Consider the following 50,522-nt stretch of genomic DNA (forward strand, 5'->3'; position numbering starts at 1 on the left):
TTATTTAACATGCATCATGACTTCAAGCGCGCCAACGGGTACAGCGAACTGGAAATCAGCCAGAAGCGCAGCATGCTGGAAAACGTGATGCTGACCGACAGCGTTGAAGCCCACAAAGCCCGCCTGAAGCAGGCCGGTTTCCCGCACGCCGAACTCTGGTTCCAGTGCTTTAATTTTGGTTCACTGGTGGCGTTGAAATGATCGACTTTGGCCGTTTTTATCAGCAAATTGCGGTAGGCCCGCTGGCGAAGTGGCTGGAAGTATTACCGGCTCAAATCAGCGAATGGCAGCGGGAAAACCTGCACGGCCACTTCCGGGACTGGTACAAGTCGCTGGAGTATCTGCCGCTGCTCGCGCCCCAGAAGCTGGACCTGCTGCACAGCGTCACCGCCGACCGTGATGACATCAGCGATCGCCATCGTCAGGGCATTGAGAAATTACTGCGTAACCTGATGCCGTGGCGCAAAGGGCCTTACTCCCTCTATGGCACGCACATCAACACCGAGTGGCGATCTGACTGGAAGTGGGAGCGCGTGTTGCCACATATCTCCCCCCTGGCGGGCCGCACCGTGCTTGATGTGGGCTGTGGCAGCGGCTATCACATGTGGCGCATGATCGGTGCCGGTGCGCATCTGGTGGTCGGCATCGATCCGATGCAGCTCTTCCTGGTGCAGTTTGAAGCCGTGCGCAAGCTGCTCAATGACGATCGCCGGGCGCACATGCTGCCGCTGGGGATCGAGCAGTTACCGGCACTGCAGGCGTTTGATACCGTCTTCTCTATGGGGGTGCTCTATCATCGTCGCTCCCCGCTGGATCACCTGTTACAGCTCAAAAACCAGCTGGTCAGCGGCGGCGAGCTGGTGCTGGAAACGCTGGTGATTGAGGGCGATGTGAATCAGGTTCTGGTGCCCGGCGAGCGCTATGCCCAGATGCGCAACGTCTTCTTTATTCCGTCAGCCGAGGCCCTGAAGAGCTGGCTGGAAAAAAGCGGGTTTGTGGATGTGCGGATCGTTGATTTTGCCCGCACCACCACGGAAGAGCAGCGCCGGACCGACTGGATGACCAGCGAATCCCTGGCAGAGTTTCTCGACCCCGATGACGCCAGCAAAACGATTGAGGGCTACCCCGCTCCCCTGCGTGCCGTGCTGGTCGCCACCAAACCCTGACGTCTCAGCGGCGGGACAAGGCCAGTTTCGCCGCAAATCCAATAAACACGCAGCCGGTCAAACGATCCATCACCTTCAGCACCGCAGGTTTTTGCAGATGACCGGCGAAAAAGTGGCTGCCGCCAATCAGCACCGCATTCCAGACCAGCCCCAGCAGCATGTGAGCCAGCGCCATCAGGCTGCACCAGAGCGGCACTGACGCTCCGGACGGAATGAACTGAGGCAGAAAGGTGACGTAAAAGATCCCCACTTTTGGATTCAGCAGGTTGCCCATCAATCCCCGACTGAAGCAGGCCAGATAGCCCTGCTGGCGAACCGCGGGCTGAGCTACAGCAGGCGACTGCTGGCGCGGGGTGACCAGCAACCTGACGCCCAGATAGCAGAGCCAGGCCGCGCCGAGCCATTTCAGCAGGTTATAGGCAATCTCAGACGCCATCAGCAGCGCCCCCAGCCCCAGCCCGACGGCGATCCCCCAGAGCAGACAACCCAGCGTCACACCCAGCGCTGTCGCCCAGGCGCGCTGCCAGCCCTGCGCAATGGCCGTTCGCAGCACCAGCGCGGTGTCAAACCCAGGCGTGAGCGTCAGAATGGTTATCGCAAACAGAAATGAAAAGAGCGTGGCGCTCATAATGATTCTCCGTTGTTTCACCCGGTAAGGGGTGTTCAGGCAGCTTAACAGCCCTGACAGCGTAATGCGCGGGATCACCTGCCATGCCGGGCGGATTGTGCCAGGCTGGATCGGGTCGGGCTATTCATATTAAGGAGACGTGATTATGAGTAAATTTATTTTTTCATCACCCCGTAAATATGTGCAGGGCGCAGGTGTACTGGACGAGCTGGGAACGTTGCTGACTGAACTGGGCGATCAGGCTTTTCTGGTGGCGGATGAGGTTGTCTGGAAGCTGATTGGTGAACGGACGCAACAGACGTTGCAGTCCGCGGGAGTGAAATTCAGCTGGCAGCAATTTAACGGCGAGGCCTCCAGCAATGAGATCACCCGTCTCAGTGCGCTGGCGAAGCGCCAGGGTTGTAACGTGATTGTCGGACTGGGCGGCGGCAAAACGCTGGACACGGTTAAGGCGGTAGCGGACGAACTTCAGCAGCCGGTAGCCATCGTGCCGACCATTGCCTCTACCGATGCCCCCTGCAGCGCTCTGTCAGTCATCTACTCTGACAGTGGCGTATTTGAGAGCTATCGCTTCTACAGCAAAAACCCTGATTTGGTGCTGGTGGATACGGCTGTCTGCGCCAGTGCGCCTGCGCGACTCTTTGCCTCTGGCATTGCCGATGGGCTGGCCACCTGGGTTGAAGCGCAGGCCGTGGCGCGTTCCCATGCGAAATCCATGGTCAACGGCGATCCGACCCTTGCCGGACTGGCGATTGCCCGTGCCTGCGAAGAAACACTGCTCAAGTGGGGTTACAGCGCCTATATCGCCGTGAGCGAAAAACGGGTCACGCCCGCCGTGGAAGCGGTGGTTGAGGCGAATACGCTGCTCTCAGGACTGGGCTTTGAAAACGGCGGGCTGGCAGCCGCTCACGCCATTCACAATGGTTTTACCGCCATTGATGGTGACATTCATCATCTGACCCACGGCGAAAAAGTTGCCTATGGCACACTGACGCAGATGGTGCTTGAGCAGCGTCCGGACGAGGAAATTGCGCGCTACATCCGTTTCTATCGCTCTATCAACATGCCGACCACGCTCCGCGAGATGCATCTTGAAAATGAAAGCTGGGAGAATCTGGTGAAAGTGGGCGCTCTGGCCAACAGTGAGGGGGATACGCTAAAAAACCTGAATCCTCATCTGTCACCGGAAGATATTGCCAACGCCCTGCTGGCGCTGGATGCCTTCAGCCAGACAGTGAAATAAGCCGCCAACGGGCGATGTACCGATCGCCCGTTACTCCTCCGCCGCAGGCTGATCCCAGTACTCATATTTATAGGCAGAACTGAGGTGGCGTTCGATGGTGCCGCGCGTGAAGATTTCGGTCTCATGCAGGTAGCTCAGGGTGCAGTTACCGACCTCATCCCATGACTGGCACTCGTCCACCGAGCGGATGGTGCTCAGCGGCGTGGTGGCCGTGCCGTTCAGACGCACTTCACGCCATTGCGGATCGTAGGTGTAGTTGTCCGTGCTGCGGGCGGAAGTGGTGCGTGTCACCAGTCCCTTTGGATTCCAGTGATAGTGAAACTCGCCGTTGGTCGTCGGGTCGCTGCCGCGCGCCACGCTCTTCTCCAGGCGCAACTGGCGATCATAGCGATAGGTCGTGTCGGTAAAACCGCTTTTTCCCATGCTGATAAATTTGTCAGAGGCGCTGGTGATATTGCCATGCTCCCCTTTCTGCCAGTTAATCGTGCCCTGTCGGTTGTCGACCACGACTTCCTTGCCCTCTTTCAGCACTTTCACCAGCCAGGCATATTCCGCCACCCAGCCGCCCTGCACTCTGGCAATGTGCTGCTCCATACTGAGGATAACGTTGCGCTCATTTTTGTCATAGCTGACGTCAGCCACGGTCAGGTCGCCGCAGGCGTCAAACTGGCCCAGCACCCGCTTTTGAGAATTCACATCCTTGCCAAATTCCCCCGCAATCACCTGCTTCACTGCGCCTTTGGCATTGCCGCCGAGCAGAATCAGGTTATTGCTGTTGGTGATGGTTGTGCTCTGCGGCCGGCATGCGCTGGCCGCCACGCTGCCACTGCACAGCGCAGTCAGCAACAGGATGAGAGCGGCACTCTGATTGCGATTCATAGGGTCAGTTCCGGGCAACGTTGCTGTAAGTGTAAACCCTGCCGTGAAAAAGAGCGGCAACCGGTGACGAATTGAAGCTGCCGCCCGGAGTTATGCCTCAAGCGGTGCGGTGATGTAAGCGTAACGGATAGCGCGGCGGTTTGCGTGGCTCTCTGCGGTAAAAGTCCCGGATGGCAGTGAATAATTTATCTGAACGACGGCTGCGCATTGTGCGGGTGGTCTACCCGGCTGATCGGCTGTAAGGGATATGAAAACACGCTGAAGCGGCGGCACGTATTTTCCTCGTCCGGATTCAGCAGGGAAAGCGAGGGAGCCACTCCGTATCAAGCTGGATAGCAAGTATTGGGCTGAAAACCGTCAGACAGTTATTTTCAGGCTGTCGCTAGAATGGCCTCTGGCAGGGCTCAACACTTTTGCATTGCTTAACGGAATTATTTATATTTACTCCAGCTTTTTATCCATACCGGTACTGCCGTCTGTCTGTATTACTCATCATGTCGGGTTTATAACGAACGGAGAAAGGAATCATGGCGCGTAATATTGCCCCCGGATATTGTGTTGTGAATACTTCTGGGTCCGGGGGCGTTGCCTGTGCTGCGGTGGGTTCGCTAGTCGGCGGGGCCGCTGCAAGTGCAGCAAACGATTATTTTATGGATATGTGGTTAAAAAAACATGGAAAATAGGCTTTTTTATCTCGCTATGGGCTGTGCCCTTGTGCCTTTCTTTATTACCATTATACAGTTCGTGATCTTTTCCATTAACAAAGAGAAATATGATTCTTTGTTATCTTTTTACCATGATGCCAGGTTTGAATTACCACCCCTTTACAGGTTTTATGGGTCTATGGGTTTTTTGGGGTCGTTTGGCATGTCCTATTTCTTCTCAAGACTCAGAAAAGGAAAAAAGGTCATTTTTCAGCCCAGACAACACGTTGCTATTACCGAGCATCTGAAAGGCATGAACTACAACCTCACTGGATGGATTGATAATTACTATTACCTTTCACTTTCATCGCTGTTTTTGTATGCCATTTTTTTAATAATTTCTTTAGTGAAAGCTATCATCACACAATTTTGAAACCCGCCTTTATCAGACGCAAAGAGAGCCAGAAATTCGTACGCGTAATACATAGTCCTGGCCTTACTTGTACAGACTATCCAGTCAGAGACAGGGAGTGCGTTTTAAAAAAACCTCAGGCTTTTACAAAACCTGAGCCGATGCTGATTTGATCCTAAACCTTAATTTCAGACAAAAAGAACCCCAGCAAGCATACTGGGGTTTGGTACTTGCAAACACCACGTCAATGATCGGCGTGCTGCGCGGCAAAATCTGTTGTAGCTCAGGCAACCCGGACGCTGCTCATCTGCATCACGCTTTTCATCGCCTCAACCACATCGCCGTCGACGCAGTAGCGGCTGAACTCGTCGGTTTCGGCTTCTGAACACATGGAAACACCCGCTTTGCGGTAGCGCATCGGCGAGGCCATCAGGCGACTGGCCGAGCTGTGAACTTCGCGAATGTCCATATCGAGAAACTTTTGCAGGTTGCTGAGACGTACCCCGGCACCCGCCATAATAGTAGGACCCGTGCTGGTCTCATTAAGTTCCCGGAGTAATGCAATTCCGTTTTCGGCGCTCTGCTGCTGCCCGGAGGTCAGAATCCGTGCCACCCCCAGATCGGTTAATGTTTCCAGGGCGCGCTTAGGGCTGTGACAGAGATCGAAGGCCCGATGAAAGGTGACGCTCAGGCCATCACACAGCGCCATAATCTGACGCATCTGACCCTGATGGATGTGGGCATCTTCATCCAGCATACCAATCACCAGTCCCGGGAAACCGAGTTCACGGATTAGCGCCACGTCCGATTTCATCGCTTCAAATTCACGTGCGGTGTAACAAAAATCGCCCCCGCGTGGCCGGACAATAGGATGAACCGGAATCGAAACCGCCTGACGGGCCGCCTTCAGCATCCCCGCAGACGGGGTCAGACCGCCTTCGCGCGGGGCGGCACAGAGTTCAACCCGATCGGCACCCGCCTGTTGTGCGGTCACGGCGCAGTCCACGCCATAGCAGCAAATTTCCAGTGTGGTCATTCTCTTCTCCTTTACATGACTCTGGTTCAAGGCAGATTCATCAGTTAGTCTGGCTGCTGGAATGAGTTTACCGGGAAAGTTAACTATGGCATTCAATTTCGACCAACGGATAGACCGCCGTCACAGCGATAGTCTCAAATGGAACAAATATGCGGACCAGGACATTCTGCCGTTGTGGGTCGCGGATACCGATTTCCGATCGCCGGATTGCATCATTAACGCGATAAAAGCCCGTGCCGAACATGGGATTTTTGGTTACGGCGACACGCCCGTTGAGTTTATCGACAGCGCGATCGCCTGGCTTGCCTCACGCTATCAGTGGCACGTAAATCCGGAGTGGATTGTGGTACTGCCCGGCGTGGTGAGCGGGCTGAACCTGGCTGTCCGTGCCTTTACGGCCTCAGACGAACGCACGGTAGCGCCGACCCCGATTTATCCCCCTTTTCGCGGGGCGTCAAAGCTGGCGGAGCGCACTCAGCTGAATCTGCCGCTGAACCTGAACGCGGGACGCTGGCTGCTCGATCTGACGGCAGCTGAGGGTGAGATGACGGGCAGCGAGCGGCTGTTAATGCTCTGCAATCCGCAGAATCCGGGCGGCACCGTCTATCGCCGGGATGAACTGCTGGCGCAGCTCGCCTTTGCGCAGAAGCACGATTTGATTGTCTGCTCTGACGAGATCCACAGCGATCTGCTGCTGGAGCCGGGTGTTCAGCACATCCCGTTTGCCAGCCTGAGCGAAGACGCTGCGCAGCGCAGCGTAACCCTGATGTCGCCGTCCAAAACCTTTAATATTGCCGGGCTTGGCGCATCCATCGCCATTATTCCGAATCCCGAACTACGCGCGCGCTTTACGCGGTTGCGGCGCGGCATTGTGCCTGACGTCGATATTCTGGCGATTACGGCAGCGGCGGCGGCGTGGCGCGAGGGTGAATCCTGGCTGGACGCGCAGAACCTCTACCTGCGCAGCAACCGCGACTGGCTGGTGTCGCAGGTCAATAAAATGACCGGCCTGTCACTCGCCGCACCGGAAGCCACCTACCTGGCCTGGATCGACGCCAGCGAACTGGGCGTCGCCAGCCCGGCGCTCTACTTCGAAAAACACGGTCTGGGTTTAACCGCAGGCCGGGAATTTGGCAATGACCAGTTTGTCCGGCTCAATTTCGGCTGCACGCGCGCGCTGCTTGACGAGGCGGTCGCCCGCCTGAAACGCGCGGTCGCCGCCCGGATTTAGTTCTGCTCGCTGGCGACAATCTCTTCCAGTCGCCACGGATGAAACTTGATTGTCGTCTGTCCATCCGTCACCGCCAGCGTCGGATTGGGCAGACGCTCATTCTCTCCCTTCGGCGCGCTGGTTTTAAACGAAATGCCCGGCTGCGTCAGTGCCGCGTCAGAGAGTAAGGCCATTGCGCGCATGCCCAGCGACTCCGGATCGCCGCGTAACACGACCTCAACGTGTTCCCAGCCTTCATGGCGATAGCGCTTTTCACCCGGCCACGGCAGTTCCACCACATCAATCTGACACCCTGCCACGGTTAAGGGTTGATCGAGCTTAAACAGACAAATCGGTCGCCCGTTGATGACGGCGGAGGAAAATTCTGTGCCCATCTGCTGCAGACCCTTCTGCCAGCGTGCCGCCGTGGTGTCCTGATGACAGCGCACCGCAATATGGTCGATTTCGTGATCGCAAAGAGACAAACCCAGGCGCTGCGCAAAGTTTTGCAACGATTCTTCAAAACGCTCTAAATCTGACTTTAAATCATCCAATTCTGCCGGAAAAGTATGCTTCACAACCCTTATTCCTCTCTCTTTATTTAACTTTTGTGACCAGTCTGCTTTATTGTGCGCCGGGAGTTAAGCGTAATAAATGATAAGATTCATCTTATTTGACCGGAAATTTAACGCAAAACCGCATAATAACATCTTTCATTTCGGATTTATCTCCTGTTTAGGACCATGAGTTCCTTGATGAAGTTATATTAAATATATGATTAAATTAGACTTCTTTATTACAATAAGATAACTCTCATTTCAACCTCAATCAATTGCAGCTCTCCCTGCCTTCCTATAAATTTGACCTAACACAACCAAAAGGAATGGCTCTATGTCTATGCTCATCGTTGTCGCTGTCCTGATCGCACTGATGGGATTTGCAATTTCCCGCCACTGGAAGGTGCGTGAAGATAAAAGCGTTAAGAACCCCCGCCGTCATCTGAGACGTCGTTAATGCCTCCGGGAAACATCTTCTTTGGCTCTGTTTCCCCGCTTCATCCAGCTACTGACGCCCACTGACATTTCACGTATACTTTCCCCCTCATTTTTTTCCGTTTTGTCTGCCTCATCCGTTTCTGCCCGTCCGTGACGCGATGCTGTCAGGCAAGATGATGACAGTCCGGCTTAGCAGGCTCGGGCGTTGTTCAGCTTATGAAGGTAACTCGGTGAATATTCAGGCACTTCTTTCCGCAAAAGTCAGTCAGGCAATGGTTTTAGCCGGCGCACCCGCCGATTGCGAACCGCAGGTTCGTCAGTCCGCCAGGGTCCAGTTTGGAGACTATCAGGCCAACGGTATTATGGCCGTGGCGAAAAAGCTGGGACAGGCTCCGCGACAATTAGCGGAAGCGGTGATCCAGCATCTCGACCTGACCGGCATCGCCAGCAAAGTCGAAATCGCCGGACCGGGCTTCATCAATATTTTCCTTGATCACGCCTGGCTGGCGAAGCATGCCCGTGAAGCCCTGAGTCTGCCGCGTCTGGGCGTGCAGCTGGCTGAGCCTCAGACGATCGTGGTCGACTACTCTGCGCCTAACGTCGCCAAAGAGATGCACGTGGGCCACGTCCGTTCCACCATCATTGGTGATGCCGCCGTTCGTACGCTGGAGTTTCTCGGCCATCGGGTGATCCGTGCGAACCACGTCGGGGACTGGGGCACTCAGTTCGGCATGCTGATCGCGTTCCTGGAAAAGCAGCAGAACGAGAACCACGCAGAGATGGCGCTGGCCGATCTCGAAGCCTTCTACCGTGAAGCCAAGCGCACCTATGACGAAGATCCTGAGTTTGCCGAGCGTGCACGCAGCTACGTGGTGAAATTACAGGGTGGCGATCCTTACTGCCGTGAGATGTGGAAGAAGCTGGTCGACATCACGATGAGTCAGAACCAGAAGATTTATGACCGCATGAACGTCACCCTGACCCGCGACGATGTGATGGGTGAGAGTCTTTACAACGATATGCTGCCTGGCATTGTGGCTGACCTGAAGCAGAAAGGGTTAGCCGTCGAGAGTGAAGGCGCGACCGTGGTATTCCTGGATGAGTTCCAGAACAAAGAAGGTGAGCCGATGGGCGTCATCATCCAGAAGAAGGATGGTGGCTACCTCTACACCACGACCGATATCGCCTGTGCGAAATATCGTTATGAGACCCTGAAAGCTGACCGTGTGCTTTACTACATTGACTCTCGTCAGCATCAGCACCTGGTGCAGGCCTGGACTATCGTGCGTAAAGCCGGTTATGTTCCGGAGTCGGTGCCGCTCGAACACCATGCCTTTGGCATGATGCTGGGCAAAGATGGCCGTCCGTTCAAAACCCGCAGCGGTGGCACCATCAAGCTTTCCGACCTTCTGGATGAAGCTTATCAGCGTGCTTACACGCTGGTGCGTGAGAAGAACCCGGAGATGAGCGAAGCGGAAGTCAAAACGCTGGCGGAAGTGGTCGGGATCAGCGCGGTGAAATATGCTGACCTTTCCAAGAGCCGCACCACCGACTACATCTTCGACTGGGACAACATGCTGGCCTTCGAGGGTAACACGGCGCCTTACATGCAGTATGCCTACACCCGCGTACTCTCGGTGTTCCGCAAGGCGGGTATTGATGCCGATTCGCTGGATGCTGAGATTGTCATCAGCGAAGAGCGCGAAGCCCAGCTGGCGACCCGCCTGCTGCAGTTCGAAGAGATCATCACTCAGGTTGCCCGTGACGGCACTCCCCATGTGATGTGTGCCTATCTCTACGATCTGGCCGGTCTTTTCTCCGGCTTCTACGAGCACTGCCCGATCCTGACGGCAGAGTCAGAGTCAACCCGCCTGAGCCGGCTGCAGCTGGCTGCGCTGACCGCGAAGACGCTGAAGCAGGGTCTGGATACGCTGGGCATCGACACCGTCGAGCGCATGTAATCGTCGCGACGGAGAGGGCCTTCCCTCTCCGTCGCTGACCCCGCCTGCCCTATTCCCCCTTCTCTGAGTGGCAGAACGACCTCATGTCTGTAGCAGCGCATCTCATTAGCCGTCACCTTCCTGCGGTAAAGCAGTTGCAATGCTTTCTGGCGGTCGCGCATGAGCTCAACTTTCGCCGGGCCGCCGAACGCCTGAGAATGACGCAGCCTCCCCTGACCCGCCAGATTCAGAGTCTGGAAGATCTGCTGGGGCAGCCCCTCTTCAGCCGGACGCCCCATGAGGTGACGCTCACCGAAGCCGGGCAGGCCCTGGTTGCTAAAGCCGAAGCGATCCTCATCGCCCTCGAAGCCTTAACCCAGGATGCGGGCCCTGTTGCGTCGCGCCTGCGTATCGGCGTAACCCGAACGCTGAACTTTGAAGCTATCTCGCCGCTTAACCAGCAGCTCGTGGCACTTCATGCCAGTGAAGAGATGGAGATGCCCAGCCTGACCTCCGCGCAGCTGCTGCAGAACCTGGCCCGTAACACGCTCGATTTAATCCTCACCGGAGAAAAAGGCGCGGAGGCTGATGAGGCTGTCCACTACGCCTGGGTTTACCGCGAGCCGCTGCTGGTCGTCCTGCCCGCCTCTCATCCTGCCGCACGGGCGGAACAGGTTTCGCCTGAGGCCGTGGCTGACCTGCCCCTGTTCTGGTTCGCGCGCAGTGCCAATCCGCTGTTCTATGACAAATGTGAGCGCTACTTCGCCACGCTTCGCGTAGCGCTGAAACGGCAGCGGGAGCCGGAAGATTCACTGCTGATGCTGTCCCATATCGCCAGAGGCAAGGGTTTCGCCCTGATGCCCCGGTCAAAATGTACCTTCAATCAGGCCGGACTCTGCTACCGGCCGCTGAGCGAACGCGCGGCCCGGCACCTGGCAATTGATGTTTATGCCGCTATCCGTGCCGATGAAAAAAACGAGGCGGTTCTCGCAGCGCTGGAAAAATTATCCCCTCAAAAGTAAGCCATCCCTTAAAAACAGCTGCACTTCATCGGCGAAAATATATTTACGCCGTCCCCAAATGAAGCGTTAATTTGCCATTCCCGCCCTTTTCTATTGTGCAATTAATCGCCTTCCCCACCGCTCCGGTTAATCATTCACCTGCCTGATACCTTTCTGGTATTGCCAGAACAGCAATTCATGGCTGTCGGCATGAGTGAAACAATGGCGGCTCACTCACGAGGAGAGACAATGAAAACACGCACGTTATCTCAGGGGCTGGAGGTCAGCGCGATCGGTTATGGTGCAATGGGGCTGAGCGAATTTTATGGTCAGACCGACGACCGCCACTCACTGCAGCTGCTTAACCAGCTACGCGAAACCGGCATCACCTTTATCGACACCGCCGATCTTTATGGCCGCGGCCACAACGAGCAGTTGATCGGTCAGTTTCTTGCCGGGCTGAGCCAGGCCGACCGGCAGACATTTACCGTCGCCACCAAATGTGGCATCGCCCGGCCAGCGGATGAGGCCTATGCCCGCACCATCAATAATGAGCCGGACTACATTATCCGCAGCTGCCATGCGTCGCTGAAACGGCTGGGCGTTGAGCGCATTGACCTGTTCTATCTGCATCGTATCAGTCCGGCGACACCGATTGAGGAGAGCATGGCGTGCCTCAGCAGTCTGGTGCAGCAGGGCAAGATTGCACAGATTGGATTGTGCGAAGCCTCCGCCGCCACGCTGAAGCGGGCGCATGCCGTGCATCCTCTGGCGGCATTACAGACGGAGTATTCACTCTGGACGCGGGACATTGAGGCGGCGATCCTGCCAATGGTGAAACAGCTCGGCATCGGACTGGTGCCCTACTCGCCGCTGGGCAGAGGTTTTCTTACCGGTAAATACCGTAACAACAGCGATTTTACTGAAGGCGACTTCCGCAAAAATAATGACCGCTTCCAGCAACAAAATCTCGACCACAATCTCAGCCTTCTTCACGCGATCGCGCCGCTGGCTGAGAAATATCACGCCACCAGCGGGCAGATTGCGCTGGCGTGGTTACTGGCTCAGTATGAAAAAGTGGTGCCGATCCCGGGCACGAAGCAGCTCGTCTGGCTTCATGAAAATGCCGGGGCCGCAGAGATTGAACTGGAAGAGGCCGATGTCCGGCTGCTGAATGGCCTGCATCAGCAGATCGAAGTCAAAGGTGGCCGCTACTCTGAGGAGGGAATGAAGGGGGTAAATGGCTGACCCTGATTAGTACTTGCGCACTTTGCAACGGTGCGCAAGTGCTGAAAATGAGGGCTTTTGGATTATCCAGCCGCAGTCTGACTCGCGGCCGTAGCCCTACTCGTAGTTGACCATCACTTCGCTGCTGACCACCCGCAAACCTGGCGGCAGCGCCCCGCTTCCGGCAAAACCAAACACCATATGCAGCGGTTCATCGGCACTCAGATGGGCCAGCCCGCGCGTCACACCGCTGGCCCCCTCCAGCGTTGCGCAGCGCTGCACGCCGCAGAGCCGCACCTCCAGACCGGAAGGCGCCGGCCGGCTCAGCTCATAACGCCAGCTTATTACGCTGACCTCACCGCCGACACCGGTGGGGGGCGTCAGCGGCTGCGACCGCATCCAGCTGCCCCGGTTTGCCAGCGGTGGCCCGCTGACACTGCCACTCCAGGCCCCGCCGGCCGCCTGTGCCATCAGCGGAAGCAGCAGCAACAGAGCAATTGGCCAGCGCATTATTTGCCTCCGATGGTGGCGGTCATGCGGATCTGACGGTTGTCGCTCAGCTCCAGATTTGAAATTACCACCAGCTGTGGCAGGTTGCGGCGCAGGAAACGCGCCAGCAGCGCACGCAGCGGATGATTGACCAGCAGCACCGGTGGTGCGCCCAGCATCTCCTGACGCTGCAACGCCGCCTGTGCCTGGCTTAACAGCCGATCGGCCAGCCCCGGCTCCAGCCCGCCGCCGCCCTGCAGGGCCTGCAGCAACAGCCGTTCCAGCGTCGAGTCCAGCCCGATCACCTGCACCTCATCATTACCCGGGAACCACTGCTGGGTAATCGCACGGCCCAGCGCTACACGAACGACGCTGGTCAGCTCCTGCGGATCGCTCTGCACCGGCGCATGCTCCGCCAGCGTTTCAATGATGGTTCGCATATCGCGAATCGACACCCGCTCAACCAGCAGGTTCTGCAACACTTTATGCAGCGTCGTCAGCGTGATCACACCCGGCACCAGATCCTCGGTCAGCTTCGGCATCTCCTGCGTCACCCGATCCAGCAACTGCTGCGCTTCCTGACGACCAAACAGCTCGCTGGCGTACTGACCAATCAGGTGATTCAGGTGGGTCGCGACGACGGTACTGGCTTCCACTACGGTAAAGCCCTGAATCTGCGCCTGCTCTTTCAGCGCGCTGTCAATCCAGACCGCCGCCAGGCCAAAGGCGGGATCAACCGTGGCTTCACCCGGCAGCGAGCCAGCCGCCGTGCCTGGGTTGATCGCCATCCAGCGACCAGGGTACGCATCCCCGCTGCCAATCTCCACCCCTTTCATCAGAATGCGGTAGCGTGCAGGCGGCAGCTCCATATTGTCGCGAATGTGAACGACCGGCGGCAGGAAACCCACATCCTGAGCGACCTTCTTACGGATACTGCGGATACGCCCCAGCAGCTCGCCATTTTGCTGATGATCGACCATCGGAATCAGGCGGTAGCCCACTTCCATGCCCAGCGTGTCTTCCAGCTGCACATCGGTCCAGGAGGCTTCCGTGGTGGCAGGCGTGTCCGCCGCCGCTTTGTTACTGATGCTGCCTGCACTGTCCACTTTCTTCTTCGGCTGCATTTCGCGGCCGCGCAGCCACCAGGCCAGACCCAGTAAGGCCGCGGTAAACAGCAGGAAGACAAAGTTAGGCATGCCCGGCACCAGGCCCAGCAGACCGATTACCCCGGCGCTGAGCATCAGCACGCGCGGATCTTTGAACAGCTGGGTGACCATCTGCTCGCCCACATCCTGATCGGTGGCGACGCGCGTCACGATAACACCGGCCGCGGTGGAGATAACCAGCGCCGGGATCTGGGCGACAAGACCATCACCGATGGTCAGCAGGGTATAGGTTTCTGCGGCATGACCCACATCCATACCGTGCTGCACCACGCCGACCAGCAGGCCGCCGATGACGTTAATCACCATGATCATGATGCCTGCGATGGCATCCCCGCGAACGAACTTACTGGCACCGTCCATCGAGCCATAAAAGTCCGCTTCCTGGGTCACCTCTGCACGGCGACGCTTGGCCTCATCTTCGCCGATCAGACCGGCGTTGAGGTCGGCATCGATTGCCATCTGCTTACCGGGCATCCCGTCCAGCACAAAGCGCGCGCCAACTTCCGCGATACGCCCGGCACCCTTGGTGATAACCATGAAGTTGATGATGACGAGGATGATAAACACCACAATACCGATGGCGAAGTTTCCGCCCACCAGGAAGTGGCCGAACGCTTCCACCACCTGCCCCGCCGCCGCGGCACCCGTGTGTCCTTCCATCAGGATGATACGGGTCGACGCGACGTTGAGCGCCAGGCGCAGCAGCGTAGAGAAGAGCAGGATGGTCGGGAATGCCGCAAACTCCAGGGTCCGCTGGGTGAACATCGACACCAGCAGGATCATGATTGACAGCGCAATGTTAAAGGTAAACAGCAGATCGAGGATGAATGGCGGTAAAGGCAGCACCATCATCGACAGGATCATCAGGATCAGCACCGGACCTGCCAGCACCTGCCACTGCATCTCTTTAAAGTTGCCCGGTAAACGTAGTTTTGCGGCCAGGTTGTTAGCCATCGTTTTTGCTCTCTCCTGCAAAGTCCATCTCTGCCGGAACCGGCAGGTTTTTTGGTTTGGCTGGGATCAGGCCGCCTTCACGCTTCCAGCGGCGTGACTGCCAGACCCATGCCAGTACCTCTGCCACGGCAGCATAAAGCGCGCCGGGGATGTGCTGACCAATCTCAGTGTGTCGATACAAGGCACGCGCCAGCGGCGGTGCTTCCAGAACCGGGATACGGTGCTCCGCGCCCAGTTCACGAATTCTCAGGGCTATCTCGCCTGCGCCTTTGGCGACGACTTTTGGCGCACTCATCTTCTTCTCGTTGTACTGCAGCGCCACCGAGTAGTGCGTCGGGTTGGTGACGATAACGTCTGCTTTCGGCACATCCGCCATCATGCGGCGGCGCGCGGCGGCGCGCATCTGCTGGCGGATACGCCCCTTAACGTGCGGGTCACCCTCCTGCTGCTTATGCTCGTCGCGGATCTCCTGCATCGACATCTTCAGCTTTTTGAAGTGGCTGTAAAGCTGCCAGAAGACGTCATATCCCACCATCGGCACCAGCCCCAGCATCACCAGCGAACAGCAGACGGCGATCATCTCCATGCCGTGGATCAGCGCGTTAATCGGGGCTTCGCTGATCAGCCGCAGCATCTCCGGCCAGTGGCTCCAGATGTACCACCAGCCCACGGCACCGACGAGAATGGTTTTGAGCACGCCTTTAAACAGTTCGGTCCAGGCCTGAGCGGCAAACATCCGCTTGAAACCGGCCATCGGACTCAGTTTTTTCAGGTCGAACTTGATCGATTTGCCGCTGAACACGATACCGCCCAGCAACATAGGGGCGGCAATCGCCACCAGCACCAGCCCGCCCATCAGGGGCAGCAGCGCCATCAGCGCCTGCGTGATCAGTCCGCCGATGTGGCTGACAATGATTTTGTCATCTCTGACCATGCCATGATCAAAGCGGAGGCCGGTGGCCACCATCGCGGCCAGCCGGTGCGCCATCATGTTGCCGCCTATCCACAGGATCATGATGCCGGCCAGCAGCATCAGTAATGACGTCAGTTCGCGCGAACGCGGAATCTGGCCCTCTTCACGCGCTTTCTCAAGTCGGTGGGCCGTGGGCGATTCTGTTTTGTCTTCGTCGCTTTCTTCAGCCACGACAAACCTCAGCTGGCAGGAATTCTGAGCATAGGATGCCAAATCTGGCTTAAGTCAAAGCGGAGATAAGATGGGGAAAAAGGGCGTTCTTTCGGGGATGAATCTGGCAATGGGGAACGGGGCCACCGGAGGGTGACCCTGTTTTGCGGCAGTACAGCGCTGTTGCCCGCCCGCAGGCGGACAACATCGGGTCAGAACCCTAAGCTGTCCAGCAGGTCATCAACCTGATCCTGGTTCGCCACCACGCCCGGTGCATCGGCGTGGATCTGCGGCCCGTTCAGCAGGCTGGTGCCCTCCTGGCGCTTCTCTGCGCTGACTTCCGGCATGTTCTCCAGCAGCACCATCAACAGCTGGCGCTCAATCTCCTGGATCACATCCATCATGCGCTTGATCACCTGACCGGTCAGATCCTGGAAATCCTGCGCCATCATGATGGCCAGCAGCTGTTTGTTGGTGAAGGAGGTATGCTCTGGCACAGCGTCGAGGAATGCGCGCGTATCCGTCACCAACTCCCGCGCATCACCCAGTTCAATCGGGTTCTCAAACCACTCATCCCAACGCCCTTTCAGCTGAGTTGCCCCGGCTTCCATTTTATCCTGATGTGGCTGAGCTGCTTCAACACAGTTCAGCGCACGGTCGGCGGCCTGCGCCGTCATCTGCACCACGTAATCCAGACGGTCGCGGGCATCAGGAATGGCTTCAGCAGCATCGGCGATGGCTTTATCCAGCCCCAGCTCGCGCAGGCTGTCGCGCAGCATGCGGGTCAGAGACCCGATGCGACTGATGATGTCGTGTGCCGAGGCATCCATAGTTGGTTTCGGAAGGTCGCTCATCACATCTCCTTACATGCCCAGTTTTTCAAAAATTTTACCCAGCTTCTCTTCCAGGGTAGCGGCGGTGAAAGGCTTCACCACATATCCGCTGGCGCCTGCCTGAGCAGCAGCGATAATGTTCTCTTTCTTCGCTTCTGCGGTCACCATCAACACCGGCAGCGTGCTCATCGCCGCGTCGGCACGAATGGTCTGCAGCAGCTGCAGGCCATCCATGTTTGGCATGTTCCAGTCAGAAATGACGAAGTCGAAACCGCCTGCTTTCAGTTTGCCAAGGGCATCCACACCATCTTCTGCTTCTTCTACGTTATTGAAGCCCAGCTCTTTCAGCAGGTTACGGACAATACGACGCATCGTATTGAAGTCGTCTACTACCAAAAAGCGCATGTTTTTATCAGCCATATCTACTCCTGAGTTGTCTCGCCCGGCAGGACGGGCCTGTTAAATACGCAATGCCTGTCCGGCGCTAATTTTCGCCAGCATGTGCTGGCTGATGTTGCTTAAATCCACGACTTCATTCACACCGCCTGTGGCAATTGCCTCACGCGGCATGCCAAATACCACACAGCTGGCCTCGCTCTGCGCGATGGTCCAGGCTCCCGCCCGGTTCATCTCCAGCATCCCGGCGGCGCCGTCGTTGCCCATACCGGTGAGGATCACCCCCACCGCATTTCGTCCGGCGTTGATCGCCACCGATTTGAACAGCACATCCACCGACGGTTTGTGCCGGTTAACCGGCGGGCCGTCATTAAGTTTCACGACATAGTTGGCACCGCTTCGGGCCAGCTCCATATGCATCGCGCCTGGCGCGATATAGGCGTGACCCGGCAGAATACGCTCGCCATCTTCCGCCTCTTTCACCGTGATCTGACACAGCTTGTTCAGACGCTCGGCAAAGGAGCGGGTAAAGCCTGGTGGCATGTGCTGGGTAATCAGCAGCGCCGGGCTGGTCGCCGGTAACGGCTGCAGCACATGACGGATCGCCTCGGTGCCGCCGGTAGAGGAGCCAATCGCAATCAGTTTCTCACTACTCAGCAGCGGCCCTGCTTTCAGCGTCACCGGGGCCGGCATCGCGGCGCGGTTATGCAGACGGGCACGGGCCGCGGCGCGGATCTTGTCGCCAATCATCTGGCTGTAAGCCAGCATCCCTTCGCGGATGCCGAGCTGGGGCTTGGTGACGAAATCGACCGCCCCCAGTTCCAGCGCCCGCAGCGTAATCTCGGAGCCTTTTCCGGTCAGCGAGGAGACCATCACGACCGGCATCGGGCGTAACCGCATCAGTTTTTCCAGGAAATCGAGACCATCCATGCGCGGCATTTCCACATCCAGCGTCAGCACCTGCGGATTGAACTGCTTAATCAAATCGCGGGCGACCAGCGGATCCGGCGCCGTAGCGACCATCTCCATATCCGGATGACTGTTGATGATTTCCGTCATCAGTTGCCGCATCAGCGCAGAGTCATCTACGCACATCACGGTGATTTTGCTCATCATCTTTCCTTCGTCAGTCCATAGACGGTTTGTCCGCGCAGCCAGAACTCTTTACTGATCTGACTGAAGTTCTCTGAGTGACCGGCGAACAGAATGCCGCCCGGCTTCAGCAGCGGGACAAACCGACGCAGAATCTTCTCCTGCGTCTCTTTATCGAAATAGATCATCACATTGCGACAGAATATGGCGTCAAACGGCCCCGGCAGCGCCCACTCGTTAGCCAGCAGGTTAAGCTGGGCGAACGTGACCAGGCCACTGAGCTCAGGGCGCGCCCGCACCATGCCTGCATGCGGCCCGGTTCCGCGCAGGAAGAAGCGCTGCATCTGCGCCGGTGACAGCGTGCGCAGCTCCTCCTGGCGATAGACGCCGGAGACCGCTTTTTCCAGTACCTGGGTGTCGATATCGCTGGCGTGAACCTGAAATTTGCCGGGTCCGGTCCCCAGCGTTTCGGCCAGCGTCATGGCGATCGAATAGGGTTCTTCGCCGGTTGACGCCGCGGTGCTCCAGACGCTGAAGTTGCCCTGACGCTTACGTGCATGCTCCGCCAGAATCGGGAAGTGATGCGCTTCACGGAAGAACGCGGTCAGGTTAGTCGTCAGGGCGTTAATAAACGCCTGCCACTCGGCACTGTTCGGGTCGGACTCCAGCAGCGCCAGGTAGCGACCAAAATCGTCGATGTTCAGCGTGCGCAGACGACGAACCAGACGGTTGTAAACCATCTCACGCTTGTGATCGGCCAGTACGATACCGGCACGCTGATAGATCAGCTGGCTGATACGGCGAAAATGCGCATCGGAGAGCGGCAGGCGCTGCACCATCTGTGACAGCAGCGTTGTCGTCTCATTTTGATCTAATATCGTCGATTTTTTCATCTCTGCACCTGGCCCGAACTGAATACATTAACTCTGCTGCGATGTCCGGCCGCGAAACGGCGGCCGGACGACGGGCGATTAAAAGGTTTCCCAGTTGTCGTCACTGCGCGCAGCAGACTGACGGCCAACGGCTAACGGCGCATCAAGCTGTAGGGTTTTTGTCGCCGTTGTCTTGTTAACGGCCTGAGCGACAAATTCTTTACCAATATTGAACACTGAAACCGCCTGTTTTAAGTGACTTGCCTGATCTTCGAGCGCCGCAGCGGCTGCCGCTGACTCTTCGACCAGTGAGGCGTTCTGCTGGGTCACGCGATCCATCTCGGTAACCGCCAGGCCAACCTGGTCGATACCGCGGCTCTGCTCGTCTGACGCAGAGGCGATTTCACCCATGATGTCGGTCACGCGGGTCACCGCGCTGACGATGTTGCTCATGGTGTCACCGGCGCTTTCTACCAGCACCGAGCCGGTGTTCACGCGACTCACGGAATCTTCAATCAGGCCTTTGATCTCTCTTGCGGCCTGGGCGCTGCGCTGCGCCAGGCTACGCACTTCACCAGCCACCACGGCAAAACCGCGTCCCTGTTCACCCGCACGGGCGGCTTCAACCGCCGCGTTCAGCGCCAGAATGTTGGTCTGGAAGGCGATACCGTCGATGACGCTGGTGATATCGGCAATTTTCTTCGAGCTGCCCGCAATCTCTTTCATGGTGGTGACCACGCCATCCACCACTTTGCCGCCCTGCTGCGCGGTTTCCGAGGCGGTCAGCGCCAGCTTGGACGCCTGACGGGCGTTTTCGGCGTTCTGCTTCACGGTGGCCGTCAGCTGCTCCATACTGGCCGCGGTCTGCTCCAGAGAGGCCGCCTGCTCTTCCGTACGCGAAGAGAGATCGTTGTTGCCGATAGCGATTTCGCTGGCACCGGTGTAGATGGCGTCAGAGCCATCACGCACGGTACGTACGGTACGCACCAGCTCCTGCTGCATGTGCTGCAGAGAGGTCAGCAACTCACCGATTTCGTTTCGCACGCTAATCTCGATCGGCTGAGTCAGATCGCCACGCGCAATGTGCTGGATATGTTCCATGCTCTGACGCAGCGGACGGATCAGCACCGAGCGCATCACATTCCAGACCAGGATAATCATCAGCAGCGTGACTGCCAGCGTGGCCACCACGATGGTGATTGAGCGGGTATAGGCCTGCTGGTTAGCTTCGACACCCTGCTTCGCCAGGACCTGGTTGTACTCAAGCCAGGCGGTGTAATCTTTCTGGAACTTGTCCTGATAGCTCTGGGTTGGCTGATCAACAAAACCCTTGAAGTTGCCGGTGGTGAAGAAGACCATCAGCTCCGCCAGCGCATCGTGATAGGCCTTGTAGTTCGCCTGCAGTGCCAGGACGTTTTCGGCCGTTTTGCCCTTTTCCGACAGGTTATCGTTGAAGATCTGATAGTTGATTTCCGCCTGTTTCAGCTCTTCACCCGCCAGTGCCACCAGCTCTTTCACGCTGGCACCCGATCCCGCCATCTGCGCATCCTGCAGAAAACGAATTCCGGCGCGGTTGAGGGTGTTGCGCGCCTGAACAAGCGAAACCCATGAGGTGCCCATAGCCTGCTGCAGCGTATTCAGACGCTGGTTGTAGGCAAAGTTATCTTTATCTGAACTGACAGTTTTGAAGAACATTCCGCCGGAAAACAGCTGCAGCAGCGCAAACAGCGCCAGCACACACAGCAGGCCGGAAACAACGCGTACTCGACTAAACATAAACACCTCATTGGTTGCGATTCGTTTTGTTTATCGGCGCAACGTGAGGGAACTTTATGGATGGCGACGGCTTTACGCCGTCACCAGAGTCAAAGGAAGGAAAATCAGGCGCGGGAGATTTTGAAAACGGAGACCGCCTGCATCAGTACGCTGGCCTGCTGCTCCAGTGCGGCGGCCGCGGCGGCCGACTCCTCAACCAGGGAGGCGTTCTGCTGCGTGACGCGATCCATCTCGGTCACCGCCTGTCCGACCTGCTCAATACCACGGCTCTGCTCATCCGATGCCGAGGCGATTTCGCCCATGATGTCGGTGACGCGGGTGACCGCCCCGACGATCTCGCTCATGGTGCTACCGGCGCTTTCCACCTGCAGTGAACCACTGTTGACGCGCGTCACGGAATCTTCGATCAGGCCTTTAATCTCTTTGGCGGCCTGTGCGCTGCGCTGCGCCAGGCTGCGAACTTCACCGGCCACGACCGCAAAACCGCGCCCCTGTTCACCGGCTCGCGCCGCTTCCACGGCGGCGTTCAGCGCCAGGATGTTCGTCTGGAAGGCGATGCCATCGATCACGCTGATGATGTCAGCAATTTTCTTCGAGCTGCCCGCGATCTCTTTCATGGTGCTGACGACACCATCGACCACTTTTCCGCCCTGCTGCGCGGTTTCCGAGGCGGTCAGCGCCAGCTGAGAGGCCTGGCGGGCGTTGTCCGCATTCTGCTTCACGGTGGCGGTCAGCTGTTCCATGCTGGCTGCGGTCTGCTCCAGCGAGGCGGCCTGCTCTTCGGTGCGGGCCGACAGATCGTTATTACCGGCCGCGATTTCGCTGGCGCCGGTAAAGATGGCATCAGAGCCGTCGCGCACATTGCCGACCGTCATCACCAGTGACTGCTGCATCTCATGGATGCCTGCGGCCAGCTGGCTCATCTCGTTGCGGCCATCAACCACAATCGGCTGTGTCAGATCGCCAGACGCGATAGCACGAATCTGGGTCAGCAGTTGGTGCAGCGGCTGAATCAGCACCTGACGCAGGCCAAACCAGCAGGCGACGATCACGGCAATGACCGTAACGCCAATCGTGCCCAGCAGCCACATCATCTGGGTGAAGGCACGCTGGTTCTGCGCCATGCCCTGATCGGAAAGCTCAGTCTGACGTTCACGCCATTTATCATAGCTATCTTGCATGGTGACCTGTTTCTGTTCGATGTTCTGTTTAAACATCCCTTCCAGATCATGGGCCTGCAGACTTTTTACCATCGCTTTCAGGCCGTTTTCGTAACTGGCATAATCGGCTTCAAGCTTGTCGCTCATCGCCTCATCCAGACCCGGCGTGGTCGGCAGATGGTAATAGATTTTAAAATGGCGATCGGCTTCCGCTAACTGACTGTTAGCGCGGTTCATCAGATCATCCAGCTGACCGCCGTTCATCTGCGCCGCCATGCTGGTCTGCAACCGCAGCATCGCACGGTTGAGCGTGGTGCGGCTGTTGTTCAGAGAGATATAGGCATCCGTCATCGAGGTGACGTTGCGGTTAGAGACCTGCGACAGTGCAAAAGCCGCTTTGTCATTGTTCAGAGCGGACCAGAAAAGGCTGCCAGAAATTAACTGGAGCGCGCCAAAGATAACCAGTACGGCGATTAAACTGGTCACCACTTTTATTTTTTTTAACATCTCGTTCCCCTGCAGGTTGATTAAGGTGCAGCGGCTATATCGGCGTGATTGCGGGATTAATTAACGCTTTTCGGCACCTGAAGACCGAAAATGGCTTTTGTAATTATTTTTATCAGCGCGGGGCTATCAGTTTGACTTTAGTCAGAAAAATCATGGAGGGCGCTGCGCAGCCCGCAGGATGCGCAGCGTTAAATCGCACGGATCGCCAGTGCGTTTCACTGGCGTGTGGCGTTCTGTCAGCGGTCAGAAGGTTTCCCAGTGGGTGTCACTGACCGGTGCCGTCAGGGCTTTGCGTGAGACCGGCAGCGCGGTCACGGGGGCGGCGATCGGCACATGCTTCGTCAGGGTCTGTGGGGCAGCGTCGCGTCTGATTTTAAACAGCGATACGGACTGGCTTAACCGGCTGGCCTGATCTTCCAGCGAGGCCGCCGCGGCCGCAGACTCCTCTACCAGCGAGGCGTTCTGCTGGGTGACACGATCCATTTCGGTGACCGCCTCCCCCACCTGATCAATTCCCCGACTCTGCTCATCAGAGGCCGAGGCGATTTCGCCCATGATGTCGGTGACGCGGGTCACCGCACTGACGATATCGTTCATGGTTTCACCGGCGGTGCCGACCAGCTGTGAGCCAATGCTGACCCGGTTGACCGAGTCGTCGATCAGCCCTTTGATCTCTTTGGCCGCCTGGGCGCTGCGCTGCGCCAGGTTGCGCACTTCCCCTGCCACCACCGCAAATCCGCGTCCCTGTTCACCGGCGCGGGCCGCTTCCACGGCGGCGTTCAGCGCCAGAATGTTGGTCTGGAAAGCGATGCCATCAATCACGCTGGTGATGTCGGCAATCTTCTTCGAGCTGCCGGCGATTTCACTCATGGTTTTCACCACGCCATCCACCACGCTGCCGCCTTTTTCTGCGGTTTGCGAGGCACTGAGCGCCAGCTGTGACGCCTGACGGGCGTTTTCGGCGTTCTGTTTCACGGTGGCGGTCAGCTGCTCCATGCTGGCTGCGGTCTGCTCCAGTGAGGCGGCCTGCTGTTCCGTCCGGGCGGATAGATCATTATTCCCGGCGGAGATCTCACTGGCACCGGTGAAAATCGCATCTGAGCCATCGCGCACCTGGCTGACGGTACGCACCAGCGACTGCTGCATCTCATGCAGACTGGCGGCAAGCTGCGTCATCTCGTTGCGCCCTTCCACGACGATGGTATGGGTTAAATCACCCCGGGCGATATGCCGGATGTGATCGATGCTCTCGTTCAGCGGCGTCAGAACGATTTTACGCAGTCCGGACCAGCAGAGCAGAATCACCGCCAGCACGGCGACCAGAATCGTGCCCAGGATCCACATCATCCGACTGTAGGCCGTGCTGTTCGCCTCTGCGCCCAGCGAAGCCAGGCGATTCTGATCGGCACGCCACTCACGATAGAGGGTTAAAAAGGCACTCTGACTGGGGGCGACCGGAATTTTACCGGCGGCGGTGAGATCGCCCGCCTGCAGCGCCGTCTGCATGGCACCCAGCGCCCCGGCATAATCCGCGTAGCGCTGGTCGAGCTGGCTGTTAAGTTGCTGATTCTGTCCCGGGGTGTCCGGTATCTCTTTGAACAGCCGGTAAAAGCCCTCTGCCGACTGCTGGAATCCTTTGCTCTCTTCAAACAGCCCCGCGACGTCGGCAGTTTTGCCCTCCAGTTTGCTGGTGGCGAAACGTAACTGAACACGCGTCAGCAGGACCCGGCTCTGATTCAGGCTGAGATAGGCGTCGTTCAGTGCCTCAGTATTTTTGGCCGCCAGCTGGGAGACCGCGAAACTCTGCTTGTCGTGGCTCAGCGCGGAGTAGAAAACAGAACCGGAGATGGCCTGTAAAAGCCCAAACACCAGCAACACCAGCAACAGACTGGTGACAACACGGATTTTCGTTAACATGATTAACCCTGAAAAAAGTAAGTGATTTGAGGTGACGTCTGAAGTATCGGCAGGAGGAGGCAAAAAATCAGAGGGGGAGACGTGTTTATTATCTGAACAGAAAGGGATAATTACCGGTGAGAATGATCACGGGCCGGTTAAGACCGGCCCGTGATAAAGACATTACGCGCGCAGGTTATCGACCAGCGCCATCTCGTCGCTGCTCAGCAGCTTCTCGATGTCGACCAGAATCAGCATACGCTCGCCGAGCGCACCCAGACCGGTCAGGTATTCGGTAGACATGGTGACCGCGAACTCCGGGGAAGGACGGATCTGATCCTGAGTCAGCGACAGCACATCAGAGACGCCGTCAACCACAATGCCGACCACGCGGTTTTCCAGATTCAGCACGATGACCACGGTGTTGTCATTGTACTCCACATCGGGCTGTGCAAACTTCACGCGCAGATCGATGATCGGCACGATAACGCCGCGCAGGTTGGTTACACCACGGATAAAGTCAGGGGTGTTTGCGATACGGGTAACCTGATCGTAACCGCGGATCTCCTGCACTTTAAGGATATCGATGCCGTACTCTTCGTCGCCCAGCGTGAAAACCAGGAACTCCTGACCTACGGTTTCGCCAGCAATTTTTGTCACGGTTGCCATTCCATTCATGTTATTTACCTTTTCGTTTTCAATCAGGCGGCAGCGCCGGCCACACGTTTTTCACGGTTCAGAGATTGCAGGGCGGAGACATCGACAATCAGCGCGACGCTACCGTCACCCAGAATGGTCGCGGCAGAGATGCCCGGCACCTTGCGATAGTTGCTCTCCAGGTTCTTCACCACCACCTGATGCTGACCAATCAGCTGATCGACCAGCAGCGCATAGCGTTTGCCCGCGCTCTGCAGGATCACGACGATGCCCTGCGTGGCTTCCGTTTTCGCGCCCTGCACATCAAAGACGTTCCACAGTTCAACCAGCGGCAGATATTCGCCACGCACTTCCAGAACGCACTCGCCACCCGCCAGCGGCTTCAGCTCTTCGGCGCGTGGTTGCAGCGACTCCATCACCGCATTCAGCGGCAGAATGAAGACTTCGTCAGCCACACGAACGGACATGCCGTCGAGGATGGCCAGCGTCAGAGGCAGCAGGATGCGAATGGTGGTGCCTTTGCCCTGCTTCGAGGCGATTTCGACGTGACCGCCCATCTCCTGAATATTTCGTTTCACCACGTCCATACCGACGCCGCGTCCGGAAACATCTGTCACCTGCTCTGCGGTGGAGAAGCCTGGCGCAAAGATCAGCATGCCGACCTCTTCATCACTCATGTTCTCGCTGACCGGCAGGCCGGATGAGAGCGCTTTAGCCAGAATACGTTCACGGTTAAGGCCGGCACCATCGTCGGAGACTTCGATACAGATGTTGCCGCCCTGGTGTTCCGCGGAGAGCGTCAGGTTACCGGTCGCAACCTTGCCAGCCGCCACGCGTTTCTCAGGCGTTTCGATACCGTGGTCCAGGCTGTTACGCACCAGGTGCGTTAACGGGTCGATGATGCGCTCAATCAGGCTCTTATCGAGTTCGGTCGAGCTGCCCAGCAGGGTCAGTTCAACCTCTTTGCCGAGCTTGCTGGCCAGGTCACGCACCAGACGCGGGAAGCGGCTGAAGACATATTCCATTGGCATCATACGAATCGACATCACCGATTCCTGCAGATCGCGGGCATTACGCTCCAGCTGACCCATGCTGTTCAGCAGGTCGCCATGCGCGACCGGGTCCAGCTCGCCGGAACGCTGCGCCAGCATGGACTGGGTGATCACCAGCTCCCCCACCAGGTTGATCAGCTGATCAACCTTCTCTACCGCCACGCGGATACTGGTGGATTCGCTTGATTTGGCCGGGGCCGCGGCGCGCTTGCTTTCACGCTTCGCTGGTGCCACCGGCAGTTCGGTGACGCTGGCCGTGTGGACTTCTTCCACCACGGGCGCGGCAACCGCCGCCACCGGTGCGGCAACGGCGTCGTCCGCCTCCGGGAAGCGGATCTGTGCTTCGTCGATGACGAAGCAGAGCACCGCCACGATGTCATCTTTGCCCACGCCATCGATGCAGACATCCAGCGTGGTGCTGCCTTTCTGCACGTTGGTCAGGGTGCCGAGGTTGCCCATCTCTTCCAGCATCAGATCGACTTCTTTCTCTTTGAGGTCGATCAGCTGAACACGCAGGCCACTGCTGCTGGTGCTGACAGGTTCTTCACTGACAGGCACCACGCTGACCGGCAGTTCTGCCGGCAGACCTTTAGCCTCCAGCGCCAGCTGGCGCAGTGCTTCACAAATATATTTGAAGCTTTCCGCGTTCGGCTCCTGCGCGGTTTTATATGCATCGAGCTGTTCCTGCATAATATCTTTGGTTTCCAAAAACAGGTTGATGATGTCGGTGCTGAGCTGCATCTCGCCGCGACGAGCACCATCCAGAATGTTTTCCAGGATGTGAGTCGTTTCCTGTAATACCGTAAAACCAAAGGTTCCGGCCCCACCCTTTATGGAGTGAGCGGCACGGAAGATGGCGTTGAGCTGTTCAGAATCTGGCTCCTGCGGGTCAAGGCCCAGCAGGTGTTGTTCCATATCCGCTAATAGCTCATCGGCTTCATCAAAAAACGTCTGGTAAAAATCGCTGATGTCCATACTCACGGGAATCACCTCGGCTGTGAGGGGGCTGCTGTATTCACCGCGCTGCCCTGGGGTGCTGGCGGTGCGGTAATTTTTTCAATGGCCGCCGGATCGCTGATCTGGACGGCATCACTTTCTGCGTTCTCTTTTTCTATTGCCGCTTCGGTGTCATGGTTCAACACCAGCAGGCTGATGCGGCGGTTCACTGCATCATTCCCGCCGCGATTTTTCAGGCGCATGGTGTCGGCCATACCCAACACCCGCAAAACTTTGCCGCTGTCCAGGCCACCCATCACCAGTTCACGGCGGGAGGCGTTAGCGCGGTCGGTCGAGAGTTCCCAGTTGCTGTAGCCTTTGTCGCCGCCGGCATACTGGAAGTCATCGGTATGTCCGGCCAGGCTGATGCGGTTCGGGATGTCATTGAGGATCGGCGCTATCGCACGCAGAATGTCGCGCATATAAGGCTCCACCTCGGCACTGCCGGTCTTAAACATCGGGCGATTCTGGCTGTCGATAATCTGAATACGCAGCCCCTCTTCCACCATGTTAATAATCAGATGCGGACGCAGCGTTTTCAGACGCGGATCGGCCTCAATCATCTGATCGAGCTTCTCCCGCAGCCGGTTGAGACGGATCTCATCCAGCTGACGTTTCTGCGCATCCATATCGACCTTTTTGTTCACTTCGCCGATCTTTTTCGTCGGATCATCCCCGCCGCCGGGGATCGGGCTTTCGCTGTCGCTGCTGCGCTGCCCGCCGGTGATCGCCACCTTCAGTGGCGTTTTAAAGTAGTCTGCTATCTGCACCAGCTGCTGCGGGTTTGCGATCGACAGCAGCCACATCACCATAAAAAAGGCCATCATCGCCGTCATAAAGTCGGCGTAGGCAATCTTCCACGAACCGTGGCTGCCTTCATGGCCTTTATGTTTGCGCTTTTTGATCAGCACAATTGGGCGATTGCCGTGTTTCATGAAGCCTCGTCCGAAGTCTGTTTAGCCGGGTTCTTAGCGTTACGCACATGCTCTTCCAGTTCGCTGAACGACGGGCGCTCGGCGGAATAGAGCGTTTTACGACCAAACTCCACCGCAATCTGCGGGGCATAACCGTTCAGGCTCGACAGCAGCGTCACCTTGATGCACTGCATCATCTTGGTGGTTTCCGCACACTTCTGACGCAGAACGGATGACAGCGGAGAGATAAATCCGTAGGCCAGCAAAATGCCCAGGAAGGTTCCCACCATCGCATGGGCCACCAGTGCACCCAGTTCCGCCGCCGGACGGTCGGCTGACGCCAGTGCGTGCACCACGCCCATGACCGCTGCCACGATGCCGAATGCCGGCAGTCCGTCACCCACCGCCGCTATACTCTGCGCTGGTACGTCACACTCATGTTCGTAAGTCTCAATCTCTTCATCCATTAACGCCTCAATTTCAAAGGCGTTCATGTTGCCGCTGACCATCAGACGCAGATAGTCAGTAATGAAATCGACTAACTGTTTATCGGCAAGAATGCGCGGATAATTAGCAAAAATTTCACTCTGGCTGGGATCTTCGATATCGCGTTCCAGCGATAACATGCCCTGCTGACGCGATTTGGCCATCAGACGATAAAGCAGCGCCATCAGATCCATGTAAACCGCTTTGTTGTACTTTGAGCCGCGAAATAACAACGGCAGCGCTTTCATGGTCTTTTTAATCGACTTGCCGTTGTTGCCGACTAAAAAAGCACCGGCACCCGCGCCGCCGATCATTAATAATTCGGCTGGCTGATAAAGCGCGCCCAGATGGCCACCGACCAGTGCATATCCGCCCAACACGGAGCCTAAAACAACCAGGTAACCTATAATTATCAGCACAAAAAATCCTTACGTCCGTAACGTGTTGGTGGAAGTTAAGCCAGAGAGCCGCAGGCGTTATTCTCAAACCGGAAGCAAAAAAAAAGCAGCGGTATTAACCGCTGCTGGATGGCTTCCACAGTGCGAACAAACTTAAACGGCGTGTTTAACCTGTTCATCCAGCAGTTGTGGAAACATATCGGCAGATTCTGCAGAAAGTTTACGTCTTTTTACGGCACGTGATGGTGGCTGGCACAGGCTGCAGGTAAAGCTACCAACCGGCTGATGTGCATGGTTAATAAAGCTGCCATTGCAGCATTTGCAGTCAGCCAGTTCCAGCATGCCACTTTCAACAAATCGGACCAGGGTCCAGGCGCGGGTCAGCGCCAACAGCGGGCCCTCGTCCGATTGCGGACACTGCTCAAGGTATAACCGGTAGGCTTTGATGACGGCATCGACGCCACTGCACAGGCCGGTTTTCAGCAAAAATTTCCAGGCGTTACAGAACATGGAAGCGTGGATGTTCTGCTCCCAGGTCATGAACCAGTCCGTGGAGAACGGCAGCATGCCTTTTGGCGGCGGGCTGCCACGCAGTTCTTTATAGAGCTTGATCAGGCGACCCCGGCTCAGCTGGGTTTCGCTCTCTAACATCTGTAAGCGTGCACCTAACGAGATCAACTCCATTGCGAGCTGAATGTCACGCGCTTCCTGAACAATACTTTTCTCACTCATGACATTGCTCTCTTTTTAGCAGGCAGATCTTCTTTAGACGCATTACGCAGTAAACGGCTGGATAATAAAATGCCGGTATGAATCTGCTGTAAATCATCCACGCGGGATTCCTGCGTCAGGCGATTAATCGTGCTGCTGTCGGTAAAACGAAACTGGCAAACCAGCTGATTGGTTTCCGCCATTTTTACCATTTCAGGCAATGTTAATTCTGATAATGCATTCGCCATTTTTTCGTCAATGCCGAGGCGAAACATTGCAGAAGCTTTATCCTGGTTAATTAAACGCTGCGCAAGCAGTAAATAAGACAAGTTGAGATCGTAAATATGTTTCAGTACTTCAGAGGTGCCCATTATTTTCCATCCTGAGAGATGCGACGTAACTGTATCGCAGAATAAGATCTGCGGTTCGAGCTGCTGTTTGATAAATCAAAAGATGGCAAAAAAATTTCACATAAATTTGATGTCACTGTTTTTCGCCTTCTGTTTTTTGTGAGTTTCAGACCCACCGAAGGTCGAAAATCCATGCCATTTTATTTTCGAGTTCCGGACATCTTCCGTGACGCCTTCTTACTTTTTTTAGGACTATTCCGAAAACAACGCAAATCTATATCGTCTGATTTCGGGTTACAACGACAGCCAGGAGAAATTTTAGATAAAGTGTGACGCAGATCACACTTTTAAGGCAAATTTCTTCAACAAACCTTTACCATTGCTTATCGAGTGGTCATTTTTTGAACAAAAAAGAGCGATTTTAAGTCCAATTTGTCCTGAGAAAGGTTTAATAGGGGGTAAAAGCAGCGTTAATCGACGGTTTGCGCAGTCCGGAATGAATAATGGGTGTTAATCGTTTTAACACCCTATTTAGAACCATTTAAAGATGAGTAATCAGCATTTTATGCTGAAATACAGGGCGGGTATTTGCTGTGAAATTAGTTACTTAAGGGGAGCAACGCTGCGGGTATATAAATAAATCGTCAGGGTATAACGGCTGTGAGAAGGCCTTCTGACAACCTGGCGTTAACAGTGACAAGGGGTCGCTAAGGAACCGGCACCTGATGTAACAAGGGTTTACATAAGAAAGCCGAATGAGTTGAGGGGTACGCATACGATGGCACTATGAGTATCGGCACGTCGGGCTAAAACTTGAGTTAAAAAGGTAAAGAAAGCGGATAAGCCCCACAGCGCGGGATTTCTGCGTGGTTTGCATTTATCGGGCCAGCCTCACGCCCTGATCGGCCTGCCAGACGAAATGCGCCGAAAACGGCGTATCAGACAAGTTGTGGTGCTTGCAGAAAGGTTTGAAAAGCGGTGGGACGAAAAACGGCGGCGATATCGCAGGGATATCGCCGCCGTTGTTAACGAGGTCAGGCGAGTTTCGGGAAGGTCGCGACCTTATTATCAGTGCCGTGGTCAGCGCTGCGCGGGGAAATGGCTTCCAGGTCTTTCAGGAAGTTTTCACGCCAGGCGGTAATATCGTTCTTACGCAATACCGCCATCATGTCGTTGTAGCGCGAAATCCTTTCCGTCCGCGGCATGGTAATCGCTTTATCCAGTGCCGCCGCCACTTCATCGCGATCATAAGGGTTCACTATTAACGCTGAGGTCAGCTCGTTGGCGGCCCCGGCAAAGCGGGAGAGCACCAGAACGCCGGGATCGTCCGGGTCCTGGGCGGCGACATACTCTTTAGCGACCAGGTTCATCCCGTCACGCAGCGGCGTGACCAGGCCGACGTCGGTCAGGCGGAAGATTTTCATCAGCAGGCGACGGTCAAAATGCTGGTTAAGGTAGTAAAGCGGGGTCCAGCCCAGCGTACCGTACTTACCGTTGATACGCCCGGCTTCGGTCTCCAGCTGATGACGGATATCCTGATACGCCTGCACATCGCCGCGCGAAGTCGGTGCAATCTGCGAGTAGCGGATTTTGCCGCGATGCTGCGGGAAGTTCTCCAGCAGCGCTTCATAAGCCAGAAAACGCTCCGGCAGACCTTTGGAATAGTCGAGACGCTCACAGGCGATAATGTTGCGCGCATCGCCCAGCTCTTTTTTCATCGCCGCCATCTTAGGCGGCAGAGGTCCTTCGGCCATCTCTTTAATACTGTCCGGCTCAATCCCGATAGGGTAAACCTCAGTCATAAAGGTATTGCCAAAGGCGCGGTGCTTTTTATCGCCCTTATTCTGCAACTGCGTTAGCTGGCTGACGCTGTCGAGGAAGGCCACGCGGTCAGATTCGGTCTGGAAGCCGAGCAGATCATACTCGCACAGCATCTCCAGCAGCTCTTTATGCGGCGGCAGGGCATTGAATATTTCCGGGGTCGGGAACGGAATATGCAGGAAGAAACCAATGCGGTTATTAATGCCCGCGCGGCGCAGCGCGGCGGCAAACGGTAAAAAGTGATAATCGTGGATCCAGACAATATCATCAGGCTTAATCAGCGGTTTCAGACGCTGCGCAACCATATCGTTTACGTCACAATACCCTTCCCAGGCTTCACGCTGGAACTGCACCAAATCGAGACGATAATGGAAAGCGGGCCAGATGACGGTATTGGAGAACTGGCAATAGTAGAGATCATATTCGTTCTGGTTGAGCGGGAAGGAGGCATACTCAATACCCTCATGTTCCTGAACGCTGACCTGCTCCTCTTCTTCACCAGAAAACTCGCTGATTTCACCGTTCCAGCCAAACCACAATCCACCCGTGCTTTTCAGGGCATCGAGGATGCCGACGGCCAAACCGCCTGCACTGGTTTTAGACCCATCTGGCATGGCGACACGGTTAGATACAACCACTAAACGACTCATAACCTAAACTCCTTACCGACGTTGTCTTGCTCTAATAGTAATAATGTTTTTTCCAGCCAGCCGTAAACCGCATCGACATCAGTAAGCCGATAATGGGCCTGACTGGAACCTTCACCGACCTTAATCGAGATGCCCTGCTGCGCGTTAACCGCCACAAAGCCCTTCTCGTCGGTCAAATCGTCACCGATAAAAACGGGGGTACGTCCGGCAAACGGGGCCTGCTGCATAAGGTCGCTGATCGCTGCGCCCTTATCGATGCCTGCCGGTTTAATTTCAACGACACATTTCCCCGGCTGCAGTGCCAGTCCGGGAAAACGCTTCACGGACTGTTCGGCCAGACGCATCACATCCTGCTCATGCTGCATCGCCTGGCGATAGTGGAGTGCAAAGGCCATGCCTTTCACCTCCAGCTGCGTACCAGGCCAGCCTGCCATGGCATCCTGCAGTTCCTGCCTGAGCGCCTGCTCGACCTCGGCAGGCAGGCTGATGCGATGCAGCTCACCCTGCGCATTGCGGCGCTCTGCACCATGGACGCCCGCAGCGGGTCCGTGCCAGGGCGCGGCCAGCGCATCAAGCTGTGCAATGGGTCTGCCGGAAACCAGCGCGAGGGCACCCTGACAATGGTCAGAAAGCTGTTGCAGTTGTGCGATGACCTGCTGAGGAATGAATACCGCTTCGGGACGGGACTGTATCGCTGCCAGCGTGCCGTCGACATCAAAAAAGAAGGCGTACTGTCCGCTGCGTAATGCCGGATACGTGGGATGTGTCTCTTCCACCTGGGTCACGTCACTTCTCCTGAAAATCAGATTTAATAAAACATTGAGTTGAAACAAGAATGTCCTGACGCAGTCAGGTCAGCAAGCGGGAAATTCTGATAAAGCGGTGATTGAGGGGCAAAGCTGGGTGAATAGATAGGTCACTCTCCTCAAACGTGCAAACGCGTTGCTGACAATACTGACTCACTGAGAACATCTTCAGATTAAGTGTAGTCATTAATAGGGGTAATGCCAGAAAGATGCACTTTTCATGCCAGCCGCTGCGGTTAAGTAAGCAGAAAAGTAGCCAAAACAGGGGGCGTGCTGTTTCCCCCGCTGCCCCGCAGGGCCAGTGCTGGCCGGAGCTGCGGCCGTTTCGCTTCGGGAATCCGGCGGCCTGAAACGAAGCTTAAGCTTCTTAAGGTATTCCTAATATTGAAAGCGCACTCTCAGCACACTTTCCTTTCCTCGGGTGCCTGCACACATGGCGTTTACACTGAAGAGGCCGCTGATTAGCCGCCTGACTCTGCTCCTCCTGGCGGCGATCTATATCGCGGTTTTCCTTAATCTGGTCTATTACCGTCAGGTGCTGGCGGTGATGCCGCTGACGAGCCTGCATACCACGCTGGTGTTTTTATCCATGCCGCTGGTCGCCTTCAGCGTCATCAATATCGTGCTTACGCTGGCCTCATTTTTCTGGCTGGATCGCCTGCTGGCGGCGCTCTTTATTCTGCTCTCCGCGTCGGCGCAGTATTTTATCCATACCTACAACATCGTGATCGATCGCTCGATGATCACTAACATGATGGATACCACCGCCTCCGAGTCTTTTGCCCTGCTGACACCGCAGCTGCTCCTCACCCTGCTCACCTCAGGCGTGCTGATGGCGCTGATGATGTTCTGGCCGCGGATAAAACGGCAGCAGTGGCGCGGGGTGCTGGCACGCCTGCTCAGCATTGTGCTGTCAGCGGCGCTGATCGCGCTGATCGCCCTGCTCTTCTATAAGGATTACGCCTCGCTGTTCCGCAACAACCGCGAGCTGGTCAAAGCGCTGAGCCCCTCTAACAGCATCGCCGCCACGCTCTCCTGGTATAAACATCATGAGTTGCAGAATGTGCCGCTGGTACGGATCGGTGAAGATGCCCATCTGGATGCCAGCCACAGCCGGGGCAAACCGAACCTGACGATTGTGGTGCTGGGTGAAACCTCACGCGCGCAGAATTTCTCGCTGGGCGGATATGACCGGCTGACCAATCCCCTGCTGGCGAAGGATGATGTGATTTACTTCCCACACACCACCTCATGCGGAACGGCGACGGCGGTGTCCGTGCCCTGCATGTTTTCCAACATGCCGCGCGCCCACTATGATGATGTGCTGGCGGCCCATGAAGAGGGGGTGCTGGATGTCATTCAGCGCGCCGGGGTCAGCGTGTTGTGGAATGAGAATGACGGTGGCTGTAAGGGAGCCTGCGATCGGGTGCCGCATCAGGATATGACCAGCCTGAACCTGCCCGGCATGTGTATTGAGGGCGAATGTTATGATGACGTGCTGTTCCACGGCTTGGATGAGTACATCAGCCAGCTAAAAGGCAACGCGATTATTGTTCTGCACACCATAGGCAGTCATGGCCCGACCTACAGCCATCGCTACCCGCCACAGTTCCGTCAGTTTGAGCCGACCTGTGACACGAATCAGATTCAGGACTGTTCACAGCAGCAGTTGATCAACACCTATGACAATACGCTGCTCAATGTGGATCACATCGTGGATAAGGCGATTGGCGTGCTGCGTGCGCATCAGGATCGCTTTACCACCAGCCTGGTCTATCTCTCTGACCACGGCGAGTCGCTGGGAGAAAACGGGGCTTACCTGCATGGCCTGCCCTATGCGATAGCGCCCGATACGCAGAAGCATGTGCCGCTGCTGATCTGGCTCTCCCCGGATTATCAGCAGCGTTATGCGGTTAACCGCACCTGCCTGAATAAACTGGCGGCGACAGACGATTTCTCACAGGATAATCTGTTCTCAACGCTGCTGGGATTAACCGGCACCGCAACCCACGAATATGTGCCTGCGGATGATATTTTGACGTCGTGTCGGAGCCAACACGAATGAAGATACTGATAGTGGAAGATGACGCCCTGCTGCTGCAGGGCCTGATACTGGCGCTCGAAGGTGAAGGTTATGTCTGCGATGGCGTCACCAGCGTTCGGGATGCGGAAGCGCATTATGCCAGCGGCCTCTACAGTCTGGTGGTGCTGGATCTCGGCCTGCCGGACGAGGATGGACTGCACTTCCTGATCCGTCTGCGGCGGCAGAAGAAGATGACCCCGGTCCTGATCCTCACCGCCCGCGACACCATCAGCGAACGCATCGCCGGACTGGACGCGGGTGCCGATGATTATCTGATCAAACCGTTCTCGCTGGATGAGCTGCTGGCGCGCATCCGTGCGCTGATCCGCCGCCACGTCAATCAGGGCGACAGTCAGGTCAGAGTGGGCGCGCTGGCGCTGGATATGACCCACCGTCAGATCACGCTCAGCGATGAGCTGCTGGATCTCACCCCCAAAGAGTTTGCGATCCTGTCACGGCTGATGCTGAAGGCCGGCAATCCGGTTCACCGCGAAATTCTCTACCAGGATATCTATAACTGGGAGACCGAGCCGTCGACCAATACGCTGGAAGTTCATATTCATAATCTGCGCGACAAAATCGGCAAAAGCGCCATCCGCACCGTACGCGGATTTGGTTATGCGCTGGTCACGCAGGAGACCCCGCGCGAGGCAACATGACAGGACGATTCGATCACCGCAGTATGCGCTTTCGCCTGATCCTGACCATCGGCCTGATCCTGCTGGTCTTTCAGGTGATCAGCGTGGTCTGGCTCTGGCATGAGAGTAAAGAGCAGATTCAGTTTCTGGTGGAAGCGCAGCTGCAGAAGCGCAACATGGACAGCCACGTCAAGCGCGAAGTCCATGAAGCGGTCGCCAGCCTGGCGGTGCCGAGCCTGGTGATGATTACGCTGACGCTGCTGCTCTGCTACCAGGCGGTGAAATGGATCACCCGGCCGCTCTATCAGCTACAGCGTGAGCTGGAAAGTCGGGGTGAAGATAATCTCCATCCCATCACCTGCCACAGTCAGGTTCATGAAATTGAGGCGGTCACCCTGGCAATCAATCAGCTGGTGGCGCGCCTTAACACCAGCCTGGAGCGTGAACGTCTGTTTACCGCCGATGTGGCGCATGAGCTGCGCACGCCGCTGGCCGGCTTACGGCTGCATCTGGAGTTAATCGAGCGCAACAGCGATGTGAAAGTGCAGCCGCTGGTGCAGCGACTGGATCAGATGACGCACAGCGTCTCGCAGCTTTTAAGTCTGGCGCGCGCCGGCCAGTCCTTTACCTCCGGCACCTACCAGAACGTGGGACTGATTGCAGATGTGATTCTGCCGATGGAGGCGGAGCTGAGTATCATGCTGGAGGCGCATCAGCAGACGCTGCTGCTCGATCTGCCGGAGGAGCAGTTTGTGCGCGGGGATGCGACGCTGCTGAAGATGCTGCTGCGCAACCTGGTCGAGAATGCCCATCGCTACAGCCCGGACAACAGTACGATCACTGTCCAGCTGCTCGCGTCTCCGCAACCGATGCTGGTGGTGGAAGATCAGGGGCCGGGCATTGATGAGAGTAAAAGTGGTGAGCTGAGTAAAGCGTTTATCCGCATGGACAGCCGCTACGGCGGCATCGGACTTGGGCTGAGCATTGTCAGCCGTATCGTCCAGTTACACCGGTTTCAGTTTTTTCTGGAGAACCGCCGGGACAGAAGCGGTTGCCGGGCCGTGGTAAAATGTTAGGCGCTGAACCAGGCACTGAGGAACAGAATAAGGGTCGCTGCGGTAATCAGCAGGGCAGCATATTCACTCAGCGGACGCGGAGCCGCAACGGGCAGGGAAGCAGACACAGTTTTCATAGTAACCTCCTCAACAGGAACCGCCAGTATCGCGACTGCAGATTAAGGAAACATTAAGATCGCGGCGCGGGCGAAAAAATATCCGCGCTGCCTGCCCTCGCCCCTCTGCCTTACCCCCTGCTGCATGCGCTGCGTGCTCTACACTTAATGACGACATTCCGTTAAAGGAGTTAAGCCATGAGCCAACGCATGCACAAATATGCCTTTCCGGTCAGTAAAGCCCGTAAATATCTCGAACCGGGTCCGGTGCTGCTGCTCAGTTCGCAGTACAACAATGAGCAGGACATCATGACGCTCGGCTGGCATACGGTGCTGGAGTTCTCGCCCTCTCTGGTGGGCTGCATGATTGCCGGTATGAATCACAGCCACGCGCTGATTCGCAACAGTGGCCAGTGCGTCCTCAATATCCCGGCCGCTTCACTGATTGATGAGGTGGTGGCGGTCGGCAACAGCCACGGCGACCAGCTGGATAAGTTCGCCGCGTTCGGCCTGACGCCGGAGCCGGGTCAGGTGGTCAACGCCCCCATGATTGCCGAATGTTTTGCCAGCTTTGAGTGCCAGCTCTATGACGACTCGATGGTGGCTAACTACAACCTGTTTATTTTTGAGATCGTTAAGGCACATGTGGCCGAACAGCCCGAATACCCGGCGACCCTGCACTACACCGGCGAAGGCCGCTTCAGCGTGATGAGCGATAAAATGCTGGATAAGAGCGGAGATTTTAAACCGGAGATGCTGATCTAGTTGAAAGCCTTCCGCTGCGCCCCCATTCACCTCTTTCGACCTGACAGGAGTAAAATATTATGGCAATCGAATACGCAGTTATCGCGGGTGGCTGTTTCTGGTGTACCGAAGCGGTCTTTAAGGATGTGATCGGCGTAGAGTCGGTTGAAAGCGGCTATACCGGCGGCGCGCGCCCGAATCCTACCTATGAGCAGGTCTGCAGCGGCGCGACCGGCCACGCGGAAGCGATCCGCATTGGGTTTGACCCGGAGCAGGTGAGTTTTGGCGACCTGCTGGATATCAGCTTCGTGACGCACGATCCAACCCAGCTTAACCGCCAGGGTAACGATATCGGCACTCAGTATCGCTCTGCCATTTTCCCGGCCAATGCTGAGCAGGAAGCGGAAGCGCGTGCCGCCATTGAACGAGCTCAGGCCGACCATGATGTGCCGGTGGTAACCACCATCGAGCCGCTGAAGGAGTGGTATCCTGCCGAAGCCTATCATCAGGATTACTGGGAAGGCGCGGGTCAGCGCAACGGCTACTGCATGGCGGTCATCCCGCCGAAGCTGCAGAAGCTGCGCAAAAGCTTCGCTAACCGTGTGAAGAGCTGATTTCAGCCATCCGCGGGACGGCATCCGGTTTGAGACGTTGCTCAGGATGTCGTCCTGCCCGCTGCCCTGCTCTGTCTCACTGAGCAGACAGGACGGGAAATCAGGCGGAGAAATGGCCAGTTTCAGGCCGGAATAAATCAATTCGTTCAGAGCTTAAGCGAATAGATCAAAAGAAAAAAATAGTGCTTGACCGTTTTCAGCCGACTCCCTATAGTACCGCCCCGTTGACCCAGCGCGGTCAGCGAAACAAATGTGGTGAGGTGTCCGAGTGGCTGAAGGAGCACGCCTGGAAAGTGTGTATACGGCAACGTATCGGGGGTTCGAATCCCCCTCTCACCGCCACATTCCGAAGAAGAGCCTGAACGAAAGTTCAGGCTTTTTTTTTGCATATTGCACGGAGAGGGGGTGAGAAGCCCCGCCGGGGTTCGACAGCGGGCGCAGCCCGATGGACAGCGGAGCCTGCGACGCTGCCCGCAGGGTGAGCGCAGCGAATCAATCCCCCTCTCACCGCCACATTCTGAAGAAGAGCCTGAACGAAAGTTCAGGCTTTTTTTTGCATATTGCACGGAGAGGGGGTGAGAAGCCCCGCCGGGGTTCGACAGCGGGCGCAGCCCGATGGACAGCGGAGCCTGCCCTCCACAATAAGAAAACCCGGCCGGAGCCGGGTTTGGGCGCTACACTTCTACTCAATCGAACACTAGCTGTACGCGTGCAGGGTGCGCTGACACAGCGCTGAACGCACACAATCCTCTTTGCCGAAGCGCACAATGCCAACCATCTCGTCCTCTTCAAACCGCGCCAGCGCGTCTGCGAGACCAGAAGGCACCCCAGCGGGCAAGTCGCACTGGGTAATATCGCCGTTAACAATGACCGTGACGTTTTCGCCCAGTCGGGTCAGGAACATTTTCATCTGCGCGGCGGTCACGTTCTGCGCCTCGTCCAGAATCACCACAGCATTTTCAAAAGTGCGGCCTCGCATATAGGCGAAAGGCGCAATCTCAACTTTGGCAATTTCCGGACGCAGACAATATTGCATAAAGGATGCGCCAAGACGTTTAACCAGAATGTCATAAACCGGACGGAAATAAGGGGCGAATTTCTCAGAAATATCGCCGGGCAGGAATCCCAAATCCTCATCTGCCTGCAGTACCGGGCGCGTAACGATAATCCTGTCGATATCCTTATGAATCAGGGCCTCAGCCGCTTTCGCGGCGCTGATCCAGGTTTTACCGCATCCGGCTTCACCGGTTGCGAAGATCAGCTGCTTCGTCTCTATGGCATTAAGATAGTGCGCCTGAGCCTCATTCCGGGCTTCAATCGGCAGCCGGTCGCGCGCATCGCGTGCCATGCCAATCGAATCCAGTCCGCCCATATGCACCAGCGAAGTGACCGACTCTTCTTCGCGCTGACGATGACTCCGTGAGTCATTGCGAAGCACTCTTCTCGCTTCACGACGCGCTTTGATCACTGCTTTCTGTCTTCCCATAGTGGCACCTTTCAGTTGGTTTCATTTCCCGTGTCAGGCCGGTGGCCCGTTACGATTACGTGAACGCTTTAGAGGTTTCAGTTGGCTTCCTTTTAAGCCATGACAGGACAGGATAGTGGGTATGCAGCAGCGCAGAAGCGTGGCTGAACACCGGATAAAAAAGGAAACGGTAAGACAAAAGAGTTGGTTGAAGGAAGGAAGAAATAACGAGGCAGAATGGCCCTCGCGGTCAGGCGCAATCTATTTACTGACAATGACTTTCCATAAAAGACTCGACCCATGCGCGAACTCCAGTGTGATACATCGACACGTCCGATTACGCCTGTTTAATAAAGTGCATCATTTTGCTGAACCTTTGCAACAGTAATTTTAACTGCTGGCAAAGGAATTGCTATTCGCGGGTAAGCCTTTATTTTACCATTTCGCTTAAAAACCATTAATTTCAATCACTTGTATTATTTTAATTCGGCAAAGCCCCGGATGATTCTCAGTTAAAACTCAGTCAGTCAGGTTACGGGAAAGAAAAGTCGGACGGCCAGAAATCGGACCGTCCGCAGTGGTTGAAATTTAATCAGGCTTCCAGCAGGGATTGGGCTAAATAATGGCTGGCGTCCGGGACACCCGGCAACGCAAAGAAATAACCGCCGCCAAAGGGACGGATATATTCTTCCAGCGCCTCGCCGTTCAGTCGCCCCTGCACCGTCAGAAATCCGCGCTCCAGATCGTGCTGATAGCAGACAAACAGCAGGCCCATCTCCAGCTGCCCTGACGCCGAGATCCCGGCGGAGTAACTGTAGCCGCGGCGCAGCATCAGACTGCTGGCCGTCTCTGGCGTGCGGGGGTTAGCAAGGCGAATATGCGCATCCAGCGCAATCACCTGACCGTCCGGATCGCGGGCATAGTCAGGAACATCATGCTCATGCTGCATCCCCAGCGGAGCGCCACTCAGCTTATCGCGACCAAAGATGGTCTGCTGCTCGCCCAGCGGGGTGCGATCCCACATCTCCACGTGAAAGCGAATCAGACGCACCGCCTGATAGCTGCCATGACGTGCCCAGACCGGTTCATCCTGATCCGCCGTCACCCACAGCAGCTGATTCATCAGGGCAGCGTCGTGCGTATCCGGATTCGCGGTGCCATCCTTAAAGCCCAGCAGGTTAATCGGCGTCTCCTGCCCCTGACTGCGTGCCGCGTGGTCAGAGATAAAGCCTTCCCGTCGCCAGCGAACCCCAAGCAGGTCAGGCGTGTGCTTGATGATATCGCGCAGGGCATGGATCACCGTATCCTGGGTGTTGGCGCAGATCTGCAGCAGCAGATCGCCATGACACTGAGCGGCATCCAGTGAATCGTTAGGGAAGCGCGTCATCGGCTGCAGTTTTTTCGGCTTATGCGGGGTCAGACCAAAACGCTCATCGAACAGGCTGCTGCCGACCGACACGGTGATGGTGAGATTATCCGGTGCGATCGTCGGGCCGAGAATGCCCGAATCCATTGGCGGCAGCTGCGGGTTGGTGACGACCGGTGCCGGCCCACCCGCGGTAAGAAAGGCGATGCGCTGGGTCAGCAGCCGGAAGAGCCGCACCAGATCGGCTTTATCACTGCTCAGCAGATCAAACGCCACCAGCATCATCGATGCCTGTTGTGGCGTGATAATCCCCGCCTGATGCTGACCATAAAACGGCTGCTTTTGCTGCCGCGCCTGAGGCGTCACCGTACCCGGCGAAAACGTGTCGGCGGCGGCGGCATGAAACGGGCAACCGCCGGAGAAGGCAGCGGCGCCTCCCAGCAGGCCCAGCCCTTTTAATAAACGACGACGCGCAGGCTGCTGCGCGTCCTCTGGCTTACGACTCATGATTAATCCAGACCCAGCGTGCCACGAAGTAAGGAGAGATCTTCCGCCAGGGCGGTGACCGGCCCTTTCAGCGCATTGCGGTCAGCCGTACTCAGTTTCTCGTAGGATTCGAAACCGGTTTTCGTGCGGTATTTGCTCAGGATCGCATCCACTTTTTTGAAGTTGGCATCGACCTTCGCCAGCAGCTGCGGATTGGCTTTGCTGACCAGCGGGCGCAGCAGCTCAACGATCTTCTGTGCTCCATCAATATTTGCCTGGAAGTCCCACAGGTCGGTACGGCTGTAGCGATCTTCTTCGCCGGAGATCTTGCTGGAGGCAACTTCTTCAATCAGACCGGCTGCGCCGCCCACCACTTTGGCCGGCGGGAAGGCCAGTTCACTGATGCGCACCTGCAAATCTTTCACATCTTTGTTGAGCTGGTCGGCATAGCCCGTCATCCCTTTAGTGCTGTTCTCCGCAAACAGTGCTTTCTCCAGACGGTGGAAGCCGGTGAACTTAGGATCCTCCGCTTTCTTTTCATAGTCATCTTCACGGGCATCAATGCTGCCATCGAGATCGGAGAAGAGTTCAGCAATCGGCTCAATGCGCTCGTAATACTGGCGGGTCGGGGCAAACAGCGCTTTGGCTTTTTCGACCTCCCCGGCTTTGACCGCATCGGTGAAGGCCTGCGTCTGGCTTACCAGCTGATTCACCTGCTCCGTCACCCAGGCTTTGTATTGCGTGATCGGGCCTTCCAGCTGCATCCGCGCGGAGGTTGCGCCTGGCGTCGCGCTCTCCCCCGCCTGCACAATCAGTTTGCCCTTTGGATTGCTCAGCAGACCGCAGGTCATCTCATATTCCCCGGCCTCCAGATTAGCGGTCAGCTTCTGGCTGAAGCCCGGCGCAATGTTTTCACGCTCTTCCACCACCAGCACACCTTTCAGGATCTCCCACTCCAGCGCTTTCTGGCTGTTATTTTTAATCAGAAACTGAGTTTTACCGGCCTTCACCGTTAAGCTCATCGGCTCACACTGCCTGTCGTTGACGCTTACGGTAACCTGAGGAACGGCTGCCGCCGCAGAAGCAGAAATCGCCAGCAGAGGAAGCAGCAGTGCCTTGCGGCGGAAACGCATTGTCATCTCTTTTTCCCTATCACGTTGCGGGCGTAAGATGCGCCCGTTAAAGGTCGTATTACACAGTGGCCGACGCAGCAGGACGCGCAGGCATAAAAAACAGAATCAGGGCCGGGATCAGGTAGACGAAATAAAGGGTCACTTCACTGACGCTGGGGGCCTCCTGATAACCCAGCACGCCTTCCAGCAGGGTGCCAAACAGCGAATGGGTCGATAAGGTATTGCTGAGATCGAAGGCCACATCCTGATAGTGATTCCACAGACCCGCCTCGTGGAAGGCGCGAATCGCCCCCGCGGCCAGACCGGCCGCCACAAACAGAATAAAGACGCTGGTCCAGCGGAAGAAGTGCGCCATGTTCAGGCGGATACCGCCCCAGTAGAGCAGCATGCCCAGCACCACCGCCGTCGCCAGCCCCAGCACCGCGCCAATCGGCGGCGCATAACCGACATCCTGCGTAAAAGCGGCCAGCAGGAAGAAGACTGACTCCAGGCCTTCACGCGCCACGGCAAGAAAGACCATCAGCACCAGCGCCAGACCGCCCCGGCCCGAACGCTGCAGCGCCTGGTCGACCGCCTGCTCCAGCTCAACTTTGATATTGCGCGCCACCCTGCGCATCCAGAACACCATGGAGGTGAGGATCACGACGGCGATCAGCGCCACAATGCCTTCGAACAGCTCCTGCTCTTTTTGCGGGAACTCGCCGGTGGTGGCATTGATAAACAGACCCAGCCCCAGGCAGAGTGCCGCGGCGACAAAGACGCCTGCCCACATGGCAGGAAACCACTGGGTGCGCTGGGTGCGTTTGAGGTAGCTGGCGATCAGGCTGACAATCAGCGCGGCTTCAAGTCCTTCGCGCAGCATGATGAGAAAGGGAACGAACATTGCCAGCCTCTTGAATGTTAAGCAGCGTCAATTAACGGTAAATTCAGGTAAAGTGTAAACGATACCGATTATCATTATCGCTGGAAAAAAAACAAGTTGCCGATGGAGATAATTGCATTTTTGAGGCTTTTATCTTTGTAACAAAAAGGCCCGCCCCCTGCGGGACGGGCCTTCACTCCTGACGCTCTGCTTATTTGGTCTGGAACTCCGCCTCAGCGGCAGCAAAGCGCTGCTGCGCTTCGGCTGAAGGTTCACGTCCCATCAGGCTGAAGAGCACAATCGCGATGCTGGCGAAGATGAAGCCTGGGATGATTTCATACAGACCCAGCCAGCCATACTGCTTCCACACCAGCACGGTCAGCGCACCGACAATCATACCGGCCAGCGCGCCGTTGCGGTTCATGCGCTTCCAGCAGACGCCAAACAGCACGACCGGTCCAAAGGCCGCCCCGAAGCCCGCCCAGGCGTAGCTGACAAGACCCAGTACGCGGTTTTCCGGGTTAGACGCCAGTGCAATCGCGATCAGCGCCACCAGCAGCACCATCAGACGCCCTACCCACACCAGCTCCTGCTGGCTGGCGTTTTTACGCAGGAAGCCTTTGTAGAGATCTTCAGTCAGGGCGCTGGAGCAGACCAGCAGCTGACAGCTCAGGGTTGACATCACCGCCGCCAGAATCGCTGACAGCAGAATACCGGCAATCCATGGGTTAAACAGGATGCGTGCCAGTTCGATAAAGACGCGCTCTGCGTTGTCGTTAACGCCGGTCGCCAGCGTCGGGTTGTTCTGGAAATAGGCGATACCAAAGAAGCCAACAGCGACCGCCCCCGCCAGACAGAACACCATCCATGCCATGCCGATGCGGCGTGCGGTGCGGATTGAGCGGTGCGAATCCGCCGCCATAAAGCGCGCCAGAATATGCGGCTGACCGAAGTAGCCCAGGCCCCAGCCGAGTAGCGAGATCACCGCAACGAAGTTCAGCCCTTTCAGCATGTCGAGATTTTCCAGGCTTTTCGCTTCGATCACCGTCAGCGATTCAGACCAGCCGCCTACCGCGATAATCACAAACACCGGCGTCAGGATCAGGGCGAAAATCATCAGGCTGGCCTGAACGGTATCCGTCCAGCTCACTGCCAGAAATCCCCCCACCAGCGTATAAAGGATAGTGGCTGCCGCCCCCGCCCACAGTGCGGTCTCATAGCTCATGCCAAAGGTGCTTTCAAACAGACGCGCACCGGCAACCACGCCAGAGGCGCAGTAGATGGTGAAGAACACCAGGATCACAATGGCCGAAATCACACGCAGAATTTTGCTGTGATCTTCAAAGCGGCTGGTAAAGAAGTCTGGCAGCGTCAGCGCATTGTTGTGGTGTTCGGTCTGAACACGCAGGCGGCCGGCGACGATTTTCCAGTTCAGCCAGGCACCGATGGTCAGACCGATCGCAATCCAGCTCTCAGAGATCCCTGAGATGAAGATCGCCCCCGGCAATCCCATCAGCAGCCAGCCACTCATATCTGAGGCACCCGCAGAGAGTGCGGTGACCACACTACCCAGACTGCGGCCACCCAGGATGTAGTCATCAAAGTTTTTGGTCGAACGGTAGGCCACAAAACCGATTAACACCATCCCAAGTATATAAACCACAAAGGTCACCAGCATTGGTGTACTTACACTCATCTGTCTCTCCACTTATTATTTGATATCCCAGAGAAATCGCCAGCTACCCGCCTGCCGGAACGGGGCAGAACGGGCCGATTGTTTTCGTCAGGGCGTCAGTCATTTCCCAGCGGCGCGGTATCCTGCCGGAAAGGCGTGGCGCGCACAATGGATTTAACACAGGCGTTACAGTGATTTCACTAACCGGTTGTGAAAAAGTGTCCAGAGGTTGCACTCGCTCACAGTTATCCGGTTGCACCACCGTGTAACCTGCCGGAAACCCGCATTTTATCGGGTCTGCCAACCTGGCGAGGATCTTGCAGCAATATCCGTGCCGAATTGTCAGATTTAACAATTGGCGATGTCACAGGGGTGTTAACTGGCTCACATTTAACACGGTTGCACAAAGTTGCAACTTAAGTGATAGTGCAGCCCACGCCGTATCGAACCACTATTAAGGAGCCTGGAAGTCATGGGTACAACCACCATGGGTGTAAAACTGGATGACGCGACACGTGAGCGCATCAAACTGGCTGCGCAGCGCATCGACCGCACGCCACACTGGCTGATCAAACAGGCGATTTTTAACTACCTGGGCCAGCTGGAAACCGGGGATGCCGTGCCGGAGATCCCTCTCACTGCACAGGCCGCCGCCGAGTCTGACGACATCCAGCCAGAGGAGCTGCATCAGCCGTTCCTTGACTTCGCAGAGCAGATTTTACCGCAGTCCGTGACCCGTTCCGCCGTGACCGCAGCCTGGCGTCGTCCGGAGACGGATGCGGTGCCGATGCTGCTGGAGCAGGCGCGCCTGCCAGCGCCGCTGGCAGAGAAAACCCATCAGCTCGCTTATCAGCTTGCCGACAAGCTGCGGCACCAAAAAGGTGCAACCGGACGCGCCGGTATGGTGCAAAGCCTGCTGCAGGAGTTCTCATTATCGTCTCATGAAGGCGTGGCGCTGATGTGCCTCGCCGAAGCGCTGCTGCGTATTCCCGACAAGCCAACCCGCGACGCGCTGATCCGCGACAAAATCAGTAACGGGAACTGGCAGTCACATCTTGGACGCAGCCCGTCCCTGTTTGTCAACGCGGCCACCTGGGGTCTGCTGTTTACCGGCCGCCTGGTCTCAACCCATAATGAAGCAAACCTGTCGCGCTCTCTGAACCGCATTATCGGGAAGAGTGGTGAGCCACTGATCCGCAAAGGTGTGGATATGGCAATGCGACTGATGGGCGAGCAGTTCGTGACCGGTGAAACCATTGCCGAAGCCCTGGCAAACGCCCGTAAGCTGGAAGAGAAAGGCTTCCGCTACTCCTATGATATGCTGGGCGAAGCGGCACTGACCGCAGGCGATGCCAAAGCCTACCTGCTCTCCTATCAGCAGGCGATCCACGCGATTGGTAAAGCCTCCAATGGCCGGGGCATCTATGAAGGCCCGGGCATCTCCATCAAACTGTCAGCCCTTCATCCCCGTTACAGCCGCGCGCAGTATGAGCGGGTGATGGAAGAGCTCTACCCGCTGCTGAAATCGCTGACGCTGCTGGCGCGCTCCTATGACATCGGCATCAACATCGACGCCGAAGAAGCTGACCGGCTGGAACTGTCGCTGGATATGCTGGAGAAACTCTGTTTCGAGCCGGAGCTGGAAGGCTGGAACGGGATCGGCTTCGTCATCCAGGCGTATATGAAACGCTGCCCGTTTGTCATCGATGAGCTGATCGACCTGGCTCAGCGCAGTCGCCGCCGCCTGATGATCCGTCTGGTGAAAGGCGCTTACTGGGATAGCGAAATCAAACGCGCGCAAATGGAAGGTCTGGAAGGCTATCCGGTTTACACCCGCAAGGTCTACACCGATATCTCCTATCTGGCCTGCGCCCGTAAACTGCTCTCCGTGCCGAACCTGATCTATCCGCAGTTCGCCACGCACAATGCCCATACCCTGGCCGCCATCTATCAGCTGGCGGGCAACAACTACTATCCGGGACAGTATGAGTTCCAGTGTCTGCACGGCATGGGTGAACCCCTCTATGAGCAGGTGGTCGGCAAAGTGGCGGACGGGAAGCTGAATCGCCCCTGCCGCATCTATGCGCCGGTGGGGACGCATGAAACCCTGCTGGCTTATCTGGTGCGCCGTCTGCTGGAAAACGGAGCCAACACCTCCTTTGTAAACCGCATCGCGGATACCTCACTGCCGATTGACGAGCTGGTTGCCGATCCGGTGCTCGCCGTTGAAAAACTCGGGGCCAGCGAAGGCGCGATCGGCCTGCCGCATCCGAAGATCCCGCTGCCGCGTGATCTCTATGGCGAGAACCGCGTCAACTCTGCGGGTCTGGATATGGCCAACGAACACCGCCTCGCCTCACTCTCCAGCGCCCTGCTGAGCAGCGCCGCCCACCCTTACCTGGCCGAACCGATGATCGATGGCGAAGCGGGCACCGGTGAGCTGCACGACGTGCTGAACCCGGCCGTGCCTGGCGATCGCGTGGGTCAGGTGCGTGAAGCGACAGAGCAGGAAGTGTCATTGGCGCTGGATGCCGCCGTGAACAGCGGGCCAATCTGGTTTGCCACCCCGCCGCAGGAGCGTGCCGCGATTCTGGAGCGCGCGGCGCAGATCATGGAAGGCCAGATGCAGAAGCTGATGGGCATTCTGGTGCGTGAAGCGGGCAAGACCTACAACAACGCCATCGCGGAAGTGCGCGAAGCGGTCGATTTCCTCTATTACTATGCCGGCATGGTGCGCGACGATTTCGATAATGAAACCCATCGCCCGCTGGGCCCGGTGGTCTGCATCAGTCCGTGGAACTTCCCGCTGGCGATCTTCACCGGTCAGATTGCGGCGGCACTGGCAGCAGGCAACAGCGTGCTGGCCAAACCTGCCGAACAGACGCCGCTGATTGCCGCGCAGGCGGTGCAGATCCTGCTGGATGCGGGCGTACCACCAGGCGTGCTGCAGCTGCTGCCAGGCCAGGGTGAAACCGTTGGCGCACAGCTGACCGGCGACAACCGGGTGCGCGGTGTGATGTTTACCGGCTCCACTGCCGTGGCAACCCTGCTGCAGCGTAATCTCGCCGGTCGTCTTGACCAGCACGGCCGCCCAGTGCCGCTGGTTGCGGAAACCGGCGGGATGAATGCGATGATCGTTGACTCCTCCGCGCTGACCGAGCAGGTGGTGGTTGATATCGTTGCCTCGGCGTTCGACAGCGCCGGACAGCGCTGCTCCGCCCTGCGTCTGCTCTGCATCCAGGAAGATGTCGCTGACCATACGCTGAAAATGTTGCGCGGTGCGATGGCAGAGTGCCGCATGGGTAACCCGGAGCGCTTCTCCACCGATATCGGCCCGGTCATTGACGCCGAAGCCAAAGCCAATATCGACCGCCATATTCAGGCGATGCGTAACAAGGGCTTCACGGTCTATCAGGCGGTGCAGGATAATCCGCAGGACAGCAAAGAGTGGAACAGCGGCACCTTTGTCAAACCCACGCTGATTGAGCTGGATCAGGTCAGCGACCTGGATAAAGAGATTTTCGGACCGGTGCTGCACGTGGTGCGCTTCACCCGCAACACGCTGCCGCAGCTGGTTGAGCAGATTAACGCTTCCGGTTACGGCCTGACGCTGGGTGTCCATACCCGTATTGATGAGACCATTGCGCAGGTCACGGCGAGCGCCCGGGTCGGTAACCTCTACGTTAACCGCAATATGGTGGGCGCCGTTGTTGGCGTGCAGCCGTTTGGGGGTGAAGGCCTATCCGGTACCGGTCCGAAAGCGGGCGGTCCGCTCTATCTCTACCGCCTGCTGGCACATCGCCCGGATGGCGCGCTGCGTCTGACCTTCGATCGCCAGGATGCGGAGCGCCCGGCTGACAGCACGCTGCGTCACGCTCTGCTGGCTCCGCATCAGGCACTCAGCAGCTGGGCCAAAGATAAACCGGCGCTGGCTGAACTCTGTGATCGCTATGACCAGCTGGCCCAGGCCGGTGTGGTACGGCTGCTGCCGGGCCCGACGGGTGAGCGCAATACCTTCTCGCTGTTGCCACGCGATCAGGTGCTCTGCCTGGCTGACAACGAGCAGGATGCGTTGATTCAGCTGGCGGCCGTGACCAGCGTCGGCAGTAAAGCGCTGTGGCAGGATGATGAGCTGCATCGCACCCTGCGTGCCTCGCTGCCGGACGCGGTGAAAGCGCGCATTACGCTGGCGCGAGACCCGCTGACGGCGGAGTTTGATGCGGTAATCTATCACGGCGACGCCGATCAGCTGCGCGCCCTGTGCGAACAGATTGCCGCGCGTGAAGGCGCGATTGTGTCGGTGCAGGGCTTCGCCCGCGGCGAGACGAATCTGCTGCTGGAGCGTCTGCTGATTGAGCGCTCACTGAGTGTGAATACCGCGGCCGCAGGTGGTAACGCTAGCCTGATGACCATCGGGTAAGGGGGGGGTTGCCGGCGAGGTCGCTGCGCGAACGGGCGCTGGGATTGTTCGCTGCGTGAACGGGCTTTGAGCAGGTTTCGTTCGCCGGGAGTTTGTTCGATGCGCGAACGGGCTTTGAGCAGGTTTCGTTCGCCGGGTGAACCGGGCAGTTTCAGCTTCGCCTCTGCAGGCGACCGACAAGGGGGCGCCAGTCGCCGCGCCCCCTTGACCCCAGGCTCCGGCCTGCCTCACCGCCGCTTCGCGGTCCCTTCGCTTCTTCCGGATTTCTCACGGACCGGCAGGACGCGCCATCCCTGGCGCGACCCTGCCTCTTCGCGACATCCCTGTCGCTCGTCCTGAAATCCCTCATCCGCTCAGCGGCTCAGACGGCCTCCCTCCC

41 protein-coding genes and 1 tRNA gene (1 of these 42 running past the window's edge) are annotated in these 50,522 nt (G+C 57.1%); 15 read left to right on the forward strand and 27 right to left on the reverse strand.

The window, feature by feature from the left end:
* Together cmoA and cmoB are read left to right on the forward strand one after the other, a co-directional pair.
* Window positions 1-201: the 3' portion of a carboxy-S-adenosyl-L-methionine synthase CmoA gene (gene cmoA, locus HFD97_RS17995; RefSeq protein ID WP_009089712.1), read on the forward strand. 528 nt of this gene lie to the left of the window's left edge; the window shows 201 of its 729 coding nt (coding positions 529-729); the start codon falls outside the window, past its left edge; it ends in the stop codon at window positions 199-201.
* Window positions 198-1,166, forward strand: a complete 969-nt coding sequence (gene cmoB / locus HFD97_RS18000) for a tRNA 5-methoxyuridine(34)/uridine 5-oxyacetic acid(34) synthase CmoB (RefSeq protein ID WP_058957334.1) — start codon at window positions 198-200, stop codon at window positions 1,164-1,166. The genes cmoA and cmoB overlap by 4 nt, the downstream gene beginning before the upstream one ends.
* A 4-nt stretch (window positions 1,167-1,170) precedes the next feature.
* Here cmoB and HFD97_RS18005 read toward each other — a convergent pair whose 3' ends face one another.
* Entirely contained in the window at window positions 1,171-1,794 is a 624-nt protein-coding gene (locus HFD97_RS18005; protein WP_167430731.1) for a LysE family translocator, read from the reverse strand.
* A gap of 145 nt (window positions 1,795-1,939) precedes the next feature.
* Here HFD97_RS18005 and HFD97_RS18010 point away from each other — a divergent pair, with 145 nt between their 5' ends.
* Complete coding sequence (locus HFD97_RS18010; RefSeq protein WP_046101995.1) at window positions 1,940-3,037, forward strand: glycerol dehydrogenase; 1,098 nt, start codon at window positions 1,940-1,942, stop codon at window positions 3,035-3,037.
* Window positions 3,038-3,067: 30 nt separating this feature from the next.
* Here the strand turns inward: HFD97_RS18010 and HFD97_RS18015 are convergent, their stop codons facing one another.
* Together HFD97_RS18015 and cutC are read right to left on the reverse strand one after the other, a co-directional pair.
* A complete protein-coding gene (locus HFD97_RS18015; RefSeq protein WP_167430730.1) occupies window positions 3,068-3,916 on the reverse strand; it encodes a hypothetical protein in 849 nt (282 codons plus the stop codon).
* A gap of 1,339 nt (window positions 3,917-5,255) precedes the next feature.
* Window positions 5,256-6,008, reverse strand: a complete 753-nt coding sequence (gene cutC / locus HFD97_RS18020; RefSeq protein ID WP_167430729.1) for a copper homeostasis protein CutC — start codon at window positions 6,006-6,008, stop codon at window positions 5,256-5,258.
* Window positions 6,009-6,093: 85 nt separating this feature from the next.
* Here cutC and HFD97_RS18025 point away from each other — a divergent pair, with 85 nt between their 5' ends.
* The gene (locus HFD97_RS18025) at window positions 6,094-7,239 is read left to right on the forward strand and encodes a MalY/PatB family protein (protein ID WP_167430728.1); all 1,146 of its coding nucleotides are present in this window, start codon (window positions 6,094-6,096) and stop codon (window positions 7,237-7,239) included.
* On the opposite strand, the gene HFD97_RS18030 is transcribed toward HFD97_RS18025, so the two are convergent.
* Window positions 7,236-7,796: a VOC family protein gene (locus HFD97_RS18030; RefSeq protein ID WP_150029843.1), complete on the reverse strand. Its 561-nt coding sequence runs from the start codon at window positions 7,794-7,796 to the stop codon at window positions 7,236-7,238. The two genes, HFD97_RS18025 and HFD97_RS18030, sit on opposite strands and share 4 nt — an antisense overlap.
* Window positions 7,797-8,109: 313 nt before the next feature.
* Here HFD97_RS18030 and HFD97_RS22405 point away from each other — a divergent pair, with 313 nt between their 5' ends.
* From HFD97_RS22405 to HFD97_RS18045, 4 genes are all read left to right on the forward strand, one after another.
* Window positions 8,110-8,232, forward strand: coding sequence for a hypothetical protein (locus HFD97_RS22405; protein ID WP_009089698.1), 123 nt, complete (start codon window positions 8,110-8,112; stop codon window positions 8,230-8,232).
* Between the two features lie 211 nt (window positions 8,233-8,443).
* A complete protein-coding gene (gene argS / locus HFD97_RS18035) occupies window positions 8,444-10,174 on the forward strand; it encodes an arginine--tRNA ligase (protein WP_009089696.1) in 1,731 nt (576 codons plus the stop codon).
* An 83-nt stretch (window positions 10,175-10,257) separates the two neighbouring features.
* A complete protein-coding gene (locus HFD97_RS18040; protein WP_167430727.1) occupies window positions 10,258-11,175 on the forward strand; it encodes a LysR substrate-binding domain-containing protein in 918 nt (305 codons plus the stop codon).
* Between the two features lie 228 nt (window positions 11,176-11,403).
* Entirely contained in the window at window positions 11,404-12,402 is a 999-nt protein-coding gene (locus HFD97_RS18045) for an aldo/keto reductase (RefSeq protein WP_154928310.1), read from the forward strand.
* A gap of 96 nt (window positions 12,403-12,498) precedes the next feature.
* On the opposite strand, the gene HFD97_RS18050 is transcribed toward HFD97_RS18045, so the two are convergent.
* The 18 genes from HFD97_RS18050 to otsB all read right to left on the reverse strand — a co-directional run bounded on the left by HFD97_RS18050 (window position 12,499) and on the right by otsB (window position 33,465).
* Window positions 12,499-12,891, reverse strand: a complete 393-nt coding sequence (locus HFD97_RS18050; protein ID WP_167430726.1) for a flagellar protein FlhE — start codon at window positions 12,889-12,891, stop codon at window positions 12,499-12,501.
* Window positions 12,891-14,990 (reverse strand): flagellar biosynthesis protein FlhA, encoded by a 2,100-nt coding sequence (flhA, locus tag HFD97_RS18055; protein WP_046102007.1) that lies wholly within the window; start codon window positions 14,988-14,990, stop codon window positions 12,891-12,893. Before flhA ends, HFD97_RS18050 begins: the two co-directional genes overlap by 1 nt.
* Window positions 14,983-16,134, reverse strand: coding sequence for a flagellar biosynthesis protein FlhB (gene flhB, locus HFD97_RS18060; protein WP_167430725.1), 1,152 nt, complete (start codon window positions 16,132-16,134; stop codon window positions 14,983-14,985). Before flhB ends, flhA begins: the two co-directional genes overlap by 8 nt.
* Before the next feature lie 191 nt (window positions 16,135-16,325).
* Window positions 16,326-16,967 carry a protein phosphatase CheZ gene (cheZ, locus tag HFD97_RS18065; RefSeq protein WP_009089682.1) on the reverse strand — a complete coding sequence of 214 codons (642 nt, stop codon included), beginning with the start codon at window positions 16,965-16,967 and terminating at the stop codon, window positions 16,326-16,328.
* A gap of 9 nt (window positions 16,968-16,976) precedes the next feature.
* A complete protein-coding gene (gene cheY, locus HFD97_RS18070; RefSeq protein ID WP_003849158.1) occupies window positions 16,977-17,366 on the reverse strand; it encodes a chemotaxis response regulator CheY in 390 nt (129 codons plus the stop codon).
* Window positions 17,367-17,405: 39 nt separating this feature from the next.
* Entirely contained in the window at window positions 17,406-18,455 is a 1,050-nt protein-coding gene (locus HFD97_RS18075) for a chemotaxis response regulator protein-glutamate methylesterase (protein WP_009089678.1), read from the reverse strand.
* A complete protein-coding gene (gene cheR / locus HFD97_RS18080) occupies window positions 18,455-19,327 on the reverse strand; it encodes a protein-glutamate O-methyltransferase CheR (RefSeq protein ID WP_009089677.1) in 873 nt (290 codons plus the stop codon). The genes HFD97_RS18075 and cheR overlap by 1 nt, the downstream gene beginning before the upstream one ends.
* 78 nt (window positions 19,328-19,405) lie before the next feature.
* Window positions 19,406-21,082 carry a methyl-accepting chemotaxis protein gene (locus tag HFD97_RS18085; RefSeq protein ID WP_046102009.1) on the reverse strand — a complete coding sequence of 559 codons (1,677 nt, stop codon included), beginning with the start codon at window positions 21,080-21,082 and terminating at the stop codon, window positions 19,406-19,408.
* Between the two features lie 104 nt (window positions 21,083-21,186).
* Window positions 21,187-22,749, reverse strand: coding sequence for a methyl-accepting chemotaxis protein (locus HFD97_RS18090; RefSeq protein ID WP_167430724.1), 1,563 nt, complete (start codon window positions 22,747-22,749; stop codon window positions 21,187-21,189).
* Window positions 22,750-22,992: 243 nt separating this feature from the next.
* Window positions 22,993-24,666 carry a methyl-accepting chemotaxis protein gene (locus HFD97_RS18095; RefSeq protein WP_167430723.1) on the reverse strand — a complete coding sequence of 558 codons (1,674 nt, stop codon included), beginning with the start codon at window positions 24,664-24,666 and terminating at the stop codon, window positions 22,993-22,995.
* 162 nt (window positions 24,667-24,828) lie between these two features.
* Entirely contained in the window at window positions 24,829-25,323 is a 495-nt protein-coding gene (gene cheW, locus HFD97_RS18100; RefSeq protein ID WP_009089670.1) for a chemotaxis protein CheW, read from the reverse strand.
* A gap of 23 nt (window positions 25,324-25,346) precedes the next feature.
* Entirely contained in the window at window positions 25,347-27,329 is a 1,983-nt protein-coding gene (gene cheA / locus HFD97_RS18105) for a chemotaxis protein CheA (RefSeq protein ID WP_181161907.1), read from the reverse strand.
* A gap of 11 nt (window positions 27,330-27,340) precedes the next feature.
* Complete coding sequence (gene motB, locus HFD97_RS18110; protein WP_009089667.1) at window positions 27,341-28,285, reverse strand: flagellar motor protein MotB; 945 nt, start codon at window positions 28,283-28,285, stop codon at window positions 27,341-27,343.
* Window positions 28,282-29,169, reverse strand: coding sequence for a flagellar motor stator protein MotA (gene motA / locus HFD97_RS18115; protein ID WP_009089665.1), 888 nt, complete (start codon window positions 29,167-29,169; stop codon window positions 28,282-28,284). Before motA ends, motB begins: the two co-directional genes overlap by 4 nt.
* A 132-nt stretch (window positions 29,170-29,301) precedes the next feature.
* Window positions 29,302-29,880, reverse strand: a complete 579-nt coding sequence (gene flhC, locus HFD97_RS18120) for a flagellar transcriptional regulator FlhC (RefSeq protein ID WP_009089663.1) — start codon at window positions 29,878-29,880, stop codon at window positions 29,302-29,304.
* Window positions 29,877-30,230, reverse strand: a complete 354-nt coding sequence (flhD, locus tag HFD97_RS18125) for a flagellar transcriptional regulator FlhD (RefSeq protein WP_009089661.1) — start codon at window positions 30,228-30,230, stop codon at window positions 29,877-29,879. Before flhD ends, flhC begins: the two co-directional genes overlap by 4 nt.
* Window positions 30,231-31,243: 1,013 nt before the next feature.
* Window positions 31,244-32,680, reverse strand: a complete 1,437-nt coding sequence (gene otsA, locus HFD97_RS18130; RefSeq protein ID WP_009089660.1) for an alpha,alpha-trehalose-phosphate synthase — start codon at window positions 32,678-32,680, stop codon at window positions 31,244-31,246.
* Entirely contained in the window at window positions 32,677-33,465 is a 789-nt protein-coding gene (otsB, locus tag HFD97_RS18135) for a trehalose-phosphatase (protein WP_009089658.1), read from the reverse strand. Before otsB ends, otsA begins: the two co-directional genes overlap by 4 nt.
* A gap of 454 nt (window positions 33,466-33,919) precedes the next feature.
* Here otsB and eptA point away from each other — a divergent pair, with 454 nt between their 5' ends.
* The 6 genes from eptA to HFD97_RS18165 all read left to right on the forward strand — a co-directional run bounded on the left by eptA (window position 33,920) and on the right by HFD97_RS18165 (window position 39,078).
* The gene (gene eptA / locus HFD97_RS18140) at window positions 33,920-35,551 is read left to right on the forward strand and encodes a phosphoethanolamine transferase EptA (protein WP_009089656.1); all 1,632 of its coding nucleotides are present in this window, start codon (window positions 33,920-33,922) and stop codon (window positions 35,549-35,551) included.
* Window positions 35,548-36,228, forward strand: coding sequence for a two-component system response regulator PmrA (gene pmrA / locus HFD97_RS18145; RefSeq protein ID WP_009089654.1), 681 nt, complete (start codon window positions 35,548-35,550; stop codon window positions 36,226-36,228). The genes eptA and pmrA overlap by 4 nt, the downstream gene beginning before the upstream one ends.
* Window positions 36,225-37,283 carry a two-component system sensor histidine kinase PmrB gene (gene pmrB, locus HFD97_RS18150; RefSeq protein WP_046102014.1) on the forward strand — a complete coding sequence of 353 codons (1,059 nt, stop codon included), beginning with the start codon at window positions 36,225-36,227 and terminating at the stop codon, window positions 37,281-37,283. The genes pmrA and pmrB overlap by 4 nt, the downstream gene beginning before the upstream one ends.
* 293 nt (window positions 37,284-37,576) lie before the next feature.
* Window positions 37,577-38,143, forward strand: coding sequence for a flavin reductase family protein (locus HFD97_RS18155; protein ID WP_009089649.1), 567 nt, complete (start codon window positions 37,577-37,579; stop codon window positions 38,141-38,143).
* Between the two features lie 59 nt (window positions 38,144-38,202).
* Entirely contained in the window at window positions 38,203-38,736 is a 534-nt protein-coding gene (gene msrA, locus HFD97_RS18160; RefSeq protein WP_111207736.1) for a peptide-methionine (S)-S-oxide reductase MsrA, read from the forward strand.
* Between the two features lie 254 nt (window positions 38,737-38,990).
* Window positions 38,991-39,078 (forward strand) — tRNA-Ser (locus tag HFD97_RS18165).
* Window positions 39,079-39,433: 355 nt separating this feature from the next.
* Here HFD97_RS18165 and phoH read toward each other — a convergent pair.
* The 5 genes from phoH to putP all read right to left on the reverse strand — a co-directional run bounded on the left by phoH (window position 39,434) and on the right by putP (window position 45,744).
* A complete protein-coding gene (phoH, locus tag HFD97_RS18170; protein WP_009089645.1) occupies window positions 39,434-40,222 on the reverse strand; it encodes a phosphate starvation-inducible protein PhoH in 789 nt (262 codons plus the stop codon).
* Between the two features lie 571 nt (window positions 40,223-40,793).
* Window positions 40,794-42,074 (reverse strand): iron uptake transporter deferrochelatase/peroxidase subunit, encoded by a 1,281-nt coding sequence (gene efeB / locus HFD97_RS18175; protein ID WP_167432522.1) that lies wholly within the window; start codon window positions 42,072-42,074, stop codon window positions 40,794-40,796.
* A 2-nt stretch (window positions 42,075-42,076) separates the two neighbouring features.
* Window positions 42,077-43,192 carry an iron uptake system protein EfeO gene (gene efeO / locus HFD97_RS18180; RefSeq protein ID WP_058958335.1) on the reverse strand — a complete coding sequence of 372 codons (1,116 nt, stop codon included), beginning with the start codon at window positions 43,190-43,192 and terminating at the stop codon, window positions 42,077-42,079.
* 52 nt (window positions 43,193-43,244) lie between these two features.
* Complete coding sequence (gene efeU / locus HFD97_RS18185; RefSeq protein WP_058958334.1) at window positions 43,245-44,069, reverse strand: iron uptake transporter permease EfeU; 825 nt, start codon at window positions 44,067-44,069, stop codon at window positions 43,245-43,247.
* A gap of 190 nt (window positions 44,070-44,259) precedes the next feature.
* The gene (putP, locus tag HFD97_RS18190) at window positions 44,260-45,744 is read right to left on the reverse strand and encodes a sodium/proline symporter PutP (protein WP_167432521.1); all 1,485 of its coding nucleotides are present in this window, start codon (window positions 45,742-45,744) and stop codon (window positions 44,260-44,262) included.
* 451 nt (window positions 45,745-46,195) lie between these two features.
* Between putP and putA the strand changes: the two genes are divergently transcribed.
* On the forward strand, window positions 46,196-50,143 hold the full coding sequence (gene putA / locus HFD97_RS18195; protein ID WP_150029832.1) for a trifunctional transcriptional regulator/proline dehydrogenase/L-glutamate gamma-semialdehyde dehydrogenase: 3,948 nt from the start codon (window positions 46,196-46,198) through the stop codon (window positions 50,141-50,143).
* Window positions 50,144-50,522 lie beyond the last annotated feature (379 nt).

The organism is Pantoea sp. EKM103V, from assembly GCF_011800365.1.
Lineage (GTDB): Bacteria > Pseudomonadota > Gammaproteobacteria > Enterobacterales > Enterobacteriaceae > Pantoea > Pantoea anthophila.

Bases quoted from the DNA above. Each gene is read 5' to 3' on its own strand.
- efeU (WP_058958334.1), bottom strand. From the start codon at position 44,069: ATGTTCGTTCCCTTTCTCATCATGCTGCGCGAAGGACTTGAAGCCGCG.
- msrA (WP_111207736.1), top strand. From the start codon at position 38,203: ATGGCAATCGAATACGCAGTTATCGCGGGTGGCTGTTTCTGGTGTACC.
- cheZ (WP_009089682.1), bottom strand. From the start codon at position 16,967: ATGAGCGACCTTCCGAAACCAACTATGGATGCCTCGGCACACGACATC.
- flhC (WP_009089663.1), bottom strand. From the start codon at position 29,880: ATGAGTGAGAAAAGTATTGTTCAGGAAGCGCGTGACATTCAGCTCGCA.
- HFD97_RS18155 (WP_009089649.1), top strand. From the start codon at position 37,577: ATGAGCCAACGCATGCACAAATATGCCTTTCCGGTCAGTAAAGCCCGT.
- HFD97_RS18025 (WP_167430728.1), top strand. From the start codon at position 6,094: ATGGCATTCAATTTCGACCAACGGATAGACCGCCGTCACAGCGATAGT.
- efeO (WP_058958335.1), bottom strand. From the start codon at position 43,192: ATGACAATGCGTTTCCGCCGCAAGGCACTGCTGCTTCCTCTGCTGGCG.
- HFD97_RS18045 (WP_154928310.1), top strand. From the start codon at position 11,404: ATGAAAACACGCACGTTATCTCAGGGGCTGGAGGTCAGCGCGATCGGT.
- cheY (WP_003849158.1), bottom strand. From the start codon at position 17,366: ATGGCTGATAAAAACATGCGCTTTTTGGTAGTAGACGACTTCAATACG.
- HFD97_RS18010 (WP_046101995.1), top strand. From the start codon at position 1,940: ATGAGTAAATTTATTTTTTCATCACCCCGTAAATATGTGCAGGGCGCA.
- HFD97_RS18095 (WP_167430723.1), bottom strand. From the start codon at position 24,666: ATGTTAACGAAAATCCGTGTTGTCACCAGTCTGTTGCTGGTGTTGCTG.
- flhD (WP_009089661.1), bottom strand. From the start codon at position 30,230: ATGGGCACCTCTGAAGTACTGAAACATATTTACGATCTCAACTTGTCT.
- HFD97_RS18075 (WP_009089678.1), bottom strand. From the start codon at position 18,455: ATGAGCAAAATCACCGTGATGTGCGTAGATGACTCTGCGCTGATGCGG.
- HFD97_RS18085 (WP_046102009.1), bottom strand. From the start codon at position 21,082: ATGTTTAGTCGAGTACGCGTTGTTTCCGGCCTGCTGTGTGTGCTGGCG.
- cmoB (WP_058957334.1), top strand. From the start codon at position 198: ATGATCGACTTTGGCCGTTTTTATCAGCAAATTGCGGTAGGCCCGCTG.
- flhA (WP_046102007.1), bottom strand. From the start codon at position 14,990: ATGGCTAACAACCTGGCCGCAAAACTACGTTTACCGGGCAACTTTAAA.
- cutC (WP_167430729.1), bottom strand. From the start codon at position 6,008: ATGACCACACTGGAAATTTGCTGCTATGGCGTGGACTGCGCCGTGACC.
- HFD97_RS18050 (WP_167430726.1), bottom strand. From the start codon at position 12,891: ATGCGCTGGCCAATTGCTCTGTTGCTGCTGCTTCCGCTGATGGCACAG.
- HFD97_RS18040 (WP_167430727.1), top strand. From the start codon at position 10,258: ATGTCTGTAGCAGCGCATCTCATTAGCCGTCACCTTCCTGCGGTAAAG.
- cheW (WP_009089670.1), bottom strand. From the start codon at position 25,323: ATGAATGGAATGGCAACCGTGACAAAAATTGCTGGCGAAACCGTAGGT.
- eptA (WP_009089656.1), top strand. From the start codon at position 33,920: ATGGCGTTTACACTGAAGAGGCCGCTGATTAGCCGCCTGACTCTGCTC.
- pmrA (WP_009089654.1), top strand. From the start codon at position 35,548: ATGAAGATACTGATAGTGGAAGATGACGCCCTGCTGCTGCAGGGCCTG.
- putP (WP_167432521.1), bottom strand. From the start codon at position 45,744: ATGAGTGTAAGTACACCAATGCTGGTGACCTTTGTGGTTTATATACTT.
- otsA (WP_009089660.1), bottom strand. From the start codon at position 32,680: ATGAGTCGTTTAGTGGTTGTATCTAACCGTGTCGCCATGCCAGATGGG.
- cheA (WP_181161907.1), bottom strand. From the start codon at position 27,329: ATGGACATCAGCGATTTTTACCAGACGTTTTTTGATGAAGCCGATGAG.
- cheR (WP_009089677.1), bottom strand. From the start codon at position 19,327: ATGAAAAAATCGACGATATTAGATCAAAATGAGACGACAACGCTGCTG.
- phoH (WP_009089645.1), bottom strand. From the start codon at position 40,222: ATGGGAAGACAGAAAGCAGTGATCAAAGCGCGTCGTGAAGCGAGAAGA.
- HFD97_RS18005 (WP_167430731.1), bottom strand. From the start codon at position 1,794: ATGAGCGCCACGCTCTTTTCATTTCTGTTTGCGATAACCATTCTGACG.
- HFD97_RS18090 (WP_167430724.1), bottom strand. From the start codon at position 22,749: ATGTTAAAAAAAATAAAAGTGGTGACCAGTTTAATCGCCGTACTGGTT.
- pmrB (WP_046102014.1), top strand. From the start codon at position 36,225: ATGACAGGACGATTCGATCACCGCAGTATGCGCTTTCGCCTGATCCTG.
- motB (WP_009089667.1), bottom strand. From the start codon at position 28,285: ATGAAACACGGCAATCGCCCAATTGTGCTGATCAAAAAGCGCAAACAT.
- HFD97_RS22405 (WP_009089698.1), top strand. From the start codon at position 8,110: ATGTCTATGCTCATCGTTGTCGCTGTCCTGATCGCACTGATGGGATTT.
- efeB (WP_167432522.1), bottom strand. From the start codon at position 42,074: ATGAGTCGTAAGCCAGAGGACGCGCAGCAGCCTGCGCGTCGTCGTTTA.
- putA (WP_150029832.1), top strand. From the start codon at position 46,196: ATGGGTACAACCACCATGGGTGTAAAACTGGATGACGCGACACGTGAG.
- HFD97_RS18015 (WP_167430730.1), bottom strand. From the start codon at position 3,916: ATGAATCGCAATCAGAGTGCCGCTCTCATCCTGTTGCTGACTGCGCTG.